General features: G+C 30.0%; 53 protein-coding genes and 1 other annotated feature (2 of these 54 cut by a window edge). Of the genes, 41 read left to right on the top strand and 12 right to left on the bottom strand.

The genetic code is table 11. The features are described from left to right. The 5 genes in view from sufU to sufC are tightly spaced (at most 11 nt apart) and all read right to left on the bottom strand, a layout consistent with a single transcriptional unit that may run on beyond the window. Positions 1-147 carry the start of a Fe-S cluster assembly sulfur transfer protein SufU gene (sufU, locus tag L1S47_RS16730; protein ID WP_202766514.1) on the bottom strand. The gene continues 279 nt to the left of window position 1, outside the view, so only the first 147 of its 426 coding nucleotides appear in the window; the start codon lies at positions 145-147; the stop codon falls past the left edge of the window. Next, the gene (locus L1S47_RS16725) at positions 134-1,354 is read right to left on the bottom strand and encodes a SufS family cysteine desulfurase (protein WP_238885000.1); all 1,221 of its coding nucleotides are present in this window, start codon (positions 1,352-1,354) and stop codon (positions 134-136) included. Before L1S47_RS16725 ends, sufU begins: the two co-directional genes overlap by 14 nt. Next, positions 1,347-2,438, bottom strand: coding sequence for a SufD family Fe-S cluster assembly protein (locus L1S47_RS16720; RefSeq protein WP_238884998.1), 1,092 nt, complete (start codon positions 2,436-2,438; stop codon positions 1,347-1,349). Before L1S47_RS16720 ends, L1S47_RS16725 begins: the two co-directional genes overlap by 8 nt. Positions 2,439-2,449: 11 nt before the next feature. Continuing rightward, positions 2,450-3,856, bottom strand: coding sequence for a Fe-S cluster assembly protein SufB (gene sufB, locus L1S47_RS16715; protein ID WP_238884996.1), 1,407 nt, complete (start codon positions 3,854-3,856; stop codon positions 2,450-2,452). Between the two features lie 10 nt (positions 3,857-3,866). Next, positions 3,867-4,619 carry a Fe-S cluster assembly ATPase SufC gene (sufC, locus tag L1S47_RS16710; RefSeq protein WP_238884994.1) on the bottom strand — a complete coding sequence of 251 codons (753 nt, stop codon included), beginning with the start codon at positions 4,617-4,619 and terminating at the stop codon, positions 3,867-3,869. Between the two features lie 307 nt (positions 4,620-4,926). Here sufC and L1S47_RS16705 point away from each other — a divergent pair, with 307 nt between their 5' ends. From L1S47_RS16705 to L1S47_RS16605, 21 genes are all read left to right on the top strand, one after another. After that, positions 4,927-5,769, top strand: coding sequence for a patatin family protein (locus tag L1S47_RS16705; RefSeq protein ID WP_238884992.1), 843 nt, complete (start codon positions 4,927-4,929; stop codon positions 5,767-5,769). A gap of 41 nt (positions 5,770-5,810) precedes the next feature. Beyond that, on the top strand, positions 5,811-6,407 hold the full coding sequence (locus L1S47_RS16700) for a hypothetical protein (protein WP_238884990.1): 597 nt from the start codon (positions 5,811-5,813) through the stop codon (positions 6,405-6,407). Positions 6,408-6,529: 122 nt separating this feature from the next. Continuing rightward, positions 6,530-7,123 carry a Holliday junction branch migration protein RuvA gene (gene ruvA / locus L1S47_RS16695; RefSeq protein ID WP_202766507.1) on the top strand — a complete coding sequence of 198 codons (594 nt, stop codon included), beginning with the start codon at positions 6,530-6,532 and terminating at the stop codon, positions 7,121-7,123. 10 nt (positions 7,124-7,133) lie between these two features. After that, positions 7,134-8,165 carry a Holliday junction branch migration DNA helicase RuvB gene (ruvB, locus tag L1S47_RS16690; RefSeq protein ID WP_238884988.1) on the top strand — a complete coding sequence of 344 codons (1,032 nt, stop codon included), beginning with the start codon at positions 7,134-7,136 and terminating at the stop codon, positions 8,163-8,165. 17 nt (positions 8,166-8,182) lie between these two features. Then, a complete protein-coding gene (queA, locus tag L1S47_RS16685) occupies positions 8,183-9,208 on the top strand; it encodes a tRNA preQ1(34) S-adenosylmethionine ribosyltransferase-isomerase QueA (protein WP_238884986.1) in 1,026 nt (341 codons plus the stop codon). A 20-nt stretch (positions 9,209-9,228) separates the two neighbouring features. Continuing rightward, positions 9,229-10,368 carry a tRNA guanosine(34) transglycosylase Tgt gene (gene tgt, locus L1S47_RS16680; protein WP_238884984.1) on the top strand — a complete coding sequence of 380 codons (1,140 nt, stop codon included), beginning with the start codon at positions 9,229-9,231 and terminating at the stop codon, positions 10,366-10,368. Positions 10,369-10,383: 15 nt separating this feature from the next. Beyond that, positions 10,384-10,662, top strand: a complete 279-nt coding sequence (yajC, locus tag L1S47_RS16675; RefSeq protein ID WP_238884975.1) for a preprotein translocase subunit YajC — start codon at positions 10,384-10,386, stop codon at positions 10,660-10,662. Positions 10,663-10,808: 146 nt separating this feature from the next. Further along, on the top strand, positions 10,809-11,174 hold the full coding sequence (locus L1S47_RS16670; protein ID WP_238884973.1) for a TIGR04086 family membrane protein: 366 nt from the start codon (positions 10,809-10,811) through the stop codon (positions 11,172-11,174). A 70-nt stretch (positions 11,175-11,244) separates the two neighbouring features. Then, a complete protein-coding gene (gene scfA, locus L1S47_RS16665) occupies positions 11,245-11,382 on the top strand; it encodes a six-cysteine ranthipeptide SCIFF (RefSeq protein ID WP_202766501.1) in 138 nt (45 codons plus the stop codon). Positions 11,383-11,442: 60 nt separating this feature from the next. After that, positions 11,443-12,807 (top strand): thioether cross-link-forming SCIFF peptide maturase, encoded by a 1,365-nt coding sequence (scfB, locus tag L1S47_RS16660; protein WP_238884971.1) that lies wholly within the window; start codon positions 11,443-11,445, stop codon positions 12,805-12,807. 91 nt (positions 12,808-12,898) lie between these two features. Further along, entirely contained in the window at positions 12,899-14,155 is a 1,257-nt protein-coding gene (gene secD, locus L1S47_RS16655; RefSeq protein WP_238884969.1) for a protein translocase subunit SecD, read from the top strand. A gap of 4 nt (positions 14,156-14,159) precedes the next feature. Next, a complete protein-coding gene (gene secF, locus L1S47_RS16650; RefSeq protein ID WP_238884967.1) occupies positions 14,160-15,038 on the top strand; it encodes a protein translocase subunit SecF in 879 nt (292 codons plus the stop codon). Between the two features lie 348 nt (positions 15,039-15,386). Next, entirely contained in the window at positions 15,387-16,253 is an 867-nt protein-coding gene (locus L1S47_RS16645) for a DHH family phosphoesterase (protein ID WP_238884965.1), read from the top strand. A gap of 26 nt (positions 16,254-16,279) precedes the next feature. After that, positions 16,280-16,798, top strand: coding sequence for an adenine phosphoribosyltransferase (locus L1S47_RS16640; protein WP_202766496.1), 519 nt, complete (start codon positions 16,280-16,282; stop codon positions 16,796-16,798). A gap of 106 nt (positions 16,799-16,904) precedes the next feature. Continuing rightward, positions 16,905-19,079, top strand: coding sequence for a bifunctional (p)ppGpp synthetase/guanosine-3',5'-bis(diphosphate) 3'-pyrophosphohydrolase (locus tag L1S47_RS16635; protein ID WP_238884963.1), 2,175 nt, complete (start codon positions 16,905-16,907; stop codon positions 19,077-19,079). A gap of 14 nt (positions 19,080-19,093) precedes the next feature. Next, positions 19,094-19,543, top strand: a complete 450-nt coding sequence (dtd, locus tag L1S47_RS16630) for a D-aminoacyl-tRNA deacylase (RefSeq protein ID WP_238884961.1) — start codon at positions 19,094-19,096, stop codon at positions 19,541-19,543. Positions 19,544-19,553: 10 nt separating this feature from the next. Next, a complete protein-coding gene (locus L1S47_RS16625; RefSeq protein WP_238884954.1) occupies positions 19,554-20,156 on the top strand; it encodes an MBL fold metallo-hydrolase in 603 nt (200 codons plus the stop codon). Positions 20,157-20,167: 11 nt separating this feature from the next. After that, on the top strand, positions 20,168-21,595 hold the full coding sequence (locus tag L1S47_RS16620; protein WP_238884952.1) for a coproporphyrinogen III oxidase: 1,428 nt from the start codon (positions 20,168-20,170) through the stop codon (positions 21,593-21,595). Positions 21,596-21,608: 13 nt separating this feature from the next. Continuing rightward, the gene (gene hisS / locus L1S47_RS16615) at positions 21,609-22,859 is read left to right on the top strand and encodes a histidine--tRNA ligase (RefSeq protein ID WP_238884949.1); all 1,251 of its coding nucleotides are present in this window, start codon (positions 21,609-21,611) and stop codon (positions 22,857-22,859) included. Between the two features lie 15 nt (positions 22,860-22,874). Then, entirely contained in the window at positions 22,875-24,659 is a 1,785-nt protein-coding gene (gene aspS, locus L1S47_RS16610; protein ID WP_238884947.1) for an aspartate--tRNA ligase, read from the top strand. A gap of 200 nt (positions 24,660-24,859) precedes the next feature. Continuing rightward, on the top strand, positions 24,860-25,129 hold the full coding sequence (locus tag L1S47_RS16605; RefSeq protein WP_202766490.1) for a metal-sensitive transcriptional regulator: 270 nt from the start codon (positions 24,860-24,862) through the stop codon (positions 25,127-25,129). A gap of 53 nt (positions 25,130-25,182) precedes the next feature. Here the strand turns inward: L1S47_RS16605 and L1S47_RS16600 are convergent, their stop codons facing one another. Both L1S47_RS16600 and L1S47_RS16595 read right to left on the bottom strand, forming a co-directional pair. Further along, on the bottom strand, positions 25,183-25,617 hold the full coding sequence (locus tag L1S47_RS16600; RefSeq protein WP_238884945.1) for a threonine/serine exporter family protein: 435 nt from the start codon (positions 25,615-25,617) through the stop codon (positions 25,183-25,185). A gap of 2 nt (positions 25,618-25,619) precedes the next feature. Beyond that, positions 25,620-26,387, bottom strand: coding sequence for a threonine/serine exporter family protein (locus tag L1S47_RS16595; RefSeq protein WP_238884943.1), 768 nt, complete (start codon positions 26,385-26,387; stop codon positions 25,620-25,622). A gap of 142 nt (positions 26,388-26,529) precedes the next feature. Here L1S47_RS16595 and glyA point away from each other — a divergent pair, with 142 nt between their 5' ends. The 4 genes from glyA to ymfI all read left to right on the top strand — a co-directional run bounded on the left by glyA (position 26,530) and on the right by ymfI (position 30,469). Next, positions 26,530-27,765, top strand: a complete 1,236-nt coding sequence (gene glyA, locus L1S47_RS16590) for a serine hydroxymethyltransferase (RefSeq protein WP_238884941.1) — start codon at positions 26,530-26,532, stop codon at positions 27,763-27,765. 146 nt (positions 27,766-27,911) lie between these two features. Then, positions 27,912-28,763: a metallophosphoesterase gene (locus L1S47_RS16585; RefSeq protein ID WP_202766486.1), complete on the top strand. Its 852-nt coding sequence runs from the start codon at positions 27,912-27,914 to the stop codon at positions 28,761-28,763. Between the two features lie 18 nt (positions 28,764-28,781). Next, complete coding sequence (locus L1S47_RS16580; RefSeq protein ID WP_238884939.1) at positions 28,782-29,705, top strand: dipeptidase; 924 nt, start codon at positions 28,782-28,784, stop codon at positions 29,703-29,705. A 20-nt stretch (positions 29,706-29,725) separates the two neighbouring features. Continuing rightward, positions 29,726-30,469, top strand: a complete 744-nt coding sequence (gene ymfI, locus L1S47_RS16575; protein ID WP_238884937.1) for an elongation factor P 5-aminopentanone reductase — start codon at positions 29,726-29,728, stop codon at positions 30,467-30,469. 72 nt (positions 30,470-30,541) lie between these two features. On the opposite strand, the gene L1S47_RS16570 is transcribed toward ymfI, so the two are convergent. Next, a complete protein-coding gene (locus L1S47_RS16570; protein WP_238884935.1) occupies positions 30,542-32,041 on the bottom strand; it encodes a HAMP domain-containing sensor histidine kinase in 1,500 nt (499 codons plus the stop codon). Continuing rightward, positions 32,038-32,712: a response regulator transcription factor gene (locus L1S47_RS16565; protein ID WP_373689107.1), complete on the bottom strand. Its 675-nt coding sequence runs from the start codon at positions 32,710-32,712 to the stop codon at positions 32,038-32,040. Before L1S47_RS16565 ends, L1S47_RS16570 begins: the two co-directional genes overlap by 4 nt. Before the next feature lie 80 nt (positions 32,713-32,792). Here L1S47_RS16565 and L1S47_RS16560 point away from each other — a divergent pair, with 80 nt between their 5' ends. From L1S47_RS16560 to L1S47_RS16550, 3 genes are read left to right on the top strand one after another with little or no spacing between them, the layout of a single operon-like run. Continuing rightward, positions 32,793-34,046: a pitrilysin family protein gene (locus L1S47_RS16560; protein ID WP_238884931.1), complete on the top strand. Its 1,254-nt coding sequence runs from the start codon at positions 32,793-32,795 to the stop codon at positions 34,044-34,046. A 2-nt stretch (positions 34,047-34,048) separates the two neighbouring features. After that, positions 34,049-34,687: a recombination regulator RecX gene (gene recX, locus L1S47_RS16555; protein WP_238884929.1), complete on the top strand. Its 639-nt coding sequence runs from the start codon at positions 34,049-34,051 to the stop codon at positions 34,685-34,687. Between the two features lie 48 nt (positions 34,688-34,735). Further along, the gene (locus tag L1S47_RS16550) at positions 34,736-35,890 is read left to right on the top strand and encodes a transglutaminase family protein (protein WP_238884927.1); all 1,155 of its coding nucleotides are present in this window, start codon (positions 34,736-34,738) and stop codon (positions 35,888-35,890) included. Between the two features lie 114 nt (positions 35,891-36,004). On the opposite strand, the gene L1S47_RS16545 is transcribed toward L1S47_RS16550, so the two are convergent. Continuing rightward, positions 36,005-36,349 carry a tetratricopeptide repeat protein gene (locus tag L1S47_RS16545; RefSeq protein WP_238884925.1) on the bottom strand — a complete coding sequence of 115 codons (345 nt, stop codon included), beginning with the start codon at positions 36,347-36,349 and terminating at the stop codon, positions 36,005-36,007. A 510-nt stretch (positions 36,350-36,859) separates the two neighbouring features. On the opposite strand from L1S47_RS16545, the gene L1S47_RS16540 reads away from it, so the two are divergent. From L1S47_RS16540 to L1S47_RS16510, 7 genes are all read left to right on the top strand, one after another. Beyond that, entirely contained in the window at positions 36,860-41,125 is a 4,266-nt protein-coding gene (locus L1S47_RS16540; RefSeq protein ID WP_373689105.1) for an acyl-CoA dehydratase activase-related protein, read from the top strand. A 140-nt stretch (positions 41,126-41,265) separates the two neighbouring features. Further along, positions 41,266-41,506, top strand: a binding site (T-box leader). A 49-nt stretch (positions 41,507-41,555) separates the two neighbouring features. Then, positions 41,556-44,198 (top strand): valine--tRNA ligase, encoded by a 2,643-nt coding sequence (locus tag L1S47_RS16535; RefSeq protein WP_238884921.1) that lies wholly within the window; start codon positions 41,556-41,558, stop codon positions 44,196-44,198. A 211-nt stretch (positions 44,199-44,409) separates the two neighbouring features. Beyond that, on the top strand, positions 44,410-45,207 hold the full coding sequence (locus L1S47_RS16530; RefSeq protein WP_238884919.1) for an HAD family hydrolase: 798 nt from the start codon (positions 44,410-44,412) through the stop codon (positions 45,205-45,207). A 14-nt stretch (positions 45,208-45,221) separates the two neighbouring features. After that, positions 45,222-46,526: a folylpolyglutamate synthase/dihydrofolate synthase family protein gene (locus L1S47_RS16525; RefSeq protein WP_238884917.1), complete on the top strand. Its 1,305-nt coding sequence runs from the start codon at positions 45,222-45,224 to the stop codon at positions 46,524-46,526. A gap of 123 nt (positions 46,527-46,649) precedes the next feature. Further along, positions 46,650-48,497: an LTA synthase family protein gene (locus L1S47_RS16520; protein WP_238884916.1), complete on the top strand. Its 1,848-nt coding sequence runs from the start codon at positions 46,650-46,652 to the stop codon at positions 48,495-48,497. Positions 48,498-48,510: 13 nt separating this feature from the next. Continuing rightward, entirely contained in the window at positions 48,511-48,756 is a 246-nt protein-coding gene (locus L1S47_RS16515) for a hypothetical protein (RefSeq protein ID WP_238884914.1), read from the top strand. 185 nt (positions 48,757-48,941) lie between these two features. Continuing rightward, complete coding sequence (locus tag L1S47_RS16510) at positions 48,942-49,826, top strand: YncE family protein (RefSeq protein ID WP_238884912.1); 885 nt, start codon at positions 48,942-48,944, stop codon at positions 49,824-49,826. Here L1S47_RS16510 and L1S47_RS16505 read toward each other — a convergent pair. Further along, the gene (locus L1S47_RS16505; protein WP_238884910.1) at positions 49,815-50,339 is read right to left on the bottom strand and encodes a DUF4364 family protein; all 525 of its coding nucleotides are present in this window, start codon (positions 50,337-50,339) and stop codon (positions 49,815-49,817) included. The genes L1S47_RS16510 and L1S47_RS16505 overlap by 12 nt on opposite strands. A 458-nt stretch (positions 50,340-50,797) precedes the next feature. Here L1S47_RS16505 and L1S47_RS16500 point away from each other — a divergent pair, with 458 nt between their 5' ends. Then, on the top strand, positions 50,798-51,484 hold the full coding sequence (locus tag L1S47_RS16500) for a single-stranded DNA-binding protein (protein ID WP_202766470.1): 687 nt from the start codon (positions 50,798-50,800) through the stop codon (positions 51,482-51,484). Positions 51,485-51,771: 287 nt separating this feature from the next. On the opposite strand, the gene dapD is transcribed toward L1S47_RS16500, so the two are convergent. Further along, a complete protein-coding gene (gene dapD / locus L1S47_RS16495; protein WP_238884908.1) occupies positions 51,772-52,482 on the bottom strand; it encodes a 2,3,4,5-tetrahydropyridine-2,6-dicarboxylate N-acetyltransferase in 711 nt (236 codons plus the stop codon). A 137-nt stretch (positions 52,483-52,619) separates the two neighbouring features. Here dapD and L1S47_RS16490 point away from each other — a divergent pair, with 137 nt between their 5' ends. From L1S47_RS16490 to L1S47_RS16470, 5 genes are all read left to right on the top strand, one after another. Next, complete coding sequence (locus L1S47_RS16490) at positions 52,620-53,156, top strand: cob(I)yrinic acid a,c-diamide adenosyltransferase (protein WP_238884906.1); 537 nt, start codon at positions 52,620-52,622, stop codon at positions 53,154-53,156. After that, positions 53,156-54,289, top strand: a complete 1,134-nt coding sequence (locus tag L1S47_RS16485) for a pyridoxal phosphate-dependent aminotransferase (protein WP_238884903.1) — start codon at positions 53,156-53,158, stop codon at positions 54,287-54,289. Before L1S47_RS16490 ends, L1S47_RS16485 begins: the two co-directional genes overlap by 1 nt. 546 nt (positions 54,290-54,835) lie before the next feature. After that, positions 54,836-55,765 carry an ABC transporter permease gene (locus L1S47_RS16480; protein ID WP_202766466.1) on the top strand — a complete coding sequence of 310 codons (930 nt, stop codon included), beginning with the start codon at positions 54,836-54,838 and terminating at the stop codon, positions 55,763-55,765. A gap of 16 nt (positions 55,766-55,781) precedes the next feature. Beyond that, positions 55,782-56,717: an ABC transporter permease gene (locus tag L1S47_RS16475; protein WP_238884890.1), complete on the top strand. Its 936-nt coding sequence runs from the start codon at positions 55,782-55,784 to the stop codon at positions 56,715-56,717. Positions 56,718-56,728: 11 nt separating this feature from the next. After that, positions 56,729-57,671, top strand: the 5' portion of a protein-coding gene (locus L1S47_RS16470) for an ABC transporter ATP-binding protein (RefSeq protein ID WP_238884886.1). It continues 65 nt past the right edge of the window; only the first 943 of its 1,008 coding nucleotides appear in the window; the start codon lies at positions 56,729-56,731; its stop codon lies off the right edge, out of view.

Raw genomic sequence — 57,671 nt, 5'->3', positions numbered from 1 at the left:
ATTGTATTTTACAGCTAAAGTAATTTCATCACCACAAGAAGGATTATGACCTTTTTCAGTGACATCTGGATTTAATAATTCTCTTTTATTTCTTTTAGAATTATTATGCTCCATAATTAGTTCAGTATAAAGTTTATTCATGTCCATACCCAAATAACCTCCTAGCATATTCTAATGCATCTATCAGTTTATCAATGTCAGCTTTTTCATTATATATTGATAAACTTATTCTAATGGTAGAATTAATGCCTAAAAATCTTAGCAAAGGCTGTGCACAATGATTACCAGCTCTTACAGCTATACCTTTAGAATCTAATATTGTAGCAATATCATGTGGATGTATACCATCAACTAGAAAAGAAATTACAGCTATTTTCTTAGATGCTTCTTTTGGTCCAATTATTTTAATATAAGGTAAGGAATTTAATCTTTCTTGAGCATATTCTGTAAGTTCTTTATCAGTTTCTTCTATATAATCATAGCCTAAATCTTCAACAAATTCTAAAGCTCTTGTTAAACCTAGAACTCCTTCTACATGCTGAGTTCCTGCTTCAAATTTATGAGGAACCTCGTCAAAGGTAGTTTCTTGTTCGTATACATATTCAACCATATCACCACCAAACATGAATGGTGGCATTTCCTCAAGTAATTTTTTATCTGCACATAAAACTCCTATACCCATCGGTGCAAATATTTTATGAGGTGAAAAAGAATAAAAATCAGGAGTTAACTTTGATAAATCAGTTTTCAAATGAGGAAGTCCTTGAGCACCATCTATCATTACTTTAGCATTTAATTCATGTGCTCTTTTAATCACCTTATCAACTGGATTTACTGTACCTAAAACATTTGAAACTTGACCGATTGCTACGATTTTTGTTTTTTCAGTTAATTTATTTTTAATTTCCTCATCTGTAATTTCATAATCTTCATTCAAATAAAGATAATTTAGCTTAGCATTTTTAACTTTTGCGACTTGTTGCCACGGTATTAGATTTGAGTGATGCTCAGTAATTGCAATAAGAACTTCATCACCTTCATTTACAAAGTTTAACCCATATGAGTAAGCAACAAGATTAATAGCTTCTGTATTGTTTTTAGTAAAAATTACTTCATGAGAGGGAGGAAGGTTTAAAAATCTTTTGATTTTTTCTCTTCCTTCTTCATAAATCCTTGTAGATTCAATAGATATAGAGTAGGCTCCTCGATGAGGATTTGCATTTGCATTATTATAATATTCAGTTAGTGCATTAATAACACTATAGGGCTTCTGAGATGTTGCAGCGGAGTCAAGATATACTAAATTTTTATTGTTATTAAGTAGTGGAAATTGAGTTTTAATGTTGTTATGCATTTTTTAACTTCCTTTCAATAGTAGTAATAATATCATCTCTAAAGTCCGCTGGTAACTTATTAATAAGTGGAGTAAAGTGAGCTAAAATAAGTAGTTTTCTACTTTCTTCAATAGATAAACCTCTGCTCATTAAATAGAATAAAGTGCTCTCATCAATTTTTCCTGCTGAAGCAGCATGTTCTCCTTGAATATCATCTTCTCTAGATAGAAGTAGAGGAATTGAACTGTTCTTCACGTTAGGAGAAAGTAGCATTACATACTCTTCTTCCTTTCCAACAGATTTTGATGAGCCTTTTCTAAAATCTAAAGTTCCTCTGAATATTTTTTTGCTTTTACCAAGCAATGCACCTTTTGCATTGATTTCACTTTTAGTTTCCTTTCCCTTATGTACTATTGAGTAGTTGATATCAATAATTTTTTCATCTTCTCCAAGGTAAAGGGAATCTAAATTTGATATGCCTTTATTTTCATTTAAGAAGGAATTATAACTTGAAATTGAGTATTTACTTCCTAAATCTATTGAGCTAAAGTTAACTTCAGCATTTTCTCTAATCAATGAAAGCGCTGAGTTTAAGTTTATGCTGTTATTATTAAGCTTTTGAATAACAAATACATTGATTTTTGAGTTTTTATTTGCAATTATTTTTATAAGTCCATTATGATAACTTGATGATTTATTTAGGGAAGAGTAATTCAAAACTACTGTCGCGTCAGAATTCTCATCAGCAATAATTAAGTTGTTATCTATAATTGATTTATTATTATCATCAAATTCAAAGTTTAATATTATTGGTTCTGTAGTAGATTTTTTAATGTTTAAGAAAAAACCTAAATTATAATTTTCATTTATTTCTTTAATTACTTCATTTGAGATACCAAAAGTTTCATTCTTCAGTTCTAAAAGTTCAGGTGATTTTTTATTAGAGTAGATTAAATCATAGTTATCATTTTTTATATCACTATAGTTTCTACTAAGTTTAAGAACTTCTGGAATTGCAATATCTTTTAGTGACAAGTTATTTATTCCAAGCCAACGAAAAGTCTTTACCGGTATTTCATTTAAATTTTTTAATATTTCTGACATAAATACCCCTCCTAACCTATGGCTCCTTCTAGTTCTAAATTAATTAAGTTATTCATTTCAACTGCGTACTCAAGAGGAAGTTCCTTTGATATAGGTTCTACAAATCCTCTTACAATCATTTTTTTAGCTTCATCCTCACTTAGTCCTCTAGACATTAAATAGAAGATAGCATCATCAGATATTCTTCCGATTTTAGCTTCATGTCCGATATCTACCTCATCATTTTCTATTTGAATAACTGGAATAGTATCAGAGATAGACTCATTATCTAACATCAATGATTCACAGGAAACAGTTGATTTAGAATTTACTGCAGCAGGGGTAATTTTAACTACACCTCTATATGTTGCAATACCACCATTCTTTGAAATTGATTTAGAATTAATAGTAGAAGTAGTATTTGGTGCGGCATGAACAACTTTAGTGCCTGTGTCTAAGTTTTGTCCTGAAGATGCAAAGGTAATTCCGGTAAACTCTGAAGATGCACCTTCGCCTTTTAAAATACTCATAGGATATAGCATTGAAACTTTAGAACCAAATGAACCAGAAACCCATTCAATTTTACCATTTTTCTCTACAGAAGCTCTCTTAGTATTAAGATTCATCATATTTCGTGACCAATTTTCAATAGTGGAATATCTTAAGGTAGCTCCTTCTTTAACAAATAGTTCTACACAACCTGCATGTAAATTTGTAACATTGTATTTTGGAGCAGAGCAGCCTTCAATAAAATGAAGTTTTGCACCTTTTTCTACTATAATTAATGTATGCTCAAATTGACCTGCACCAGGAGAATTTAATCTAAAGTAAGATTGAAGAGGAATTTCAACGTTTATTCCTTCAGGAACATAAACAAAGGAACCACCGGACCATACAGCCCCATGTAATGCTGCAAATTTATGATCTTGGGGAGGAACTAGTTTCATAAAGTATTTCTTAACTATATCTCCATGTTCTTTTAGTGCAGTTTCTATATCAGTATATATAACTCCTTGTTTAACTAGATCTTCTCTTATACTATGGTAAACAACTTCAGAATCATATTGAGCACCAACACCAGCTAAGGAAGTTCTTTCAGCTTCAGGAATTCCAAGTAATTCAAAAGTATTCTTGATTTCGTCTGGAACCTCATCCCAAGTTCCTTTCATAGAAGTATCAGGTTTTACATATGCTACAATATTATTCATATCTAAATCGCTAATATCAGGACCCCAAGTTGGAACTTCAATTGAGTTATAAATGTCTAGAGCTTTTAATCTAAAATCTCTCATCCAATCAGGATCATCTTTTTCTTTAGAAATTGCTAAGATAACCTCTTTTGTTAATCCTTTTTCAGTTTTATAGCTGAATTTATCTTCATTCTTCACATCATAGATGCCTCTATCAACATCTTCTATGAATGTCTTTTTATTTTCCATATTTCTCACCTTACTTTTCTATAAGAGTTTTAAAACTACTGAAGCCATTTTCATTAATTTCATTAATTATTTCTTCTCCACCAGTTTTAACAATATTTCCATCTATTAAAACATGAACAAAATCAGGCTTTAAGTGTTCTAGAATCTTAGTATTATGTGTAATTATTAAAATTGAGTTATTTTCATTCTTAAACATTGAAACGCCTTCAGAAACAATTTTAACTGCATCAACATCTAGACCAGAATCAGTTTCATCAAGTATTGCAAGCTTTGGCTCAAGTAAGAGCATTTGAAGTATTTCGTTTTTCTTCTTCTCTCCACCAGAGAATCCAACGTTTAAATATCTTTCACTATATGATTCAGGAATTTTTAAAGAGTTCATCTTATTTCTTAACTTAAAGTTAAATGAGAAAGGGCTTATATTCTTATCTTCAATTGAACTTTTTGCAGTTCTTATAAAGTTTTCAACAGTTATACCAGGAACCGCCTCTGGACTTTGAAAAGATAAAAATATACCTCTTTTTGCTCTTTCATTAACCTTTAATTCAGTTATATCTTCACCTTCAAAAACTATGGATCCTTCGGATACTTCATATTTGGGATGTCCCATAATGGTATAGGCTAAGGTTGACTTTCCAGCACCATTAGGTCCCATTATTACATGAACTTCTCCTTTATTTATTGAAAGATTGAGAGACTTTAATATATCTCTATCTTGAACTTTTGTACTTAATGAATTTATTGTTATTAAGTTTTCTTTCATAAAAACACCTCTTAATTCCGATTAATTTACTCTGATTTATTTTTATATTATCACCCATAACTTTCTAAGTCAAGATATTAATAGTTGAAGTGGAGCTATAGGGTTTTTTATAGGAAACTTAACTTATACTTGTTTGAAACGAAAATGTCGGTATCTGGACATTTTCAGGCATGAATAAGTTAATAGTTGAACTTAAAACCCTATATCAGTTTCATTGCAAAATCTAAGTTTACATAATTTTAAGAGATTAATACGTAAAAATTTGGTATATTATATATAGACGCAGTATTTAGTAGGAGGAATAGTAATGAAAGATCATGCATTAATTTTAGAAGGCGGAGGAATGAGAGGAGTATATACTGCTGGTGTTCTAGAATATTTTTTAGAAAATGAGGTTAGATTTCCATATGTTATTGGAGTATCTGCTGGTGCCAGTTATGCTTTTTCTTATATTTCTGGACAGAAGGGTAGAAACAAAAGGATTTTTGCAGATTACATCAGGGATAAAAGATATTTAAGTTTAAGAAATTACTTAAAAGAAGGTTCACTTTTTGGAATGAATTTTATATATGATGTACTTCCAAATGAATTAGAAATTTTTGATTATAAAGCTTTTAAAGAAAGCGAATCTACATTTTATATTGGAGTTACTGATGTTGAGACAGGAGAAGCTAGCTATTATGAAAAAAATGAAGCAAGTGACCCTAATATGATTGTAAGAGCTTCTTCATCACTTCCAATAATTTCACCAATTGTTCATTATGAGGATAAACTATATTTAGATGGTGCATTAGCAGACCCACTTCCAATAGAGAAGGCAATTAAAGATGGTTATGATAAATTTGTTGTTGTATTAACAAGAAATGCTGGATATAGAAAGCCAAATTCAAAGGTATCTTTTTTTGTTAAGCAAAAATATAAAAAATACCCTAATCTATTAAAAGCTCTTGAAAGCAGAAGTGAAGTATATAATAGGCAATTAGAGTTAATAGAGAAACTTGAAAAAGAAGGTAAAGCCATAGTTATAAGGCCAAGCGAAAAACTTCAAGTAGAGAGAATGACTAAGAATAGAGAAAAGCTAATTAGTTTATATAAATTAGGTTACGAGGATTGTAAAAAAAATCCTATAATTGTCAAGATGCCTGAATAAGTTAGAAAAATATGGACATAATCGCTAATAGAGGTGAGATTATGTTTAATAAGAAAAAAATGATTCCATTAGTGGTAACAGCAATTATATTTTTAATAGGGGTTTTTGTTATTAGTTATACTATTGCTTCAAAATATATAGAAATTACAAATGCAGCAGAAAAAGAAAAGATTGATAATAAAAAACTTGCAGATGCTAGAAATAATATTTTAGGCGATGATGTTGAAATAATATTAAAGAATAAAGATAAAGTTGAAGAATCACTTACATTAAAAGAATACAAGAGTAAAAATAATATAGAAGGTGACTTGAATAGAGAAGCATTGCTTCAAGATCTTAAGAAAGATAACTATACTCTAGAAACCGAGAAAGATGAACAAATGGTTTTTAATAAGATAAGTGAATCAAAGCTTACGCCTAACAAGTATTATTTAGGAGAAAAGGATGGATATTTTGCAATTTACAAGGCAGATGCAAATGGAAATCCTACCATTGAAGATGAGAAACAAGATGTGTTTAGAGATTACAAAAAAGTCTCACAATTAAATGAACTAGATAGGAATAAGATTACAAGCTTTGTATTTTCTTTTAGTACAAAAGATGAAGCTGAAGAAAAATTAAGCGAATTTATTTCATAATATATAAAAAGGGAAAACCATTAATAAGGTTTTCCTATTTTTATTAATAAAGGAATTTCATAATTGAAAAACCTCATAATAAATGCTAAAGTATAATTTAGGTTTATATTGAGGTGATTATAATGTATGAATACATAAAAGGAATTTATAAAGGTTTTAATAAAGAATACATAATTATTGATAATGGCGGTATAGGATATAAGGTATATACATCAGGAACAACTATTGCAAAGCTTCCTAAAATTGAGGATGAAGTATTAATATATATCCAACAAATTGTAAGGGAAGATTTTATTGGATTATATGGTTTTATAACTAGGGAAGAATTAGAAATGTTTAATATCTTACTAACTATAAATGGAGTAGGAGCTAAGGCTGCATTATCACTACTTTCAATCAGCTCAGTTAATAATTTGAAATATGCTATTATGACAGAGGATGAAAAGCATATTGTTAGAGCGCCTGGAATTGGGAAAAAAACGGCTCAAAGAATTATCTTGGAACTTAAGGATAAGTTGAAACCAGACGAGTTAATTGAAAGAGAGGCTGAAATCTCAATAAATGATGATTATGCTAATAATATTAATGAAGCGCTTACAGCATTAGTTGCTTTAGGGTATAGTGAAAAAGAAGCAAAAGGAGCAATATCTTTAGTAAATAAGGAACAAACAATTGAAAATATTATTAAAGATTGTTTAAGAAATCTAATGAGATAGGGGGATTACTATGGAGGATAGGATTATTACTACATCTAAAATAGAAGAAGATGTTCAATCAGAGTATAGTTTGAGACCCCAAAGGATTAGCGAATATATAGGACAAGAAAAAGTTAAGGAAAAAATGAATATTTTCATAAAGGCTGCTAAGAAAAGAAGGGAGTCTTTAGACCACGTTCTTTTGTATGGCCCCCCAGGGCTAGGTAAAACAACACTTGCTAATATAATTGCTAAGGAAATGGGTGGAGAATTAAAGATAACTTCAGGCCCTGCCATTGAAAGAGCAGGAGATTTAGCTGCAATACTAACATCATTAAATGAATATGATGTTTTATTTATTGATGAAATACATAGATTAAATAGAAGTGTTGAAGAAATACTTTATCCTGCTATGGAAGATTATGCACTGGATATTGTAATAGGTAAAGGAGCAGCAGCTAAATCCATAAGACTTGATTTGCCTAAGTTTACATTATTAGGTGCCACAACAAGGATTGGTATGCTTTCAGCTCCATTAAGAGATAGATTTGGAGTATTAGCAGCAATGGAGTATTATACCAATGAGGAACTAAAGGAGATTGTAATTAGAAGTGCTGATATTCTAGGATGTAATATAGATTATGATGCTGCTTTTGAAATAGCTCGACGTTCAAGAGGAACACCTAGAATTGCAAATAGATTACTGAAAAGAGTAAGAGATTTTTCAGAAGTTAAGGAACATAACATAATTAATCTTCAAGATGCAAAGGAAGCTCTAGAACTTTTAGAAGTTGACGGAGAAGGTTTTGATAGAGTGGATAATAAGATTTTAGAAGCCATAATAGACAACTTTAATGGAGGTCCAGTTGGAATTGAAACCCTATCGTATTTTGTTGGAGAGGAATTAGGTACTATTGAGGATGTTTATGAACCATATTTGTTACAAAGAGGATTTATAATTAGAACCCCAAGAGGTAGAATGGCAACAGATAAAAGTTATAAACATTTAGGAAGAAAAAAGATTAATAATGCAATGGACAATCAAACAAAATTTTTTGACTAGAGAAGGTGTAGTTATAGATGAAAGTAGAAGATTTTAAATTTGATCTACCTGAGGAGTTGATTGCTCAACATCCTCTTGAAGATAGAACAAGTTCAAGACTTATGGTTTTAGGTAAAAATAGTGATGATTTAAAGCATAAACATTTTTATGATGTTATTGAATATTTTGAGCCTGGTGATACATTGGTTTTAAACAATACAAGAGTTATTCCAGCTAGGTTAATAGGTGAAAAAGAAGAAACTGGTGGTAAAATAGAGCTTCTATTACTTAAAAGAGTTGGAGATGATCTATGGGAATGTTTATCAAAGCCAGGTAAAAAAGCAAAACCAAAAGCTAGATTTTCCTTTGGTGAAGGTAAATTAATAGGTGAGATACAAGAGGTTTTAGATAATGGCAATAGAATAGTAAGGTTCTTTTATGAGGGTTTATTCGAAAATGTTTTGGATGAACTAGGTCAGATGCCACTACCACCATATATACATGAAACACTCCAAGATAAAGAAAGATATCAGACTGTTTATTCAAAAGAAAAAGGTTCTGCTGCAGCTCCAACCGCAGGACTACATTTTACACAAGAGCTTTTAGAGCAAATTAAAAGTAAAGGTGTAAATATAGTTTATTTAACTCTTCATGTTGGGCTCGGAACTTTTAGACCGGTAAAGGTTGAAAATATTGAAGAACATGATATGCATTCAGAATTTTATATGATTTCAAAAGAAACTGCAGATATAATAAATGAAACAAAAAAAAGAGGCAAAAAGGTTATTGCAGTTGGAACAACATCTACAAGAACGCTAGAGACTATCGGGGACGAAAATGGTATGGTAAAGGAAGCTTCAGGCTGGACTAATATATTTATATATCCAGGATATAAATATAGAGTTATTGATGCATTAATTACAAATTTCCACTTGCCAGAATCAACGTTAATTATGCTAGTTTCAGCTCTTGCAGGGCAGGAAAAAGTTCTAAATGCATATAAGGAAGCTGTAAAAGAAAAATATAGATTCTTCTCCTTTGGAGACGCAATGCTTATTATATAATTTTGAAGGGAGAAAAGTTTGTGGTTAAAAGATATACTTTATTAAAAAAAGATGGAAAAGCAAGAAGAGGTAGATTTGAAACCCCTCATGGAGTAATTGAAACTCCAGTATTTATGAATGTAGGTACATTAGCTGCAATTAAAGGTGCGGTTTCTTCAATGGACTTAAAGGAAATAGGGTGCCAAGTGGAGTTATCTAATACATACCATTTACATTTAAGACCAGGGGATAAAGTGGTTAAACAATTGGGTGGTTTACATAAGTTCATGAACTGGGATAGACCAATATTAACAGACTCAGGCGGATTTCAAGTTTTTTCACTAGCATCTATGAGAAAAATAAAAGAAGAAGGTGTTTATTTTAACTCTCACTTAGATGGAAGAAAAATATTTATGGGCCCTGAAGAAAGCATGCAAATTCAAAGCAATTTAGCATCTACAATAGCTATGGCTTTTGATGAGTGTGTTGAAAATCCAGCACCTAGAGAATATGTTGAAAAATCAGTTGAGCGTACTACTAGGTGGCTTGAAAGATGTAAAGTTGAAATGGATAGACTTAACTCACTTGATGATACTATAAATAAAGAACAAATGCTTTTCGGTATAAATCAAGGTGGAGTTTATGATGATATCAGAATAGAGCATGCAAAAACTATCAGTAAAATGGATTTAGATGGATATGCAATCGGTGGTCTTGCAGTAGGAGAAACTCATGAAGAAATGTATAGAATCATAGATGCAGTTGTGCCACATCTTCCTGAAGATAAACCAATATATTTAATGGGAGTTGGTCTTCCAAGTAACATCTTAGAAGCTGTTGAAAGAGGTGTAGACTTTTTTGATTGTGTATTACCAGCAAGAAATGGAAGACATGGCCATGTATTTACTGAAAACGGCAAGATTAACTTAATGAATGCTAAATTTGAATTAGATGAAAAACCAATAGATGAAGGTTGTGAGTGCCCAACTTGTAAGAATTATACAAGAGCATATATTAGACATTTATTTAAGGCTAAAGAAATGTTAGCCATGAGATTATGTGTTCTACATAATTTATATTTTTACAATAAATTAATGGAAGATATAAGGGCAGCAATTGATGGAGATTACTTTGCAGAGTTTAAAAAAGAAAAATTAGAAAAATGGGGCGGAAGAGCTTAGGAGAGGAGAGTTAATATGCCAGGTGGTTTAATGCAAATATTGACTTTAGTTATAATTTGCGTTGCATTTTATGGATTCTTACTATTACCAGAAAGAAAAAGAAGAAAAAGTTATAATGAAATGTTAGATTCGCTTAATGTAGGTGATAAAGTTATGACTAGAGGTGGAATAATAGGAAACATAACTCAATTAGATGAAGAAACATTGATTTTGGAGATAGAGCCAGATGGAATTAAGATAACAATTGCAAAACAAGGAATATCAACAAGAATAAATCAGGAAACTGAAATGTAATAACTATGCCCCCTATGTTCATATATTTATAGTGAATAAGGGTTTATATGTGAGACAAAAATAAATTTCTTGAAATCATGAGAAGTTGTTTTTAAGAATTAAAATATTGTTGTTGAACTAAACCCTAAATAGAAGGGGGTGTGGTAATGAATTTAGAGGTTGTAAAAAATTCAGGAAGGGGACTTATTAGGGCATTGTTATTAACCATATTTCTACTTATGGTACTTGCTTTGACTATGAACTTCTTGGATTTATCTCAAAAAAATTTATATGTTACTTACATAATAATTACATGTGTAAGTATAGTCTTTGGCGGAGTATACGGAGCTAGAAAAAATCAGTCGAAAGGATGGCTAGTGGGACTTTTTGTTGCAATACTATATTATGTTTTTATAGGAATAGTATCTGCGATAGCTAAAGGAAAAGTAGAATTTGTATCTTTTGACGTATATAGACTATTTTTTGCCATGGCAATAGGTATATTATCTGGCATGCTTGGAATAAATATATAAAAATTCTTTATAATGCAATTAAAATGTGTTATAATCAACTAGTAATTGTATCGGAATGGAGGCGTACGACGTGAAACATATTAAAACAATTAATAGTTCAAACTTAAAGAATAGCTTATGCAAACCAGGCTGTAAGGAATGTGCAAATTCATGCCAATCAGCATGTAAGACTTCTTGTACAGTTGCTAACTTAGCTTGTGAAAACTAATAAAACAAAGTAGGTGGCAGTAACTTAGTTACTGCCATATTTCAGTAAGGAGGAAAAAAATTGAGTTTGATTCATAAATTTACTCAAGATGGCGAATATTATTTAATAGATGTTAATTCAGGTAGTCTTCATATTATAGACAAGCTGATTTACGATTTATTAATTGATGTAGATAAATTAGCCCCAGTAGATGAGGTTATAGCGAAATTCCAGGGGGTATATTCAGAAGAAGATATAAGAGAGGCATATGAAGACTTGGAAGAATTAGTTAAAGAAGAGCTTCTTTATACTAAGGATTACTATGAAGACATTGCTTTAAAAGATGACCAAGATGACTATATAAAAGCTCTATGTTTAAATGTAGTTCATGATTGTAACTTAAAATGTAAATATTGCTTTGCAGAAGAAGGTGAATATAAAGGACATAGAAAACCTATGAGTCCTGAAATTGGTAAGAAGGCAATTGATTTTGTTATTAAGAAATCTGGACCAAGAAAAAATATAGAAGTAGACTTATTTGGCGGAGAGCCACTTATGGTATTTGATGCAATAAAAGAAATTGTGGATTATGCCAGAGAACAAGAGAAAATATTTAATAAAAATATCAGATTTACTATGACTACAAACGCTACTTTATTAAATGATGAAATTATGGAATATTTGGATAAAAATATGGGGAACATAATATTATCAATTGATGGTAGAGAAGAAGTTAATGATGCAGTAAGAATAAGAAAAGATGGATCAGGAAGTTATTCAAGAATATTGCCAAAGATAAAAGAAATGGTAGATAGAAGAGATAAGTCAAAACAATATTATGTAAGGGGAACTTTTACTAGAAATAATACTGACTTCTTTAATGATGTTATGTCACTTGTAAATGAAGGGTTTAGAGAAATTTCTGTTGAGCCAGTAGTTTTACCTGATGATAATTTACTTTCATTAAGAAGAGAAGACTTACCTAAGATATTTGAGCAATATGATCTTTTATATAAAGAGATGCTTAGAAGACACAATGAAGGAGATTCATTTAAATTCTATCACTTTAATATAGATTTAAATGGAGGACCATGCGTATACAAAAGGATCTCTGGATGTGGTGCAGGATTTGAATATGTAGCCGTTACTCCGGATGGAGAAGTTTATCCATGTCATCAATTTGTAGGAAACAAAGATTTCTTACTTGGAAATATAGATGATGGGGATTTAGATACTAAGCTGGCATCAGAATTTAAAAAAGCAAACATATATAGAAAACCTGTATGTAAAAATTGTTGGGCTAGATTCTATTGCAGCGGAGGTTGTCAAGCGAATAACTTTAATTTCAATGGAGATATACATGTTCCTTATGAAATTGGTTGTGAGATGCAAAAGAAGAGAATTGAATGTGCTATAGCATTAAAAGCAATGACTTCAAAAGTTTAAATGGGATTTATTGACATAGAGCTCTCTATAGAAATATAATTATATTATGTATAATACGACGGTATTATGAAAAAAACTGAGGGGGAGAAAAATGAAAACAAAAGGTAGAAGTACAATATTATTTATATTGCTTGTTGGTTTTATATTTTTATTTACCTATATAGGATTTTTTGGTGCGAAAATTTTTGGTTGGGAATATAAAAGTTATGATAAAGCTATAACTAAAGGCTTGGATTTACAGGGTGGAGTTTCCGTATTAATGGAAATGCAAGAAGATAAGGTTTCTACTGATGATAGAGATAAGACAAAAGAAATGTTATCCTTAAGAGTTAATAAGGTTGGAGTATCTGAAACAGTTGTTACGACTGAAGGGGAAAAGAGAATCAGAATAGATATTCCAGGACAATATGATTCTAAGACAATAGTTGATAGTTTGAATAAGACAGGAGAGTTAAAATTTATAGCTCCAAACCAATCAAAAGACGTAATCCTTACAGGTAAAGACGTAAAAAAAGCTACAGTATATACAGATCAACAAAATGCAAATCAACCTGTAATTGGGCTAGAACTTAATGAAGATGGAAAACAAAAGTTTGCGGAAGCAACACAAAAATACTTAGGTCAACAAATATCTATTTATATGGATGACCAATTATTAACAAGTCCAACAGTTCAAAGTGTTATTTCTAATGGTGAAGCTCAAATTACTGGTAATAAAAGCTTCGAGGAAGCTAAAAAAACAGCAGGTATTATAAATGCTGGAGCACTTCCAGTTCCAGTTAAAGTAGCATCAGTAAAGACTGTTGGGGCACAATTAGGAGCTACAGCACTACCTAACGCAATAAAAGCAGCCTTTATTGGATTTGCATTAGTATTTCTACTAATGGTTTTATATTATAGAGTTCCAGGGTTCTTAGCATGTATAGCATTGATATTATATGCATCATTGGTTTTAACGTGTTTCGCAGGGCTTAATGCGACCTTAACCTTGCCGGGAATAGCAGGTTTCTTGTTAACGGTAGGTATGGCAGTTGATGCTAATGTACTTATATTTGAAAGAATAAGAGAAGAGCTTAAAAAAGGTAAATCTATAAAGAGTTCAATTAATGAAGGTTTTAAACATGCTATGTCATCAATAATTGACTCAAACATAACTACGTCAATAGCAGCACTAGTACTGTACTTCTTAGGATCTGGAGCTGTAAAAGGCTTTGCTACTACACTATTAATCGGTATTATAGTATCTATGTTTACAGCTATATTTGTAACAAGAGCATTAGTTAACCTTGCAGCAAATATGGGTCTTTTAAGTAAACTATGGTGCTTCAGAGTTAAGAGGGGGGAGTAGTAGTATGCTTAAGATAATAGAAAAAACTAAAATTTGGTTTACAATTTCATTAATAATAATGTTAATTGGTGCAGGCTTTATGATATATAGAGGTGGACTTAACCTAGGGTTAGACTTTAAAGGTGGTACACAAGTAGATATTAAAATGCCTAAGGATTTCAATAAAGGTGATGTAGATACAATAGTTAAAAAATATGCCGAGGATGCTGTTACAAATACAGTTTCTGAAACTGTAGATGGTTCAGCTAACGAGGTTCAAATAGAGATAAAATCTAAAAGTTTAGACTCAACTAAGGTTTCTGACATGTTTAAAGAGTTATCAGAAAAGTATTCTTTAAAACAAGATGCTCTTGTTTCACATGATGAAATAGGACCTTCAATTGGAAACGAACTTACAAGTAGTGCTATAAAAGCGTTAGCAGTTGCAGTTGTTGCGATGTTAATTTATATAGCAATTAGATTTGAATTTAAATTTGGAATAGCAGCAATAATAGCTTTGTTCCATGACATTTTAATAACTTTATCAATATATGCAATTTTTAATATTCCTGTTAATTCACCATTTATTGCAGCTATTCTAACAATTATAGGATACTCTATAAATGATACTATAGTAATATTTGATAGAATTAGAGAAAATCAAAAGAGTATGAGAAGAAATACTCCAATTGAAATTGCAGATCATAGTTTAACTCAAACATTTACTAGATCGCTTAATACTACATTAACTACATTATTAACTACTACTGCAGTTAATGTGTTTGTACCATCTGTTAGAGAATTTGCATTTCCTCTAGTAGTAGGTATGGCATGTGGAGCATATTCTTCAATATTTATAGCTAGCCCAGTTTGGGTAATGTTAAAAAACAGAACTTCAAAATAAAATTTTAGAGTGTAAAATTCCATGAGTATTTTATAATTAAAGTTTATTTATAGTTAAATGTAATTATATTATAAGAATTAGAAAGATGGATTACTCTTATAATATTTAGCTAGGGTGGTGAAATGTATTTTGATGCTATCTACTAAAATATGCATTCAAAGTACTTTTTATCCATCCTTATTTATTTTTTGACAAATATTACGAATAATATATATATAGAAGTTACAATTAACACTTTATTTACCCATATTATTTAGGGGTATCTTTAAATTTTATAAAAATATTTGTAAAAACTCGTAATATAATTTATAATATAGTTGTTTTCTATGAATACGGAGGAATTTTAAAATGATCAAGCAGTGGGAGAAGATATACCGCCCAAACTATATATCTGGTTATAATCCTTTTATAATTAAAAATATGAATAGAGCCATTGAAAGAGTGGTTGATGCAATAAATTCACGTAAAAAGATACTTGTATATGGTTTATGCGACGTTGACGGTATATGTGCATTATCTTCACTAATTCTTTTATTGAAATATTTAAATGCAGACGTAGAGTATATCATAGAAGATTATTCACATAAGAATCACTTGATTCAAGAAGCGGATATCAAAAATAGAATTCACTTTTTGGGAGCGGATCTTCTTATTACTGTAGGTTGTAGATTTAAAGGCAATAGGGAAGTTGAACTTAGTAAAGCATTAGGAATTGAAACAATAATAATGGAAAATTCTAAGACTGATGGTATACATAATACAATTTATATAAATCCAAATCAAACAGGATGTTCATACAGATACAAAAATTTATCAAATTCAGCATTAACATTTAAATTGATGCAAGCTATTGGAATATATTATAATATGAATAGTATTAATAGATATTTGGATTTGATTTTTCTAGGTAGTGTATTTAAGAAATGTGAAAAGCAAGGTGAGAATAAAGTATTCTTGAGTGAAGGGTTTAATTATTTAAGAGAAACAAATAATTATGGACTTAGAGCCATATTAGAGTATCTTAAAATTGAGTCCATTAAGGATGAAGATATAGATGGCATAATAAATTTACTTACACCTGTTAATAATTCAGTTAGTGTAATGGATACAGCAAAAATAATTGTTGAATTACTTACAACATCTGATATGGATAGGGCAGAACAAATTGTTAAATACTTAAATTTTGAAAGAAAAAAAACAAATATTTTTATATAAGAATATCTCATAGGGGGAATTTAATAATGGATTTAAAAGAAAAGGTAAGGATAATTGATAATTTTCCTAAGGAAGGAATTAGTTTTAAGGATATAACTACACTAATTGAAGATGGAGAAAGTTTTAAGTATGCTATCAATGAAATTGTAGATTATATAAAAGACAAAAATATAGATTTAATTGTTGGACCAGAGGCAAGAGGTTTTATTTTTGGAGTACCAGTTGCATATGCATTAGGAATTGGATTTATACCTGTTAGAAAGCCTGGAAAGCTTCCATGGGATACAGTAAAGGTAGAATATGATTTAGAGTATGGAAAAGATGCATTAGAGATTCATAAAGACTCAATTAAGCCAGGTCAAAGAGTAGCTATTGTTGATGATTTACTAGCTACTGGCGGTACAATTGCAGCAGTTGCTAAGTTAGTAGAACAAGCAGGTGGAGAAGTCGTTACTTTAAACTTTTTAATAGAATTAGAAGAATTAAGAGGTAGAGATAAACTAAAAGGATATGATATTCAAAGCCTTTTAAAATATGATGTGTAATTTTCTTGAAAAACAAAATTCAATATTATATAATTATAGATAAATATGGCTGGTATATATACCAGCCTTTAAATTTAATTCTATTTTTTAGAGGAGAGTAATCCATATGCTAACGGATTTATTGGAGAAAATAAGTTTAAATTGCAATAATATAGATCTAGAACTAGTTAAAAAAGCGTATAATCTTGCATCAGAAGCCCATTCTAAGCAAAAGAGAGAATCTGGTGAACCATATATTATTCATCCATTAGATGTGGCTTCTATTCTTGCTGAGTTAGGTATGGATACTAATACAATAGTAGCTGGATTACTTCATGATGTCATTGAAGATACTGAATATAATTATTCAGACTTAGAGAGACTGTTTAATAAGGAAGTCGCGGATCTAGTTGAGGGCGTTACTAAGCTCGGTAAAATTAAATATAAGTCGAAAGAAGAACAACAAGCTGACAATGTAAGAAAAATGTTACTAGCGATGGCGAATGATATTAGAGTTATAATAATTAAGCTTGCAGATAGACTTCATAATATGAGAACGCTTAAATTTATGCCAGAGGAGAAACAAAAAGAAAAAGCTAAGGAAACATTAGATATTTATGCACCACTTGCTCATAGATTAGGTATTTCTAAAATAAAATGGGAACTTGAAGATCTTTCTTTTAGATATTTACATCAACAAGAGTACTATGACTTGGTTAATCAAATCGCAGAAAAAAGAAAAGAAAGGGAAGCATATATTTCTCAAATAATGGATGAGATTGAGCAGAAACTTTCTAGTTCAGGAATTGATTCTGATATTGATGGAAGACCTAAACATTTTTATAGCATCTATAGAAAGATGGTTAATAAGAATAAGAATATAGAACAAATATTTGACTTAACGGCTATAAGAATCTTAGTTAATTCAGTTAAAGACTGTTATGCAGCATTAGGAATAGTACATACGATTTATAAACCAATACCAGGCAGATTTAAAGACTACATAGCTATGCCCAAACCTAATATGTATCAATCATTGCATACAACAGTAATAGGGCACTTAGGAAAGACTTTCGAGATACAAATTAGAACATTTGAGATGCATAAAACAGCTGAATATGGTATAGCTGCCCATTGGAAGTATAAAGAAGGAGAAGCATCAAAAGGGGATAGTTTTGAACAAAAATTATCTTGGCTTAGAGATATGCTTGAGTGGGGAAAAGAGACCTCAGATGCTCAAGAATTTATGGAAGGCTTTAAAATTGATTTGTTTTCAGATGAAATCTTTGTTTTTACCCCTAAAGGAGTAGTTATTAATTTACCTGCAAATGCAACTCCAATTGATTTTGCTTATAAAATACATACAGATGTTGGGAACAGATGCATTGGGGCAAAAGTAAATGGGAAAATGGTACCACTTGACTACAATTTGAAAACGGGACAAATAGTTGAAATCATGACCAGTTCTGCTCCAAAAGGACCTAATATAGATTGGCTTGGTATGGTAAAAAGTAATCAAGCTAAGAGCAAAATAAAACAATGGTTTAAAAGAGCACAAAGAGACGATAATGTTCTAAAAGGAAAAGAATTAATTGAAAGAGAAGCAAAAAAGCAATCTTTAGTATTTTCTGAACTTGCAAAAGGTGAGTTATTTGAAAGATTACTTAAGAGATATAATTTGCACTCACAAGAAGATATATATGCAGCAGTTGGTAATGGCATTATGTCAGCTTCTGTTGTATTTGCAAGATTAAAGGAAGAAGAACATGATGAAAAAAATATTTTAGAAAATATAAATAAAAATATTGAGGATAATTCAAATAGAACTGAGAAAGTTCATGCAAATGACAAGGCTTATGGCGTAACTGTTAAGGGACTAAGTAATCTTATGATTAGGTTTGCAAGATGCTGTAATCCTGTTCCTGGTGATGATATCATTGGATATATAACAAAGGGTAGGGGAGTTTCAGTTCATAGAAAAGACTGTTCTAATGTTCTTGAATTAAAGGACAGTGAAGAAACTAGAATAGTGGAAGTGAGTTGGGGAACATCAAAAGGTAAATCATATACTGCTGAAATTCAAGTTGAAGCTGAAGATAGAATGGGAATTTTAGCAGAAGTAATGATAATTCTAAGTGAATCTAAAATAAAAGTAAATGCAGTAAACGCTAAGTCATTAAAAGGAAATCTATCCTTAGTTAATATTAAGGTAAGTATAGACAGTATTGATCAGCTAAAAGATTTAATGAGGAAAATTAGAAAACTAAAAGGTGTTCTAGACGTATATAGAATGAATAATTAAAGGGTGTTAAGTAAATGAGAGCTGTAGTACAAAGAGTTAAAAGAAGTAGTGTTAAGGTTGATGGAAAAATAATTGGAGAAATAGGTGTAGGTCTAAACGTATTAATTGGTATTACAAAAGGTGATACTGACGAAGATATTAAATACATTAGAGATAAGGTTGTCAACTTAAGAATATTTTCAGATAGTGATGATAAAATGAATCTTTCTTTAAAGGATGTTGAAGGAGAAATACTAATAATATCACAATTTACCCTATATGGAGATTGTAGAAAAGGTAGAAGACCAAGCTTTATAAATGCACTTGGAGGAAAAGAAGCTATTGGCATTTATGAAAAAGTTATTGAGGCCTTTAAAGAAGAAGGTATAATAGTTGAAACTGGAGAATTCGGAGCAGATATGGAAGTTGAGATAATTAATGATGGTCCAGTAACTCTTCTATTAGAAAGTAAAAAGGATTTTTAGGAGGAAGTTTATGATAATTAAAACTATCCCGGTAGGAGATATACAAGAAAATTGTTATTTGGTTATGGATGAAGAAACAAAGGAAGCATTTGTTGTGGATCCAGGGGATCAGGGTGATTATTTAGTAAATATAATTAGTAAACTTGGAGCCAAATTAAAGTTTATATTATTAACCCATGGCCACTTTGACCACGTAGGCGCTGTTTCTGAACTGAAAAATACTTTTAAAGTTCCTCATTATATTAATGAAGAAGAGAAGAAGTATATGCAAGGCTCATCCTATGTATTCGGAAAAATTCCAGAAGCGGATAGATACTTAAATGATGGTGAAGAAATAGATTTTTCAGGACATAAAATTAAGTGTTTACATACACCAGGCCATAGTGCAGGAGGAATGTGTTTCCTTTTAGATGGTGAACATCTTTTTGCAGGAGATACTTTATTTTACCTAAGCGTAGGAAGATCAGATTTTGAAGGTGGAGATATGGATACGTTAGTAGACAGCATTAGGACAAAATTGTTTGTACTAAATGATAATACAATAGTTTATCCAGGGCACGGACCTAAGACTTCTATTATGACTGAAAAAAGAGGAAACCCTTTTGCTAGATAAAGGAGAGGAAAATGATACTAAATATAACACTATCAGATGAAAATTTAAGATATGACGTATATCAAATGTTCAATATATTTTTCCCTTTAGAGGATATTAAAATAAATAGAGCAGATGATTTTGATTATAAGATTACAATTAAAGATTCATTACTTATTATAGAGAATAAAGAAGTGCTTAGAGAGGTTTCTTTGGAAGAAGATAGGAAGGAATCTGTTAAAAGAGAGCTATTTAAATTATTAAGTGAATTAACTAAGGATTATTATCCTTGGGGTACTTTAATAGGAATAAGACCAAGTAAAATAGCGCTTTCTTTATTGAATGAAGGAAAATCAAAAGAAGAAATACGTGAATATTTTAAAAATAAATATCTAACATCTAAGGAAAAAAGTGATCTGTGCATTGAAATTGCAGAGAGAGAAAAAGGATTTGTGGATGTTAAAAAAGAAAAAATAAGTATTTATATTGGGATGGCTTTTTGTCCAACTAGGTGTTTATATTGTTCATTTGCGTCTAACCCAATAGCTGGAGCTAAGAAACAAGTTGAACCATATATTTCAGCACTAAAAAAAGAAATGGATGCTATGAGTAAATATATTTCTAGTAAGCAGTTAGAAGTTAATACGGTATATTTTGGTGGTGGAACGCCTACGTCAGTTGACAATGAAGAATTTGAAGGATTAATGGCCGAAATTTATAATAATTTAATTGAGCCTTTTAACCCGATTGAATTTACTGTGGAATGCGGAAGACCTGATTCAATAACAGAAGAAAAGCTAGATACTATGAAAAAATATAGAGTTGATAGAATTAGTATTAATCCGCAATCAATGAATGATGTTACACTTAAGAATATAGGTAGAGGACATACAAAGGAACAGGTTATTAATAAGTTTAACTTGGCGAGAAGTTTGGGCTTTGATAATATTAATATGGATATAATAGTAGGTCTGCCAGGTGAAGGCATTGATGAAATAAATAATACCTTTATAGATATACTTAAGTTGAAACCAGAATCCCTAACTGTTCATGGAATGTCAATTAAAAGAGCTTCTAGGTTACATGAAGAACTTATATTAGGGAAAAAGCTATATAGACCTGCTCAAGATGAGTTAAATAGAATGTATGAAAAAACTAGAGAATTAGCTATGGATTTAAAAATGGAACCTTATTATATGTATAGACAAAAGAATATGGTTGGAAATATGGAGAATGTAGGATATTCTTTGAGTAATAAGGAATGCATATATAATATGCTAATGATTGAAGATACAGAAACCATAATAGCAATTGGTGCAGATGCCGTATCAAAAGTAGTTTTTCATGATGAAAATAGGATTGAAAGATTCGGTAACGTCAAAGATGTTAAAGAATATGTAAATAGAATTGATGAAATGATACAAGGGAAAATAGATTTATTAGATACTTTGTATGAATAAGGGAGGAAGGTTAATGGATAAAATTCAAGCTCCAAAAGGGACAAAAGATATGCTTCCTAAGGATGCATATAAGTGGCAATATGTAGAAAATAAATTTAGAGAGCTTTCAAAAGAATATGGAATAAGAGAAATTAGGACGCCTATATTTGAGCACACTGAACTTTTTAAAAGAGGCGTTGGAGAAACTACAGATGTTGTTCAAAAGGAAATGTATACATTTTTAGATAAAGGTGAAAGAAGTATAACTTTAAAACCAGAGGGTACTGCCCCTTCTGTTAGAGCATTTATTGAAAATTCATTATTTAATGATGCACAACCTACAAAGTTATATTATTTTACTCCTTGTTTTAGATATGAAAAAATGCAAAAGGGAAGACTTAGACAATTTAACCAATTTGGTATTGAAATATTTGGCTCAAAGGAAGCTTCTATTGATGCAGAAGTCATTTCCTTAGCAATGAGAGCATTAGATGAATTTGGAATAGAGGGATTAACTCTAAATATAAATAGTTTAGGTTGCCCAGAATGTAGAGCAAAATATAACAAGGCATTAATGGATTTCTTAAAAGAAAATTATGATAATCTTTGTGATACTTGTAAAAGTAGATTTGAAAAAAATCCAATGAGAATACTGGATTGTAAAGAAAGAAGCTGTAAAGAAATAACTAAAAATGCACCAGTTATTTTAGATTATATTTGTGAAGATTGTAGCAATCACTTTGATGAAGTAAAAAACTATTTAAATGCTATGGATATTAATTTTGAAATAGACCCTAAAATAGTTAGAGGACTAGATTATTACACAAGAACAGTTTTTGAAATTATAAATAAAGATATAACTGTATGTGGTGGTGGAAGATATGATGGTCTTATATCGGAAATAGGTGGTCCAGAGACACCAGCAGTTGGATTTGGATTAGGACTAGAAAGATTATTACTTACTCTTGAGGAAGAAGGAATAGAGATTCCAGAACCAAATACAATTGACCTATTTATTGGTTCAATGGGAGATTTAGCTAGAGTTAAAGCCTTTGCGCTTACTTATAAGTTAAGAAAACTTGGAATTAAGAGTGACTGCGATCACATGAAGAAAAGTGTAAAGGCTCAAATGAAGTATGCAAATAAAATAGGAGCAGCTTTTACATTAATATTAGGTGAAGATGAAATTGCAAATGGTACAGGGAAAATCAAAAGGATGTCTGATGGAGAAACATTTGATATAAAATTAGATTCATTAGAAGATATAGTAAGTTTAGTTAAGTAATTAGGAGGAAGAAAAATGGGTGAAGCCTTAAATTCATGGAAAAGAACCATAATGTGCGGAGAGTTAAGAGAAGAGCACATAGGACAAAAAGTAACTGTAATGGGATGGGTTCAAAGAAATAGAAACTTAGGGGGACTTGAGTTTGTAGATCTTAGAGATAGAACTGGAATTTTACAGGTGGTATTTGGAGAAGTAATAAATAAAGAAGCATTTGAAAAAGCTAATAAAGTTAGACCAGAATATTGCATAGCAATAAAAGGTGAAATTATAAGAAGAGAAGCTCCAAATAATGCAATGGCAACTGGGATGGTTGAATTAAAGGGAGAAGAAATAAAAATTCTTTCAGAATCAGAAACGCCTCCTATATATATTAAAGATAATTTAGATGCAGCTGAAAATATTAGACTTAAGTATAGATATTTGGACTTAAGAAGAAGCGATATGCAAAAAATACTTATGATTAGAAGTAAAACAGCGAAAGCAGTTAGAGATTATCTTGTAAACAGTGAGTTTTTAGAAATAGAAACTCCAATGCTTACAAAAAGCACACCAGAAGGAGCAAGAGACTATTTAGTTCCTTCAAGAAATTATCCAGGAATGTTTTATGCATTACCTCAATCACCACAATTATTTAAGCAACTTTTAATGGTTTCTGGATTTGATAAGTACTTCCAAATAGTTAAGTGTTTTAGAGATGAAGACTTAAGAGCAAACAGACAACCAGAATTTACTCAAATAGACTTAGAAATGAGTTTCGTTGAGCAAGATGATGTTATGGAACTTAATGAAGGTTTAATAAAGCATGTATTTAAAGAAGTTGGAAATGTTGATGTTAAGCTTCCTATAAGAAGAATGCCATATAAAGAAGCTATGGAGAAATATGGTTCAGACAAACCAGACTTAAGATTTGATATGGAAATAAGAGATTTATCTGAAACTGTAAAGAATGCAGAGTTTAAAGTCTTCCAAGATGCTTTAGCAAATGGCGGATCAGTTAGAGCGATATGCCTTAAAGATGGAGCTAACATGGGAAGAAAGGATATAGATAGATTAGGCGAATTTGTTAAGACATTTAAAGCTAAAGGTCTTGCATGGATTCAATTAAAGGAAGAAGAAATAAAATCTCCAATATCTAAATTCTTAAAAGAAGATGAATTGAAAAATATTATAAATGTGATGTCTGCTGAAACTGGTGATATGATACTTATAGTTGCGGATAAAAATTCTGTTGTATTCCAATCATTAGGTCAATTAAGATTAGAGTTAGCTAAAAAATATGATCTAATAAAGGATAAAAATGAATTTAATTTCTGTTGGATTACAGAATTCCCACTTTTAGAATATGATGAGGAAGAAGGAAGATATTTTGCAGCTCATCACCCATTTACATGCCCAATGGATGAAGATTTAGAATACCTAGAGTCTGATCCGGGAAGAGTTAGAGCTAAGGCATATGACTTAGTACTTAACGGTGAGGAGTTAGGTGGAGGTTCTATAAGAATACATGATACTAAGCTTCAAGAAAGAATGTTTGGAGTTTTAGGATTTACTCAAGAAAGTGCATGGGAAAGATTCGGATTCTTATTAGAAGCTTTTAAGTTTGGACCACCTCCACATGGTGGATTGGCATTTGGTTTTGATAGAATGATTATGTTCTTAGCAGGAACAGATAATATAAAAGATGTTATTGCATTCCCTAAGAATCAAAATGCATTCTGCCCAATGACTGAAGCTCCTAATGTAGCAGATGAAAAACAACTTGTGGAATTAGGAATTTCATTAAATAAAGAAGATAAGTAGTTAAGTATAATATGGCCTAATCCATGTTTTAGTATAAATATGGATTGGGTTATTTTACTCTTTAGGAATTTATAATATTTTAAGGTTAAGGATAACATTAGAGGTTTCCTATCGCCTTGAGGATTTTTTGCTTGAATAATAAATTAAGCATAGGTTATAATTATAGAAAATACCCCTTATAGGTATAAGGAGATGGAAGAATGGAAAAAGAAGAAAAGTTAAAAAAAGATATTCTAACAAGGCTCAAACGAATAGAAGGTCAAGTTAAGGGTATACAAGGAATGATAGATAAAAATGTATGTTGTTCAGATGTGTTAGTTCAGATTTCAGCAATTAGAGCAGCAATAAATAAAGTTGGTGGATTAATATTAGAGGATTATGCTAGAAATTGTATAGGAATAGAACCAGGAAGTGAAGGAGAAGAAGGATTAGAAAATCTGATTAAAACACTTAATTCTTTTATGAAATAATAAAAGTGGATGTCTCATAATAAATTTTGAGACACCCACTTTTTTATCTTAATTTATGTTTTTCTCGTTTTTGGAGTTATTATAATCCTAGTTATTGAAGAAACGAAAATAATACCTAAAGCTAAGGCTCCTGCAGAAGCTAATGTATTAAGTCCTAGTTGCAGGGACTTATCAATATTTCCTTGAACTATTTCATACATAGTATAGTACATTCCTCCACCAGGAACTAGAGGAATTAATGCACAAATTATGAAGGTAGTTACTGGACTTTTTAATATTCTTGCTAATATTTCTGAATATGCAGAGAAAATAATAGAAGATATAAATAAAGCTAAGGTAATAGAATTTGAATGATTTAAAGATAATTTATAAACTAACCAACCTAATCCACCGCCTAAAGAAGCGAAAACAAGATTTTTTCCTTTTATATTAAAGATAATTCCAAAGCCTAAAGTTGCAATAATAGATACTACAATTTCTTTAATCATAATTATATACCTCCATAAAACTTAAACCAAAAGCTTAATACAATTCCTGAACCTACAGCAATTGCAATAGCAACAAGAAAGGCTTCAGCAGCTCTTGTTAATCCAGAAACAAAATCTCCAGCTATAGTATCACGAATTGCATTAGTAATAGCAAGACCAGGCACAAGAAGCATAATGGCTCCAATTATGGTCATATCTAAATTAGATGCAATATTTAATTTAATGAAAATTAAAGCCATAATGGCTGTTATAGCGCCAGATATGCTGTTTGTGAAAAAATCATTTATAGAAAGAGAGCTACTAACAATTGAAAAATATTTTATTACAAGACCAATAATAAAAGCAGCTACAAAATCTTTTAAATTCCCTCCAAAAAGCATCGAAAATGCTCCGGCACCTAAAGCAGAAAAGAATATGGTTGTTTTATCACCATATCTTTTAGATTTATCTATTTTTTTTAGTTCGTCTAAAACCTCAAGTACGGTCATGTTTTTTAAAAGTATATTTCTTGATAAGTCGTTTACCTCATGAACTTTTTGAAGATTAACTGTTCTAGATCTAACTCGTCTCACAAGTGAAAATGTACCTCTTTCTGTGTGAAAAGCAGACGCCATTATTCCTGTAGGCGTTACAAAGCTATCAGCATCCTCCATACCAAAAGCATGACATATTCTATTTATGGTTTCTTCGACTCTATAGGTTTCGCCGCCATTTTCTAAAATTATTCTGCCAGCATATGTAGCCACATGTAATATTTTATTGCTATCCATAAATTTATATCTCCGTTAAACATTTCTTTTCATATGAAATTATAGCATATAAGCCTTTAACTTCAACTATTAATTTATTTTTATGTTTTCGTATGATAAAATAAAATATGTAACGTAAATTTTAAGAAATTGGGGTGTTAATATGAACTTTACAAATTTGAAAGAAATGGATAGTGATATCCTAAACCTTATTAATAAGGAGTTAGACAGGCAACAATATGGAATTGAACTTATTGCTTCTGAGAATTTTACTTCTAAAGCTGTAATGGAAGCAATGGGATCATATTTGACAAATAAATATGCAGAAGGATATCCAGCAAAAAGATATTATGGTGGATGTCATGTTGTTGATGAAGTTGAATCTTTAGCAATAGAAAGAGCGAAGGAACTTTTTGGAGCAGAACATGCAAATGTTCAACCTCATTCAGGTTCACAAGCAAACATGGCAGTATATTTTACAATTTTAAATCCAGGTGATACAGTATTAGGAATGAACTTAAGTCATGGAGGACATTTAACTCATGGTTCACCAGTAAACTTTTCAGGAAAGTTATTTAACTTTGTGTCATATGGAGTTGATAAAGAAACTGAAACTATTAATTATGATGAAGTAAGAAGATTGGCGTTAGAGCATAAACCTAAACTTATAGTTGCAGGAGCATCAGCTTATTCAAGAGTAATAGATTTTAAGAAATTTAAGGAGATTGCTGACGAGGTAGGAGCGTTATTTATGGTTGATATGGCTCATATTGCTGGATTAGTTGCAGCTGGAGTTCATCCTAGTCCTGTGCCATATGCAGACTTCGTTACAACTACAACACATAAAACCTTAAGAGGACCTAGAGGAGGACTTATTCTTTGCAAAGAAAAATATGCTAAGGATCTTGATAAAAGTATTTTTCCAGGTATGCAAGGTGGCCCTTTAATGCATATTATTGCAGCAAAGGCAGTATGTTTAAAGGAAGCATTAGATCCATCTTTTAAGGAATATGGAAAAAATGTTGTAGAAAATTGTGCGGTTTTATCTGAAGAACTTGTTAAGAATGGATTTAAGATAGTATCAAATGGAACAGATAATCATTTAATACTACTAGATTTAAATAACAAAGACATTACTGGTAAGGAAGCAGAAAAATTGCTTGATACAGTAGGCATTACAGTTAATAAAAATACCGTACCAAATGAAACAAGAAGTCCTTTCGTAACTTCTGGAATAAGAATTGGTACTGCAGCAGTAACAACAAGAGGTTTTGGTAAGGAAGATATGAAAGAAATAGCTTCTATAATTAGCTATGTTATTGAAAATAAGGATGAGGATTTAAAGGAAGCTAAAGCTAGAGTTAGAGCTTTATGCGAAAAACATCCACTATATAATTAATTATGAATTCAAAATCACCATATAAATATATGGTGATTTTTATTTTACTCAAATTATCATAACTAATGAGAATAATTATCTTCAGTGTGCCTAGATATATGTCTTTTTCATATAGTATAATGATATTAATAATTAAAGAGGAAAATATGTACAATAAAAGATTAGATAATCTATGTTGTAATTCTAAAATAGTGGAGTTAAAACCTAGAGATAAGTTTGTGTTTATAAGTGACTGCCATAGAGGTGATGGAAGCTATAGGGATAGTTTAATACAAAATTATAATATATATAAAGGGGCTTTAAACTACTATTTAAAAAATAAATTTAAGCTAATAGAAATTGGAGATGGAGACGAGCTTTGGGAAAATAAAGATTTTAGGGATATAGGGTTTGTATATAAAGATATTTTTGAAATTCTTCTTAAGTTTAAAAAAAGAAATGATCTTTATTTAATATGGGGAAATCATGATATGATTAAGAAGAATAAGAAAAGACTAACAAAAATAATAAACTTTAGTAAGAATGAAGCTTTTTATAAAGTGCTTATGGATTTATATGGTGAAGGTGATATATGTGAAGGTATTAAGTTAACCAATGGAGAAAATGAATACTTAGTGATACATGGGCATCAAGTGGATTTTTTTAATAGTGATCTATGGTTACTTTCAAGATTTTTATTAAGAAGTGTATGGAGTAAATTGCAAAACTTTGGAATTAAGACGCCTATATCTCCAGCAAGAAATATTTCTAAAAGAAATAAAATAGATAGTAGGATTATAGAATGGTGTACAAAAAATAATAAGAGGATTATAGCAGGTCATACACATAGCAGCAGAATAAGTGATTTAAAGACAGGAGAGTATTATAATGACGGGTGTTGTGTGTTTCCAAACCATATTACTACCTTAGAGTATGAAAATCAAAGATTTAAATTAATTAAGTGGACTTTAGATATAGAATTAGATAATAGAATAGTTTTAAGCAGAAAAGAATTATAAATATTATTGGAGGAAGAAATGAAATTTATAGATATGCATTGTGATACACCATCATTTTTATATAAAAATAGGGGTGAGAATCTTAAAAAGAGTAGTGGATCTGTAGACATAGATAAATTAATTAAAGGGGAAGCGTTTTGTCAGTTTTTTGCTTTCTTCATAAATTTAGAAAAGGTAGAAGATCCTTTTGAAGAGTTTAAAAGTATGTTTAGCAACTTCCAAAAAGAATTAAATAATAATAAAGATGTAATTAATGGAGTAACTAGTTACAAGCATTTAAATAGTGATAAAATTGGAGCACTTTTTACTATTGAAGAAGGAGAAGTAATAAAAGGAGCTATAGATAATTTAATAGAAGTATATAATTTAGGTATTAGAGGAATTACATTAACCTGGAATTATGAAAACTCAATAGGATATCCAAATTATAAAAAGGAATTTATGAATAAAGGTCTTAAGGAATTTGGTATTGAAGTAGTAAGTAAAATGAATGAATTAGGAATGCTCATTGATACATCCCATCTTTCTGACGGGGGTTTTTACGATGTTTATAAATATTCAAAAAAACCATTTATTGCTACCCATTCTAACGCCCGAGAAATATGTAATCATCCTAGAAATTTAACCGATGACATGATAAAGATACTTGGGAATACTGGTGGGGTAATGGGTATTAATTTCTGCTCTTGGTTTTTAGGAAAAAGCGAAGTATCTAGAATAGACGATATTATTGCTCACATTAAACATATCAGAAATGTAGGGGGAATTGAAGTTATAGCCCTAGGTAGTGATTTTGATGGAATTGAGAATAAGGTGGAGATAGAAGATGTTTCAAAAATGCCTTTGCTTAAGGAAGCACTTATTAAGAATGGATTTAAAGAAAATGAGATAGAAAAAATATTTTATAAAAATGCTGAAAGGGTTATAAAAGAAATTTTATAATTATACAACTAGGAGGAAAAATGAGTAATTTAAAAGGAAAAGTAGCAATTGTAACTGGATCATCAAAAGGAATAGGAAAATCTATTGCAATTAGTTTGGCTGAAAAAGGTGCAAATATAATAATAAATTATAACAGTGATGAAAAAGGTGCAATTGATACACAAGAGAAAATTAAGGCTCTTGGAGGGAATAGCCATATAGTAAAAGGGAGTGTTGCAAATTATGATGATTGCAAATATATTGCTCAAGAGACTCTTAAAGTGTTTAAAAGAATAGATATATTAGTAAATAATGCAGGCATTTCAAAGATAGGACTATTTATGGATATCAAAGTAGAAGAAATGGACTCATTGATAGATGTAAACATTAAGGGAGTGCTTAATATGTCGCATGTTGTTATTCCACATATGTTATCTCAAAGAGCAGGAAGTATTATAAATATTTCTTCAATGTGGGGAATAGCAGGAGCTTCTTGTGAGGTAATTTACTCTTCAACCAAAGGGGCAGTAAATTTATTTACAAAATCTTTAGCAAAAGAAATGGGTTCTGCTAATATAAGAGTAAATGCAGTTGCGCCAGGAGTTATAGAAACAGAAATGAATAAATGGATGGATGAAGAAGAAAGAAAAGAATTAGAAGAAGAAATCCCATTAGGTAGATTTGGCGAAGGAAAGGAAGTTGGTGACTTAGTTAGTTACTTATCCAGTGATGAAAGCAAATATATAACTGGACAAATAATCTCAATAGATGGGGGATTTTTATAGATTAAATAAAAGCTAAAAAAGGTTACTTATGGAATGATAATAGAAAGAAGAAGCTGAGGCTTCTTCTTTCTATTATTCATATTCAGTTTCTTTTGAAGCTTCTAATGTGAAAAAAGCTAAAACACCTTTTTCAGTATTTTTAATTCCGTAAGAACTCTTATGTAGGTCTAATATTCCTCTTGTAATAGATAGCCCTAATCCAGAGGAATTACCATCACGCTTACCTGACTTATCCACCTTATAGAACTTATTCCATATATTATCAAGCTCTTCTGGGGCTATAGATGCACCTAGGTTTTCTATGGATACAAGGACTAATTCATTTAACTTTTCTAAAGAGATAATTATCTCCTCATTGTTAGGAGTGTACTTTATTGCATTAGTTATAAAGTTACTTAATACTTGCTCAATCTGAAAAGTATCACCAGTTACATAAAGATATTCAAAGGAAGGGTTAAAGTTTATAGATATATTTTTTTCATTTATCAAGCCTTCATATTTCCTAAGAGATAAATTTATCATTCTTATTAAGTTGAAACTTTCAAACTTTGGTTTTAGCACTCCAGATTGAAGTTTAGATAACTCTAACATATCCATAACGAGTTTATTCATCTTATGAGCTTCATCAATTATGATATTGAAGTAATTTCCGTCAGGATCCTTTAATACACCATCCCTCAACCCCTCAGCATATCCCTCTATTATTCCAATAGGAGTTTTTAATTCATGGGAAACATTTGCGATAAAGTTTTTTCTCATTTCCTCAATCTCTCGTTCCCTTTCAACTTCATTTTGGAGTGACAAATTCTTGCTTTTAAGCTCTTCTAGTGCGTTGCTTAAGTTAGAAGATAAGAAGTTTAAAGTTTCTCCGAGATTGTTTATTTCGTCATTGTCTTTAGGTGTATATCTTTCTGAAAAATCCATGTTACTCATTTTAGTTGCAATTTTATTAAGCTTTATAAGTGGATTAGCGATATATCTAGATAAAATAACTGAATATAATACGGCTACTAATAAAGAAACAGCTATAAAGTATGGTATAAATGAGGATAATACACTTGAAGCTTCTCTAATTGGATGAACAGTAGAAACAGCAATAAGAATAGAATCATATTTATAATTTAGTGACATTGGGCAGGCTGATACTATTATATTTGTATCTAATTCTTCACTATAGTATGTTTCTGTTTTTACTTTGCCTGATGATATCAATGAATTAACTGTAGTTTTATCAGAGGCTAACCCATTAAATATTGATCTAAATAGATTTTTAAACTCACTCCTTGTATTAGGAGGGAAAAATACTTTAGATGTATCTAGATATAATATTCCTAGTTGGCCATTGTTATCTTCTTGAAATTTATACATTGATTCTAGTAAAGTAGTACTATCATCGCCCTTAAAAGAATTATTTTTACTAAATGTATCTAGGTTATTACTAAGGTTTTTAGTCTTTTCTTGTACATAGAATTTTTCAAAGAAACTTTTTTGAAAAATTAGAATAAGTGAAACTAGAATTGTTAGTGTTAATAGGGTGATAATAAATATTCTTTTACCTATTTTACTATTCATTCTTTCACCTCAAATTTATATCCACTTCCTCTAACTGTTACAATGTAATCAGATGCATCAGCTAGCTTTTCTCTCAAACGTTTCACAGTAGTATCTACAACTCTGTTATCTCCAAAATAATCATATCCCCAAACTCCGTCCAAGATTGTGTCTCTAGAAAGAACAATTTTTTCATTTTCAATGAGATATAACAATAAATCATATTCTTTTGGTGTAAGTGTAATTGAAGTTCCATTAACCAATACTTCCATGGATTGTTTATTTACACTTAGCTTAGAAAAGCTTATAATAGTACCCTTAGTACTAGAACTAGTTCTTTTTAATAATGCTTTAATTTTGGCCACAAGAACTTTGGGTGAAAAAGGTTTAGTAATATAGTCATCTGCACCTAGCTCATAGCCTAATAGTTTATCTTCTTCCTGGCTCTTAGCAGTTAGTAAAATTATAGGAACTGAAGAAGTTTTTCTTATTTCCTCCATTACAGCTAAACCATTGAGACCAGGCATCATTATATCTAATATAACTAACTTTATGTCATGTTGCTTAAAAAGGTGTAATCCTTCATTACCATTGGAGGCTTCAATTATGTTAAATTGCTCAATAACAAGATAATCTTTTAATAGCGCTCTTATTCTATGTTCATCTTCAACAATTAATATATTTTCCATAATACTCTTACTCCTTTCATTAATATATTATATAATAATTTACAGGTATAATTAAAGTAATTAATAATAAAAGGAGCAAATGAATGGTGAAACTTAATTTTGATGCAAAGTCCCATGTTTTAAAAAATGGGTTTAAGGTTATAACAATAAATAAAGATACACAATTAGCATCTATAAATTTAGGGATAAAGGTAGGTGCTTTATATGAAAATGATAATGAGAAGGGAATATCTCATTTTATTGAACATATGGTGTTTAAGGGAACACAAAAAAGAAATAACGAAGAATTAAATGATGAATTAGAAAATTTAGGTGGGGAATATAATGCATATACTGATTATACTTCAACAGTCTATTCAGTTACCTGTCTTCAAGAGGAGATTGAAAATGCTATAGAGTTAGTAAGTGATATGATTATAAACCCAGTTTTTGATGAGGAAGAATTGAAAAAGGAAAGAGGAGTAATTCTATCTGAAATCAGAACAAGTAAGGATGATATTGAGGATTTGAGTTTTAGAAGAACTAGTGATTTTGCTTTCCAAAAAAGCGGGCTTAAGTATGATATAATGGGAACAGAAGAAAGTGTTGCTGCATTTAAAAGAAAAGACTTAGCAGAGTTCTATAAAAGATACTATAATTCAACCAATGCGATTCTTACATTTGTATCAAATTATTCTCATGATGAAGCAATAGATTTAGTTCAAAAACATTTTAGTTCTTGGGAAAAATCAATTCCTGTCAAACCTGAGTTTATATTTGAAAAAAATAAACCTGGAATATTTGAAACTTATAAGAATGATATTGAACAAACCACAATTACTTATTTATTTGCTTTCAAGGAATTACCTAAGAGCATGGAACTTCCTTTGAAAATACTAAATCATAAGTTAGGGGAAAGTTCAAATTCATTACTTTTTAGAGAATTAAGAGAAAATAGGGGCTTAGCATATGATGTATATACTCATTTGGATATAAGCAAAGATGTTAAAACCCTTCATATATTTACATCAGTAGATGAAGAGAGTGCATCTGAGACTATGAAGGTAATTAATAACTGTATAGAAGATATAAAGAATAGAAAAATAATTTTTGATGATTCAACATTTTCTTTAATGAAAAAAGTTCACAAAACTGCGGTAATATCCACTTTGGAAGATCCAACAGATTTAGGAAACTATTGTTTGCATCAGTTATTAGAAGATGAAGATATATATGAATTTATTGAAGATATGGATGAGCTAAACAAATTAAAGCCAGAAGATATTTATGAAGTTTCAGAACTTCTACTTAAGGCTCCAACAATTCATATTTTAAAACCCAATGAAAGAGATGAATAAGATTGAGTAAGATAACAAAAATAGAAGTAGCTAAAAGAAATAAAGAAAGAGTAAATGTATATATAGATGAATCATATGCATTCTCTTGTTTTGGAGAGTTAATATATAAATTTAATTTATCTAAAGATATGGTGATAGATTTAGATAAACTAAGTGAGTTAGTTGCTCAAGAAGAATTTTTAAAATGCAAAAATTCAGCATTAAGAATACTTGAAAAAAATCATAAAACCAGAAAAGAAATTGAAGATAAGCTAATAGAAAAAGAATATTCAGAGAAGACAATTGAAAGAACTTTCAAATTTTTAGAGGAATATAATTTTATAAATGATGATAAATATAGCGAACTGTATATAAAAGATAAGATTAAAAATCAAGGAAGAAATAAGATTAAGTATACATTGATGAGAAAAGGTATTGATAAAGAAACAATTAATGAGAAGTTAATGAACATAGATGAAAATATTGAAAAAGATACCTGCATTAAACTAGCAGAAAAAAAGCTACAGAGTTTAGCAAGAAAAGAAGATAACAAATATGTTATATCAACTAAGCTTATTAAATTTTTAATATCTAAAGGATATGACTATGAAATGGCATCTGGTGTAGCAAAAGAAACATTGAATATTAGTATTTACGATTAGGATTTTAAAGATATAATATGATTACCAATCCATTAAGGAGGTGTTCTTTTGAAAAGTTATTATATAGATATACTATTTCTTTCTTGTTTACTGATTCCTATAGTAATAGGAATATTTAATGGATTTAAAGCAAATAATTTTATGAATGAGATAAAAAGCATTGAGGAAAGTATATGTCTTATTATTTCATTTTTCTTTACAATTAACTTTTTAAATAAAAGCTCATTGTTTAACAAGAATTTTTTTGATACAATATCACCTTCATTTAGCGAGTTTGTGCAGAATAATCCTAAACTATCGTATTATATAATTCTTATAATATGTACTTCAATCGCATATGGAATAAGTTTAATACCTTTTGCTATAATTAATAGTGTGATTATTAAGCCAGTAGTTAAAAGAGTTGAGAGTTATTCAGATGGTGGAGGTAGCATTAGAAGAGCAATAATTTCAGGATTTTTTAAGATACCTTATGGAATAATTTTAGCTTGTCTATTTGGTATGATATTGCAAGGGGTAATATTCTTAAAGCCTTCAGATAAAATTATTAAAGTTGCAAGTGAATCAAAATCCTATCAATATTTTTATAAAAATATATTTAATCCTATTTCAACGTCTAATTTTGCGAAGACTTTACCAGATTTAATCGGTGACTCATTAAAAATAGATGTAGTTAATAGCGAAACAAATGTAGGAAATAGTACAAACATCCCTAAAGGTGGAATTGTACTTTATAATGGAATAACCTTGGATGAAGGTGTTAAATCCAATAACGAAATTGACTCTTTGGCAAGAAGTATAACCAAAAATAAGACATCTACCAAGGAAAAAGCAAAGGTAATCTATTCTTGGGTAGGAAGCAATATAAAATATGATTATTCAAAAGCTGAAGCTATTATGAGTGATAATTATAGGAATAAGTCTGGTGCAATAGAAGCATATAACACAAGAAAAGGCATATGTTTTGACTATGCATGTTTATATGTAGCCATGGCTAGAGCCAATAATTTAAAGGTTAGGATAGTAGTTGGACAAGGATTTGATGGAACAAAGTGGGTAAGTCATGCATGGAATGAAGTATATTTAACAGAAGAAAAAAGATGGATAAATGTTGATCCGACATTCTATGTTGGAGGAAATTATTTTGATAATAAAAATTTTGATAGCGATCATAAGAAAGATAAAGTAATTGGGGAGTGGTAATGTTTTCTATATATGAATTTGAAACATTAACTTGTTCATAATTTGTTTAAATACTATTGATTAATTTAAAAACTCATTTATAATAATAGGGATACCAAATGTATGGAATCCCTATTAAAGTTTTTTTAAAAGTAAATCAATTGCTTTTTCACAATCAGTATCATTATTATCTAAAGCCCATGCTCTATTAAAATATAAAAGTGCTTTTTTAGAATTAGAAATCATTGCATATGAATAAGCAAGATTAAAAAAATACTTACTTTCAGCTGAATAGCTTAAAGCCTTTTCTATGTATTTGATTGCTATATTATAATTTTTCATTTTTATAGCACATACTCCTGCATTATAATATGAGCAAGATAAATTTTCGTTGATTTTTATAGCTTTTTCATAATAATCCAATGCCTTAAGGTAGTTTTTACTATTGTAAAGATTGTTTGCTTCTTGAAAATAACTCATAGTACCTCCATAATTATTTTGGTTTATTATAGTTTAATTTTTGACATAAAAAAATTTAATATTCAACAAACATAAAAATAGTTAATATTCTTATGAAATCTATATTCTAGGGTTTTTATAGGAAACTTAACTTATTCTTTTTTGAAAGTTTTAAGTTCAGGATATTTTCAAGAATGAATAAGTTAATAGTTGAACTTAAAGCCCAATTAGCTATTAAACTATATTTTAAGTAAATATATTTTTAACTTTTAAAACCGCATTTTTAATAATATAATTAAGTGGGGTCTTTCTAGTTTTTTTACTCTTCTAGGAATTTCTAATATTTTAAGATTGTTGATAACAATATAATTCAACTATAATCTAAGGATTTACTAGAATCCCAAAGAGTAAAAAGTAGAATTAGTCGCCTGCCAAATTTTCCACACATGCATTTGGAAAGGCAGATGCGAGAAAAAAATCGACGGCTCATAATCGCCTTGACGATTTTTTATGAAGAAAGGAAGGGGTTTAATGTATAATTTAGGGTTAGACGTTGGGTCTACCACCGTTAAATTAGTAGTATTAAATGCGTCTAATAAAATAGTATTTAGTAGATATAAAAGACATTTTTCAGATATTAAAAGCACTATTATAGGATTGATTAGGGAATCTTATAAGCAATTAGGTAATACTGAAATATCAATAAGTATTACAGGTTCGGGCGGACTTTCAGTTGCAAAGTGGCTTGGAGTTAATTTTATACAAGAAGTTGTGGCTTGTACTAAAACGGTAGAAGAGATTATTCCAGAAACAGATGTTGCAATCGAATTAGGCGGAGAAGATGCTAAAATCACATACTTCAAAGGTGGAATAGAGCAAAGAATGAATGGTAGCTGTGCTGGGGGGACAGGTGCATTCATTGATCAAATGGCATCCTTATTAAAAACTGATGCTTCTGGTCTTAATGATCTTGCTAAGAATTATGAAGTTATATACCCAATTGCTGCAAGATGTGGAGTTTTTGCTAAAACAGATGTACAACCTTTAATAAATGAAGGTGCAAAGAAGGAAGATATAGCAGCTTCTGTTTTACAAGCAGTAGTTAATCAAACAATAAGTGGACTTGCATGTGGAAAGCCTATAAGAGGAAAAGTAGCCTTTTTAGGAGGTCCATTATTCTTCCAATCAGAGTTAAGAAAAAGATTTATTGAAACATTAAATTTAAAAGATGATGATGTGATTTTCCCAGAGAATTCGCAACTTTTTGTTGCTTTAGGTGCAGCAATATCATCAAAAGAACATGAAACTGTTATATTTAAAGATATTGTAGACAAGCTAAAAGATTTATCTAATATTGAAGAACATGAAATAGATAGTTTGAGAGCCTTATTTAAAGATGAACAAGAACTTCAAGAATTTAAAGATAGACATGATAAAAATAAAGCAAAAAGAGATGAGATTGAAAATTATTCTGGAAATTGCTATTTGGGTATAGATGCTGGATCAACAACTACTAAAGTTGCTTTGATTGGCGAAGAAGGAGAAATATTATACTCATACTATGGATCAAATGAAGGAAGTCCATTAGTAAGAGTTGTGGGTATATTAAAGGATATCTATGGAAAATTACCTAAAACAGCTAAGATTGTAAATTCAACTGTAACTGGGTATGGAGAAGGTTTAATAAAATCAGCACTACATATTGATATTGGAGAAATAGAAACCATAGCTCACTACAAGGCTGCAGAGCATTTCCTTCCAGGTGTGGATTTTATTTTAGACATTGGTGGACAAGATATGAAGTGTCTTAGAATAAAAAATGGTGTAATTGACAGTATATTACTAAATGAAGCTTGTTCGTCAGGATGCGGTTCATTTATTGAAACCTTTGCTAAGTCTCTTAATATGGAAGTTAAAGATTTTGCTAAAGAGGCATTATATGCTTCTAATCCAGTAGACTTAGGGTCAAGATGTACTGTATTTATGAACTCAAGAGTAAAGCAAGCTCAAAAGGAAGGAGCAACAGTAGGAGATATTTCTGCTGGACTTTCTTACTCAGTTATAAAAAATGCTTTATTTAAAGTAATTAAAATTAGAAGAAAAGAAGAAATGGGTAAGAAGATCATCGTTCAAGGGGGTACCTTCTATAATGATGCTGTTCTTAGAAGTTTTGAGTTAGTTTCAGAAAGAGAAGTTATAAGACCAGATATTGCAGGACTAATGGGTGCCTTTGGTGCAGCATTAATATCTAGGGAAAGATATGTTCAAGATTCTGAGAGCAATATTCTTAAGGTTAATGAATTAGAAAACTTTAGTTTTGATACAACCTTAGAGAGATGTGGTTTATGTGGTAACAATTGTTTGTTAACAAAAAATAAATTCTCTAATGGAGAAACATTTATATCAGGAAATAGATGCGAAAGACCAATAATAGGTAAAGTATCAAATGATGATGTACCAAATCTTTATGATTATAAATATAAAAGAACATTTAATTATATTCCTTTAAAGAAAGAAGAAGCCAAAAGAGGAACCATAGGAATTCCTAGAGTTTTAAATATATATGAAAATTATCCATTCTGGTTCACCTTTTTAAATGACTTAGGTTTTAGAGTGGAATTATCACCAAGAAGTACTAAACAGATTTATGAAATGGGAATAGAAACTATACCTTCAGAATCTGCATGTTATCCAGCTAAAATTGTTCATGGACATATAATGGCATTAGTTAATAGAGGTATTGAAAATATATTCTATCCTTCTATTGCATATGAGAAAAAAGAAGATGAAAGAGCAAATAATCATTACAATTGTCCAATAGTTACTTCCTATCCAGAAGTAATAAAAAACAATATGGATGTAATACAAGAAAAAAATATTAACTACTTGAATCCATTTTTCTCATTAAATGATAAGGAAAGACTACTTCCAAGACTAGTTGAAGAATTTAAGGGCTTTAATGTAACAGTTGAAGAGTGTAAGAGAGCTTTAGATTTAGCTTGGAATGAAAGAGAAAATTATAAGCAGGATATAAGAGATAAGGGTGAAGAGGTAATTGCATATCTAAAAGAAACTGGAAAGAAGGGTATTGTTTTAGGAGGAAGACCATATCATGTGGATCCTGAAATAAACCATGGTATACCTAATATAATTACTTCTTATGGAATGGCGGTCTTAACAGAAGATTCCGTTGCTCACTTAGGAAACTTAGAAAGACCACTTAGAGTTGTTGACCAATGGACATATCATTCAAGATTATATAGTGCAGCTGCACACGTATGTGAAAATGATAATTTAGAATTAGTTCAATTAAATTCCTTTGGTTGTGGACTTGATGCAGTTACTACAGATCAAGTACAAGAAATTTTAAATGCTAGTGGAAAGATATACACAGTATTAAAAATAGATGAAGGAAATAACCTAGGTGCTGTTAGAATAAGAATTAGAAGCTTAAAAGCAGCTATAGAAGAAAGAATTAGAAATCATTATGTTCCAGTAAAGGAAGAGTTTAAATATAAATCTCCTACTTTCACAAAGGAAATGAGAAAAACTCACACGATATTAGCTCCTCAAATGTCACCTATTCATTTTGATTTAGTGGAGGCTGCATTTAACTCTTCTGGATATAAAGTTGTAGTACCAGAAGAAGATAAGATGGCTATAGAAGAGGGCTTAAAATATGTAAATAATGATGCTTGTTATCCTTCTATAATTACAATTGGACAAATAATTCATGCATTAAAATCAGGAAAATATGATTTAAATAATACATCTGTAATCATCTCACAAACTGGTGGTGGTTGTAGAGCAACTAACTATATAGCATTCCTTAAAAAAGCATTAGTAGAAGCAGGTTTTGAAAATATTCCAGTTTTATCACTTAATGCAGTTGGTATGGAAAAACATCCTGGCTTTAAGCTTACACTTAAGTTACTAAATAAAGCTTTAATGTCACTTGTATATGGAGATTTATTCATGAGAGTTTTATATAGAGTAAGACCTTATGAAAAAGTTAAAGGTAGTGCAAATGCGCTATATGAAAAGTGGAGAGCAATAGCTATTGAGAGTGTTAAAAGAGGTTCATTGTCGACCTTTAAGAAAACTGTTAGAGGGATAATTAAAGAATTTGATGAATTAGAACTTTTAGATATTAAGAAGCCAAGGATTGGTGTAGTAGGTGAAATCCTAGTTAAATTCCATCCATTAGCTAATAATGATGTAGTTAGTATAATAGAAAATGAAGGTGGAGAAGCAGTAGTTCCAGATCTTTTAGATTTCTTCTTCTATTCAGCTTACGATTCAGACTTTAAATATAGATATCTTTCATTTAGTAAGAAGAGTAAGAACAATGGACACCTAGCTATTTGGGCTATGGAGTTATATAGAAAAGAAATGAAAAAAGCATTAGAGGAAAGTGAAAGATTCCATCCACCAGTAAGTATTCAAGAATTAGGAAATATGGCATCGCAAATATTATCTTTAGGACACCAAACTGGTGAAGGTTGGTTCTTAACAGCTGAGATGATGGAGCTTATAGAAAGTGGTGTTAATAATATTATTTGTATGCAGCCATTTGCATGTCTTCCTAACCATGTTACTGGAAAGGGAATGATTAAAGCACTTAAGCATAGATATCCATTATCTAATGTAGTAGCTATTGACTACGACCCAGGTGCTTCTGAAGTAAACCAATTAAATAGAATTAAGCTTATGTTTGCAACAGCATTTAAGAATTTAGATGCAAATCAAAAACCTAAGAAAGTTTTATGGCTTAATGAAGAAGTTAGAAATGTTTAAATAATAAAAAACCAGAAGTCTTAGGGCTTCTGGTTTTTGTTTTTAGAAATATTAGTGGTTTATTATATAATGAAATTATTACTATTTATCCTTGACAGATTAAGATTCAATAATATAATATAATTAATATACAAATTTATATCTATGCTATGATAAAGAGGAGTAGAGATATTAATGATATTAAGAGAGGAAAACTCAAGGCTGTAAGGTTTTCTATATCTGTTATCTTGAAGGTAGCTTTTGAGCATCTTTGCTGAAAGTAAGTATACGTATTGTTTATTTATATTAAGTAAAGACGGTAGTTCTATACCGATAAAGTATTAAGAGTCTATAACAATTGTTGTAGAAAAAAAGGTGGTACCGCGAGTCTTCGTCCTTTTATAGGATTAAGGCTTTTTTTTATTTCACGTAGTATTTTAAGGAGGATAACATGAGCGAAAATAATATTTCAACAACCTATGATCCAAAAGAATTTGAGGAAAGAATTTATAAAATATGGGAGGAAAAAAAGTATTTTACTCCTGAAGTAGATAGATCAAAAAAACCATATACAATAGTTATGCCACCTCCAAATATAACTGGAAAGTTACATTTAGGGCATGCACTTGATAATACACTTCAAGATATACTAATAAGATTTAAGAGAATGCAAGGATACTGTACTCTTTGGCTTCCAGGAGAAGACCACGCTAGTATAGCAACAGAAGTTAAAGTAGAAAATGAATTGTTAAAACAAGGACTTGTAAAAAAAGAATTAGGAAGAGACGCATTCTTAGAAAAAGTATGGGAATGGTCAGATGAATATAGAGAAAGAATAAGAACTCAGCTTAAAAAAATGGGAGTTTCTGCTGATTTTACAAGAGAAGCTTTTACTATGGATGAGAATTTAAACAAAGCTGTTAGACATGTTTTTGTTAAATTATATAATGAAGGTCTTATATATCAAGGAAACAGAATTACAAATTGGTGTCCAAAATGTGAAACTGCTTTATCTGATGCGGAGATAGAATATAAAGAGCAAGAAGGAAACTTCTGGCACATAAAGTATCCAGTAAAAGATTCTGATGAGTTTATAGAAATTGCAACAACAAGACCTGAAACTCTACTAGGGGATACGGCTGTTGCTGTTAATCCTAATGATGAAAGATTTTCACATTTAGTAGGAAAAACTCTTATATTACCTTTAGTAGGAAGAGAGATTCCTATAATTGCAGATGAATATGTTGATATTGAATTTGGAACTGGTGCTGTTAAAATTACACCAGCTCATGATCCTAATGATTATGAAGTAGGAAAGAGACATGGACTTAATGAAATTAGAATAATGGATGATAAGGGAGTAATTAATTCTTTAGGTGGAAAATACGCAGGCTTAGATAGATATGAAGCTAGAAAAGCTATGGTTTCTGATCTTGAAAAAGAAGGATTACTTGTAAAAATAAAACCTCATACTCATAATGTAGGAACACACGATAGATGTAGTACAGTAATAGAACCAATCATATCAAAACAATGGTATGTAAAAATGGAATCTCTTGCTACACCTGCATTAGAAGTAGTTAGAGAAAAGAAAACAAAGTTCATACCTGAGAGATTTGAAAAAGTATATTATAACTGGATGGAAAACATTCAAGACTGGTGTATTTCTAGACAACTATGGTGGGGACATAGAATTCCTGTATTCTACTGTGATGAATGTGGAGAACTAATGGTAAGCGAAGAAAAACCAGGTTCATGCACAAAATGTGGATCTAATAAGATAACTCAAGATAGTGATGTTTTAGATACATGGTTTTCATCAGCCTTATGGCCATTTTCAACATTAGGTTGGCCAGATAAAACAGAAGATTTAGATTTCTTCTATCCTAATTCAGTACTTGTTACAGGCTATGATATCATATTCTTCTGGGTTGCTAGAATGATATTCTCTGGAATTCACAATATGGGAGAAACACCATTTGAAAATGTTCTTATTCATGGTATCATAAGAGACTCTGAAGGAAGAAAAATGAGTAAATCTCTTGGTAATGGAGTAGATCCATTAGAGGTAATAGACACTTATGGTGCTGATGCACTTAGATTTATGCTTGTTACAGGAAATGCTCCAGGAAACGATATAAGATATTATCCAGAAAGAGTAGAGTCTGCAAGAAACTTTGCTAATAAGATATGGAATGCGTCAAGATTCTTAATGATGAATTTAGATAAAGATTTAATGAATAAGTATAAAGACGAAAAAGATTATTCATTAGCTGATAGATGGATTTTATCTAGATGTAATACATTAATTAAGGAAGTTACAGATAACTTAGAGAAGTTTGAATTAGGAATTGCATTGCAAAAAGTTTATGATTTTATGTGGAATGAGTTATGTGACTGGTATATTGAATTAGTTAAACCTGTATTCTATGGAGAAGATGAAAAAGCTAAAGGAATAGCATACAATGTAATATATGATGTACTTCAAACAGGATTAAAACTTCTTCACCCAGTTATGCCTTTTATAACAGAAGAAATATATACTCATTTATGTGATGAAAGCGAGTCAATTACTATTTCAAGTTGGCCAGAATACAACGAAGGCTTAGTTGATGCAAAAGCAGAAAAAGAAATGGGATATATAATTGATGCTATTAAATCATTAAGAAATGTAAGAGTTGAAATGAATGTACCACCATCAAGAAAAGCAAAGGTTGTTGCATATATAAATAAAGAAGCAGAAGAAGCATTTAAAAATGGAATAAGCTACTTTGAAAAATTGGCTTCAGCTTCTGAGATGGAATTTATAGAAAATAAAAATAGTGCTCCAGAAAATTCTGTTTCAGTTGTAGTTGAAGTTGGTGAATTATTTATGCCACTATTAGATTTAGTTGATAGAGAAAAGGAATTAGATAGATTAAACAAAGAAAAGACTAAACTTGAAGGGGAAATTAAAAGAGTAGAAGGAAAACTTTCAAATGAGAGATTTACTGCAAAAGCTCCTCAAGATGTAGTTGAAGCTGAAAAAGCTAAAGGTGAAAAATATAAAGAAATGCTTGAAGCTGTACTTCTAAGAATTAAAGCGTTAGGTTAATATTAAATAAACAAATATAGTAAAAGTTACCCTAAGACAATTTCAAAGTCTTAGGGTTTTCTTTTTGAATGAAAACCTTTAATGGGATTTACTAGCTTAGTTAATAATAATTATCATTTGTAATATTAAGATTATATGTGTTAAAATCAAATTGTAACAGTGACGTAATACTAAAATTAATATATATAAAGAAACATTAGGAGGAAAAGATATGATTAAGCTAATTGCAAGTGATATGGATGGAACATTATTAAATTCAAAAGGGCAATTGCCTAAGGATTTCTTTAAGATAGCTAAAAAAGTTTTAAATAAAGGTGTAGTTTTTGTTGCTGCAAGCGGAAGACCATATCATACTTTGAAAAATAATTTTCATGAAATAAAGGATGATATTCTTTTCTTAGCTGAAAATGGTGCATATGTAATGTATAAGGGTAAGGAACTATACTCCTCAACTATGTCAAAAGAAAAGGTTGATAAAATTATTGAAGAGGCCAGAAAAGTTCCAGAAACCAATATAGTTTTATGTGGTAAAAAAAGAGCTTATATTGAAAATAGTGATGATGAAGTATTTATGGAAGAGTTTAATAAATATTATCATGAATATGAAAAAGTTGATGATTTACTTTTAGTTGAGGATGATATTATTAAAATATCAATTCATGATAAATTAGGTTCTGCAGAAAATTCTAATAATATAATAACTCCTGTTTGGGGAGAGGAATTTCAAATCACAGTTTCAGGACAAGTTTGGTTAGATATAGGAAAGAAAGGTATAAATAAAGGGAAATCACTAAGAACTATTCAAAGATTGCTAGGAGTTCAAAAAGAAGAAACAATGGTTTTTGGAGATTATTATAATGATGTTGAAATGTTAGGGGAAGCCTATTATAGTTATGCGATGAAAAATGCTCCAGAGGATGTAAAATCATATAGTAGATTTATAGCAAAAACTAATGATGAAGAAGGAGTAATTCAAGTAATAAAGGAAAAGGTGTTAAAAGAAGCATAAAAGTTGGAGGAAGTATGGAATATAAAAATTGTATTGAATATATTCATAGTTTAAATAAGTTCGGTATGAATTTTGGATTAAGTAGAACGGAACGGTTACTTGAGCTATTAGGTAATCCACATAAAAAAATAAAATTTATTCACTTAGCAGGTACTAATGGCAAGGGCTCAACCACAGCTATGATAAGTAATATATTAAAAGAAGCAGGATATAAGGTTGGTATGTTTACTTCTCCATATTTAGAAGAATTTGAGGAACGCATACAAATAGATGGAGTTAATATTCCAAAAGAACATTTGACTAAGTGTGTCAATGAAATTAGGGAAATTGTTGATGTAGTTGCTGATGAAGGCTTAGGTCAACCTACAGAATTTGAAGTAATTACATGTATAATGTTTAAATATTTTTATGATATGAAAATAGACTTTGGAGTAATAGAGGTTGGACTTGGTGGTAAGCTAGATTCAACTAACGTATTAACACCTATTTTAACTGTTATAACTTCAATTAGTTTCGATCATATGAATATTTTAGGTAATACCTTAAAGGAAATAGCTAGTGAGAAAGCTGGTATTATTAAAGAGAATGTTCCAGTTATATTATATCCACAAGAGCGAGAAGCATTAGAAGTCATTAAAGCTAAAGCAAAGGAATTAGGATCAAAAATATATAATGTTAATCCTATTTCTTCAGAATTCTTAGGAGTGCTACAAAAGGATTCTAAAGTATTTCAAAGAATCAAATACAATATAGAAAATAAAAGTTTAGAAATAAACTTACCTTTACTTGGTAAACATCAAGTTGTGAATTGCTTAACTGCAATAACAGCAATAAAGGTTTTATCAGAACTTGGTGAGATATCTATAAGCGATAACGATATTTATAAAGGTTTAGAAGAAGTAGAGTGGAAGGGTAGAATGGAACTACTAAGTGGTAAACCTTATATACTAATTGACGGGGCTCATAATATAGATGGAATAAGAAAACTTAAAGAAAACCTAAAAACTTACTTTAATTATAAGAATTTAGTATTGATTTTGGGAATATTAGCTGATAAGCAAGTAGATGAAATGATTAGGGAAATATGCCCTTTAGCTAAAGAAGTTGTTGCAGTTACTCCACATTCAGACAGAGCAGAACTTTCTGAGGTTTTAAGGGATAAAATCCTAGAACAAGAAATAAAAGCTATTTCCATGGATAATTATGAAGAGGCATATAGATATGCTGTAAGTAAAATAGCTGAAGATGATATGCTTTTAATTTGTGGCTCACTTTATATGATTGGAGATATGAGAAAGATAATTAGAAAAAATATTTGATTAAGTTATATATGTAAATAAAGCTCGGAAAATACCGAGCTTTATAAATTTAAGAAAATATTTAAAATTTAAAAAAGAAATTGATGATATAATTAATATACTTATTAATAACTGGAGGTAATTATGCTAGCATATAATACTAACAAGGAAAAAAGATTCTTGGGAACATTTAGAGATACAATAAAAGATATAGTTCATAATAAGTATTTTATAATTACATTTATACTTATTTTCTTTAAATCTATTTTATTTATGGCGTTAATTTCAGATGATAAAGCAAATGGAATTAACCCTATGAGGGTGTTTTATTCATATCCACCTTTTTTAGTTTATTTTAGTTTTATATTAATATTTTTATCCTTTGGATTTTTATTTTCCAAAAAAGGACAAGCAGTTAGTTTTTTAATACTTAATGTGATATTTACAATATTTGTGATAGGTGATTTGTGGTACTTTAGAAGTAATTCTTCATTTATATCATTATATATGCTAAAAATGACAAGCAATCTAGATAATTTAGGTTCATCAATTATTTCTATGGTCAGGTTAATAGACTTAGCTTTTATTATTGATATTGTTATCTTATTAATTATGATAATAAGAGATAAGCAAATTAAAGTAAAAAGAAATTTGGTAGCATTTCTAATAGCCTTTATATTACCTATCCTTTATCTAACATATGCTCATATTAAAATAGATACATATAATAAAGGGTTTGAAAATCAGATGATATTTAGAAAGAGTTGGAGTCCGAATCAGACTATATCAAATTTAACTCCAATTGGATATCATATTTTCGATTCATATAATTATTATAAGGAATCTAAGCCATATGAACTTTCAAGTGAAGAAAAGAAACAGACTGAAGATTGGTTCTCAAAAAAGAAAGAAAATCTTCCTGATAATAAGTATTTTAATAGTATGCAAGGGAAAAATGTTCTTATAATTCAATGGGAATCATTAGAGAATTTTGTAATTGGCCAAAAAGTTAATGGACAAGAAATTACTCCAAATCTTAACAGGATTCTAAAGAATTCTTATTATTTTGATAATTTTCATGAACAAACATGGAATGGTACAAGTTCTGATGGGGAGATAGTTACGAATACATCAACACTACCAGTTAGAGAAGGCGCCACTGCATTTAGATATCCAGGAAATCAGTATCAATATTCTTTCCCAAATATTTTTAAGAATATGGGATATTCAACTTTTGCTTCTCACCCTGATAAAGGGTCATATTGGAACTGGATGCCAGTACTTAAATCAGTAGGATATCAAAAAACAGCAGATTCAACAAATTATAATATTGATGAAGTAATTAACTTAGGAATTAGTGATAGAAGTTATTTAAGTCAATATGCCGATAAGCTAAAAGAATTAAAAGCCCCGTTCTTATCTTATACGGTAACATTAACTAGTCACTCGCCATTTGAATTACCAGAAGCTGATAAAACATTAAAGCTACCAAGCAATTTGGAGAACACAAAACTTGGAGGATATTTTCAGTGTATTAATTACACGGATAAATATATAGGTGACTTCTTTGATAAATTAGATAAAGAAGGAATTCTAAAAAATACTGTTGTAGTAATTTACGGAGATCATGAAGGTGTTCATAAGTTTTATGGAGATGAAGTTCAAAAAACAAGTGGACTTGAGCCATGGATGAAAGAAAATAATAGAGAAGTTCCACTAATTATATATAATGACAGTATATCTGGAGAAGTTAAACATGTTCAAGGTGGGCAAGTTGATACTTTACCAACTGTTGCATATCTATTTGGGGTGAACTTAGATAAAGAAAGCAATAAAACAGTAGGACGAAACTTACTAAATACAAAGAAAGATTTCACGGTGCTTGAAACAAGAGAATTTATAGGAACAGAATCCTATAAAGGGGAAAAAGAAGATATGCTTAAGGCTATCGATTTAAGTGATAAGCTTATTAGGGCTAATTACTATAAGTAGTAGGAGGAATAACGTGAAGAAAATATATTATTTTGCAGCATTGATACCATTAATATTTCCTATAATATCAAAGGAAGATTTAATTCCATGGGTTATTGCAATATATTTTATATATAGAAGCTTTAAGAACATTGAAAGTTTAGAGAATACTATTAAACGTAAGATATTTACTAATGTAATGTTATCGGGAGCTTTCATTCTAGTATTTAATGTAGTTTCCAGACTGATAGAAAGCTATTTAGCAAAAATGCTACTTTAAAAATAGTTATGAATTTATAAAAGGCTAATAACAAAATTACTTTTGTTATTAGCCTTTCTGTTTTTATAATACTGGAGCATAGGTGTTTAATGGTATTTTATTAAAATAATATTAGAAAAAATTAATATCATTTATATAATAAGACACATATATTGTAATACAAAAGATAAGGAGGGTGAAGTTAGGTGGAAGGACTTTGCATTTGTAATACTGCTTCTAATTCGTTAAGTTTTATAGATCTAAATAATTATAAGCACATAGTATGTCCTATAGTCTTAGGAGAATGTCCCTCAGGCCCACATGGATTATGTTTATGGGGAGAAAATATTATTACAGCAAATAGTTATGGTGATTCCTTATCAGTAGTTTCCATAAGATTAAAAAAAGAAATGGAAAACTTATATATTGGATCACATCCAAATGATATCAAGGTTTATAGGAATAAGGGTTATGTTTTATGTGGTGAGAGTAATAGTTTAATCATAATTGACTTAATTAGCAAAAAAATTATGAAGGAAATATCCTTAGGGGTATATCCTCACTTTATGTATATAAATAAATCAGGTAAGGCAGCAATAGTAAATATGGACTCGAATGAAATAACAATTTTTGATTGTAATCAAGATGAGAAGATAATAAATATACAAGTTGAAGAAACACCTACAAAATGTTATATATCTAAAAACGATGAAGAAATATATGTATGTGAAAGTAATTTGGGATTAAATAGAAGAGGTAGTATATCTATATATGATTTCAGAAGTGGTAAAAAAGTTAATGAATATAAAGTTGGGTTTGGGCCTGTAGATTTTTATTATAGTGAAAATTATATATATGTTTCAAATTTTGAAGAAGGAACTGTTGGATTTATAGACGTAGATAATGAGGGATATACAGATATTAAAATCGGTGGTATGCCAAGAGGGATTATTGAAGTTAAAGATAGAGTATATGTTGCAGATAATTTTAAGAATAAACTATATATAATTAATAAAGCTAGAGAAATAGAAAAAACCATAACTTTAGGAAAAGAACCTAATGATATGGTTTATTATAACTTACTGGATTAAGGCATTTATAATTTTAGTGTAAATTTCAGAAGAGTCTTCCTTCCACTTATGACAAAGATCAACTGCTTGCTTTTTTGAAGCAACACTTAATTTAATATCAATTAACAAGGAGTCATTTTCTAATGCTTTTAGATTAACTAAAAAGGAGTTATTATTATCTAGAGTGTAGTCACTATGAATAGTAAGCTCCTTTTTAATTTTTTCACTTTTTTCTTTAATATAATCATCCAAAATTGATAATTTTGATGAAGATATTCTATCTCCGAAGAAATCTAATACGCTATTTCCTTTAGAGGTTAAATGTATAAAACTTTTTTCATTAACCTCTTCATATTTAATGAAATCAGTTGTAACTAAATCATTTATATATTGCTGGAGAGTGAAGTAGTTTATAAAACTAGTTTCTAAAACCAAATCAGTTAATTGAGTTTTGGTTAATGGATATTTTATATTTTTAACTATATATAAAAGTATTAACTTATTTTCAGCTAATTCTAGAGTGTTTTCCTTCATATTGCCCTCCATTGAATTTGTATAATAAATTGAAATCAGAAAAGTCTATAATGTGTATTTTGATTTTACTTTCTTAATTATAGCACAAAATATTGGGTTTGTAAGTAATGAATATTAAATAAACATAATATATATAGATTAAAGGGCTAATATTTTATCATTAATTATAATAATAATAAGTAAGAGTCAAAATTCACAAGTAAGGTAAAAAATAATTAGGATATTACGATAATATACTTAAAAGCTGGAAATATACTGTATAAATTGAATTTATTATATAATATTAATTGTGCTAAGTATTATATAAACAACTTTTTTTAGAAAAATTAATTGTGAATTTTAATCAATTTTATTGAAAAAATAAAAAGAATTGTATTATAATTGATGTATATCTAAAAATTTCCTATAATTGGCTTTTGATAAAGTTTTTATAAAAACTAATGGAGAGAGGGGTAAAGATGGACAATTTAATGTTAAACAATAAGATTTATTTAGAGGGGAAAGTATTATCAAAGTTAGAATTTTCACATGAGATGTATGGTGAGGGATTTTACAGCTTTAATATGGAGGTTCAAAGACTATCGGATTCTGTTGACGTTTTAAGTATAACAGTTTCTGAAAGACTTTTAACTGAAATAGAATTAGAGATAGGTATGGATATAATAGTTGAGGGACAGTTAAGAAGCTATAATAAATTTGTTGATGGTTCAAACAGATTAATATTAACTGTATTTGCAAGAAATATTATACCTTGTCTAGAAAGAAGTAAAAATCCTAATGAGATTTTCCTAGATGGATACGTTTGTAAAGAGCCAGTTTACAGAACAACTCCTTTTGGAAGAGAAATAGCAGATTTGTTACTAGCAGTTAATAGAGCTTATAATAAATCAGATTACATTCCTACAATTGCTTGGGGAAGAAATTCAAGATTTTGTCAAACACTAGAAGTAGGAGACAATATTAGAATTTGGGGAAGACTTCAAAGTAGAGAATATCAAAAGAAGATTGGGGAAAATCAAGTCATAAAAAAAGTTGCTTACGAAGTTTCTATTTCTAAAATGGAAAAAGTTCAAAAGGAAGACGAAAGCTGTCTTGAAAATGAAGAAAGTCAAAGTTTGCAAGAAAATACTTCATTTGGAGCGTAGCAAATAGTTTTTATATAAAGAAATAGGGATTATAGGTATAAAAAAACCTGGATATGAGAATATCCAGGTTTAATTTTTTACTCTTTACGAGGAATTTATAATATTTTAGGCTCAAGATAACATCATAAGTTTGAATTATTATCTAAGAATTTGCTAGACGCCCCTAAAGAGTAAAAAAAGAATTAGTCGCCTGCCAATTTTTCCTCACATGCGTTTGGAAAGGCAGATCCGAGGAAAGGCAGATGCGAGAAAAAAATCGACAGCTCACAATCGCCTTGACGATTTTTTTATTTTCTTAAATCATCTAATATCTTTGTTTTATCCTTTGTCTTATCATCAACTTCTTTAATGATCTTTGCAGGTGTTCCAGCCACCACTACACCTTCTGGAACATCTTCTACAACAACAGAACCAGCTGCAACAACAGAACCGTTACCTATTTTAACTCCTTCAAGGATAACTGCATTTGCTCCTATAAGAACGTCATCACCTATAATGCATGGCTCTTTTGAAGGTGGTTCTAAAACTCCGGCAACAACAGCTCCAGCCCCTAGATGAACTCTTTTGCCAAGTTTTCCTCTAGCTCCTACAACGGCGTTCATATCAACCATTGTACCTTCACCAATTTCTGCACCTATATTTATTACTGCCCCCATCATTATTACTGCATTTTTTTCAATTTTTACTTTGTCTCTTATTATAGCACCTGGTTCAATTCTTGCATCGACCTCTAGTAAGTTCAACATAGGTACTGCAGAATTTCTTCTATCTATTTCATCCCTGAAATGTCTGATTTTTTCTTTGTTATCAAGAATTAATTTTGTGATTTCATCGCTTTCTCCATATAGAACATAAAAATTTGCTGATCCATACCACTCAATATTTCCAAAATCACAACCACTTAAATCACCATTTATGTACACTTTAACAGGTGTTGACTTTTTAGCTTCTTTTATGAATCTTGCAATTTCATATGGATCTGTAAAATTATAACTCATGTGATCACCCCTTCAATGAATTTTGTATGTAAATTATGCTATAATAAGTATAATTATAAACAATTATCAGTACTCTTAAAAGGGGGAAAATGCAAATTATTCATTTTTACATAAAATATTACTAAGGAGTGAATCAAATGAAACTAGAAAAAGGAATGATTCAAATATATACGGGAAATGGAAAAGGTAAGTCAACTTCAGCAATTGGTCAAGGGATTAGGGCAGCTGGAAATGGACTTAATGTTATAATGATTCAATTTTTAAAAAGCAATGAAACAGGTGAATTAAAAATATTAGGAAATCTTGTAGAAAACTTTAAGGTTATAAGAATGGAGAGTAAAAAAGATTTCGTATGGAATTTAAACAAAGAACAAATTGAAGAACTTAAAATTGAAATAAAAAATGAGTACAATTATGCGTTAGAGCTGTTGAAGAATGAAGAATGCGATGTGTTAATACTAGATGAAGCATTTGGAGTGCTTAATAATGGTTTTCTGAATGAAAATGATATAATTAATTTGTTTGAGAATAAAAGAAATGAAACAGAAATTATATTAACAGGAAGAAATGCGCCTCAATCAATTATTGAAAGAGCAGACTTGGTAACAGAAATGGTTGAAGTAAAACATTATTTCTCAAAGGGAGTAAGAGCTAGAAGGGGGATTGAATTTTAATGAATAAAAATGTCGAAAAAGTTGAAATATCAGGAATTCGAAAATTTTTTAATTTAGTTAATGAAGTAGATGGGGCTATATCTTTGACGCTTGGACAGCCGGATTTCAATGTGCCTGAGAGCATTAAGGCTGGAATAGTAAAAGCGTTAGAAGAAAACAAGACAGAATATACATCAAATGCTGGAATACTGCCCTTAAGAGAACGAATATCTTCATATCTAGAAAGCTTAGGAATTTCATTTTTGGCTGATGAAATATGTATAACAATTGGAGGGAGTGAAGGATTATATTCAGTATTATCTGCGCTTATTGAACCAGGTGAGAAAGTACTAATACCTGCTATAGGATATCCTGCATATGAGAATATATTAAAAATAATAGATAGTGAGCCAGTAACATATAGTTTGAATGAGGATTTCACACTAAATATAGAAGATATAGAAGATAAGATTAAGAAATATGGCATTAGGAAAATTATATTATCCTACCCATCAAATCCTACTGGAGCGATTTTATCTTTAGAAGATAGAAAAAAAATTGCTGAATTAATTAAAAAATATGATATAATTGCTTTGACAGATGAAATTTACAGTTCTTTATGCTATGATGAGTATTATTCAATAGCTCAAGTTAAAGAATTAAAAGATAATATTATATACATAGGTGGATTCTCCAAGATGTTTTCTATGACTGGACTTAGAATTGGTTTTATTGGAGCTTCATCTAAATATATGAAGGAAATTATGAAGGTACATCAGTATAATGTCTCATGTGCTCCATCAATTATTCAATGGGGAATTTATTATGGATTTGATTTGGCATTAGAAGATTTAGATAGAATGAAAAAATCCTTTGTAGAAAGAAGAGATTTGGTTTATAATAGATTAAAAAGTATGGGAATAGAAGTAGTAAAACCTAAAGGGGCATTTTATATATTTCCATCAATTAAGAAATATAATATTTCATCTAAGGATTTTTGTGAAAAACTTCTATTTGAAAAGAAACTTGCCTGTGTTCCAGGGGATGCTTTCGGGGTAGCAGGTGATGGATTTTTTAGAATAAGCTATTGTTATTCTAAAGAGAGTTTGATTGAAGCTTTGTATATAATTGAACAATTTATTTCTGAAATATAATGTTATAAAGAAAGATGCCAATGAAGGTGTTTCATAAGTAGTATTAATTACTCGATTTTGAAACATCTTCTTTTTATATAAAAGCATTTATTAATTAAGATAAATATATTCTAAATAGACAAATTATAGTAGTATAATGTTAATAGAAATATATTTTTATTGAAATTATTTCAAGGAATGGTTAAAATTATTATTAGGTTTATATATGATAAAACACAATTTTAATATTTTTATAAAAATATTAAAATGATATCTATAAGTATATATTTTTATTAATTTTAATGTTTACAACCATACTAAATTAAGGAGATGATTTGGACTGATAAAGGACCTAAAAACTTGAAATGGCTGATATAAAAGGATACAAACGTTTTCTATTTTTGTACTGTATATGAGAATTAGTTAAAAAAATAATTAGTAAATTAACAAAGTACTAATGAAAGTTAATAAATATTACTATATTATATTGACTTTTAACGATAATATAATATAATTGTAATTGAATTATTTGTATGTATTTGGCGAAAGGTAAAGAGGAGGAATAACATGTTAAAGTATGTGCTTAAGAGATTGGTTGCAAGCATAATAACCATTTGGGTTGTTGTTTCAGCTACATTCTTCTTGATGAGATTCATGCCTGGTGGTCCATTTGATGGTGAAAAGATGACCGCTCAGACAAAAAAGAATTTGGAAGTTAAATATGGTTTGGACAAGCCACTTGGAGAACAATATATTAATTATTTAGGGAATTTAGTTAAATGGGATTTAGGTGACTCAATTGTTACTTATCCGGGTAGAACAGTAAATTGGATAGTAAATTATTCATTCCCAGCTTCTGCAAAAGTTGGTGCATTATCAATAGTAGCATCTTTAATTATAGGTATTTTACTTGGAATAGTATCTGCCTTAAAACAAGGAAAGTGGCAGGATCAATTTTGTATGTTCTTAGCTACCCTAGGAGTTACCATACCGAGTTTCGTTATTTCGGCGGTATTAATTTATTACTTTGCAGTTCAATGGAAACTGCTTCCGGCAACAGGCTTTTCAGGTCCTAAAAATTATATAATGCCTGTGATAGCGCTTGCAGGTTCATCAACAGCATTTATTACAAGATTAACAAGAAATAGACTTATAGATGTATTAAAAGCAGATTATATAAGAACTGCTAAGGCAAAAGGGTTAAGTGAAACTACTGTCATATTTAAGCATGCGCTTAAAAATTCAATGATTCCTGTAGTAACATATATGGGACCGCTTATAGCTGCAGTACTTACTGGATCATTTGTTGTAGAAAAAATATTTTCTATTCCTGGTCTTGGAAGAGAATTTGTTCAATCTGTTACAAATAGAGACTATACAACTTTACTGGGAGTAACAGTATTCTTTTGTATATTCCTAATAGTTGCAAATTTTGTTGTAGATATTTTATACGTCCTTATAGATCCAAGGATAAAACTAGAAAACTCAGAATCATAGAATTGGAGGGAATAAAGTGGAATTTTCAAAAGAATTATTTGAGCCATTAAGTAGTGAAGAAAAGAAAATTGAACAAATCGCTAGACCTTCAGTAACTTATTGGCAAGATGCATGGAGAAGATTAAAAGGAAATAAGGTAGCACTTATATCTTTAGTTGTAATAGTAATAATTACATTGCTAGCAATTTTTGTACCTAGTTTTTCTAAGTTTGATTATGCTAACAATGATTTAAATTCAGCAAATTTAAAACCATCTGGAACACATTGGTTTGGAACAGACCAATTAGGTAGAGATGTATTCGTTAGATGTATGTATGGTGCAAGATATTCAATGATAATAGCTTTCGTATCAGTTGTTATAAACATAGTTATAGGAATTATATACGGAGGAATATCTGGATATTTTGGTGGTAGAATTGATAATATAATGATGAGAATAGTAGATATATTATACGCTATACCTACTACAATTATAGTTGTATTATTAATGACTGTATTAAGTAAACCTGGTGAGGCTGGTGGTAGCGATTTAACAAGTATAATAATTGCACTTGCGGTTACATACTGGTTAAACATGGCTAGAATTGTAAGAGGAGAAATTCTTCAACTTAAAAATCAAGAATTCGTACTTGCTGCTAAAACTTTAGGAGCATCTGGAAGTAGAATAATATTTAGACATTTAATACCTAATGCTATGGGTTCAATTATAGTTACAATGACATTATTAATACCTTCTGCTATATTTACTGAAGCATTTTTAAGCTTTATCGGACTTGGTATCTCTGCGCCAAAAGCTTCATTAGGAACGTTAGCTAGTGATGCTATGGGAGCTATTTACCTTTTCCCATATCAATTATTCTTCCCATCTTTAATGATTTGTTTAATCATTTTAGCCTTTAATTTATTTGGAGATGGATTGAGTGATGCTTTAGACCCTAAAATGAGAAAGTAGGAGGAACGATTATGAGTAAATTACTAGAAGTTAAAGATTTGAAAACCTCCTTTTTCACTCATGTTGGAGAAGTTAAGTCTGTAAGAGGAATTTCTTTTTCACTTGAAAAAGGGGAAGCTTTAGGAATAGTTGGAGAATCAGGTTGTGGTAAAAGTGTTACCATGATGAGTATTATGAAACTATTGCAAGAGAACGGGAAAATAACCGATGGAGAAGTAGACTTCAACGGAAAAGATATAACTAAGTTTAGTGAGAAGGAAATGGAAAAAATCAGAGGAAATGAAATGGGAATGATTTTCCAAGATCCTATGACAAGCTTAAACCCAGTTTTCACAGTTGGACAACAACTTACAGAACATTATATTAAACATAAAAAAGTGTCTAAGGCTGAAGCTGATAAGAAAGCAATAGAAATGTTGAACTTAGTAGGTATACCTTCACCAGAGAAAAGAATGAAACAATATCCGCATGAATTTTCTGGTGGTATGAGACAAAGAGTTATGATTGCAATGGCACTAATTTGTGAGCCAAAGCTACTTATTGCAGATGAACCTACAACTGCATTAGATGTAACTATACAGGCTCAAATACTTGAACTTATGAAAAAGCTTAAGGATGAATTAGGAACTTCAATAATTCTAATTACTCACGATTTAGGAGTAGTTGCGGATGTATGTTCAAAAATAAATGTAATGTATGGTGGACTAATAGTTGAAACAGGGGATGTTAGAGAAATATTCTACAATCCAAGACACCCATATACATGGGGGCTTTTAGGTAGTGTGCCTAATCCTAAAAAACTATTAAAAGAAAAATTAACACCTATTGAGGGTCAACCACCAGATTTATTAAACCCACCTGCAGGATGTCCATTTGCGGCTAGATGTAAATATGCTATGAAGGTATGTTTAGAAAATCAACCACCATTAATGGAAATTGGTGAAAATCATAGAG

The organism is Clostridium sp. YIM B02551 (assembly GCF_022324735.1).
Taxonomy (GTDB): Bacteria; Bacillota; Clostridia; order Clostridiales; family Clostridiaceae; genus Clostridium_T; species Clostridium_T paridis.
Note: the sequence above shows the minus strand (reverse complement) of the source record. Positions and strands in the feature narration are given on the sequence as shown.

Excerpts from the sequence above, each read along its gene's own strand:
- L1S47_RS16725 (WP_238885000.1), bottom strand. The coding sequence starts at position 1,354 with ATGCATAACAACATTAAAACTCAATTTCCACTACTTAATAACAATAAA.
- L1S47_RS16720 (WP_238884998.1), bottom strand. The coding sequence starts at position 2,438 with ATGTCAGAAATATTAAAAAATTTAAATGAAATACCGGTAAAGACTTTT.
- sufB (WP_238884996.1), bottom strand. The coding sequence starts at position 3,856 with ATGGAAAATAAAAAGACATTCATAGAAGATGTTGATAGAGGCATCTAT.
- sufC (WP_238884994.1), bottom strand. The coding sequence starts at position 4,619 with ATGAAAGAAAACTTAATAACAATAAATTCATTAAGTACAAAAGTTCAA.
- L1S47_RS16705 (WP_238884992.1), top strand. The coding sequence starts at position 4,927 with ATGAAAGATCATGCATTAATTTTAGAAGGCGGAGGAATGAGAGGAGTA.
- L1S47_RS16700 (WP_238884990.1), top strand. The coding sequence starts at position 5,811 with ATGTTTAATAAGAAAAAAATGATTCCATTAGTGGTAACAGCAATTATA.
- ruvA (WP_202766507.1), top strand. The coding sequence starts at position 6,530 with ATGTATGAATACATAAAAGGAATTTATAAAGGTTTTAATAAAGAATAC.
- ruvB (WP_238884988.1), top strand. The coding sequence starts at position 7,134 with ATGGAGGATAGGATTATTACTACATCTAAAATAGAAGAAGATGTTCAA.
- queA (WP_238884986.1), top strand. The coding sequence starts at position 8,183 with ATGAAAGTAGAAGATTTTAAATTTGATCTACCTGAGGAGTTGATTGCT.
- yajC (WP_238884975.1), top strand. The coding sequence starts at position 10,384 with ATGCCAGGTGGTTTAATGCAAATATTGACTTTAGTTATAATTTGCGTT.
- L1S47_RS16670 (WP_238884973.1), top strand. The coding sequence starts at position 10,809 with ATGAATTTAGAGGTTGTAAAAAATTCAGGAAGGGGACTTATTAGGGCA.
- secD (WP_238884969.1), top strand. The coding sequence starts at position 12,899 with ATGAAAACAAAAGGTAGAAGTACAATATTATTTATATTGCTTGTTGGT.
- secF (WP_238884967.1), top strand. The coding sequence starts at position 14,160 with ATGCTTAAGATAATAGAAAAAACTAAAATTTGGTTTACAATTTCATTA.
- L1S47_RS16645 (WP_238884965.1), top strand. The coding sequence starts at position 15,387 with ATGATCAAGCAGTGGGAGAAGATATACCGCCCAAACTATATATCTGGT.
- L1S47_RS16640 (WP_202766496.1), top strand. The coding sequence starts at position 16,280 with ATGGATTTAAAAGAAAAGGTAAGGATAATTGATAATTTTCCTAAGGAA.
- L1S47_RS16635 (WP_238884963.1), top strand. The coding sequence starts at position 16,905 with ATGCTAACGGATTTATTGGAGAAAATAAGTTTAAATTGCAATAATATA.
- dtd (WP_238884961.1), top strand. The coding sequence starts at position 19,094 with ATGAGAGCTGTAGTACAAAGAGTTAAAAGAAGTAGTGTTAAGGTTGAT.
- L1S47_RS16625 (WP_238884954.1), top strand. The coding sequence starts at position 19,554 with ATGATAATTAAAACTATCCCGGTAGGAGATATACAAGAAAATTGTTAT.
- L1S47_RS16620 (WP_238884952.1), top strand. The coding sequence starts at position 20,168 with ATGATACTAAATATAACACTATCAGATGAAAATTTAAGATATGACGTA.
- hisS (WP_238884949.1), top strand. The coding sequence starts at position 21,609 with ATGGATAAAATTCAAGCTCCAAAAGGGACAAAAGATATGCTTCCTAAG.
- aspS (WP_238884947.1), top strand. The coding sequence starts at position 22,875 with ATGGGTGAAGCCTTAAATTCATGGAAAAGAACCATAATGTGCGGAGAG.
- L1S47_RS16605 (WP_202766490.1), top strand. The coding sequence starts at position 24,860 with ATGGAAAAAGAAGAAAAGTTAAAAAAAGATATTCTAACAAGGCTCAAA.
- L1S47_RS16600 (WP_238884945.1), bottom strand. The coding sequence starts at position 25,617 with ATGATTAAAGAAATTGTAGTATCTATTATTGCAACTTTAGGCTTTGGA.
- L1S47_RS16595 (WP_238884943.1), bottom strand. The coding sequence starts at position 26,387 with ATGGATAGCAATAAAATATTACATGTGGCTACATATGCTGGCAGAATA.
- glyA (WP_238884941.1), top strand. The coding sequence starts at position 26,530 with ATGAACTTTACAAATTTGAAAGAAATGGATAGTGATATCCTAAACCTT.
- L1S47_RS16585 (WP_202766486.1), top strand. The coding sequence starts at position 27,912 with ATGTACAATAAAAGATTAGATAATCTATGTTGTAATTCTAAAATAGTG.
- L1S47_RS16580 (WP_238884939.1), top strand. The coding sequence starts at position 28,782 with ATGAAATTTATAGATATGCATTGTGATACACCATCATTTTTATATAAA.
- ymfI (WP_238884937.1), top strand. The coding sequence starts at position 29,726 with ATGAGTAATTTAAAAGGAAAAGTAGCAATTGTAACTGGATCATCAAAA.
- L1S47_RS16570 (WP_238884935.1), bottom strand. The coding sequence starts at position 32,041 with ATGAATAGTAAAATAGGTAAAAGAATATTTATTATCACCCTATTAACA.
- L1S47_RS16560 (WP_238884931.1), top strand. The coding sequence starts at position 32,793 with ATGGTGAAACTTAATTTTGATGCAAAGTCCCATGTTTTAAAAAATGGG.
- L1S47_RS16545 (WP_238884925.1), bottom strand. The coding sequence starts at position 36,349 with ATGAGTTATTTTCAAGAAGCAAACAATCTTTACAATAGTAAAAACTAC.
- L1S47_RS16540 (WP_373689105.1), top strand. The coding sequence starts at position 36,860 with ATGTATAATTTAGGGTTAGACGTTGGGTCTACCACCGTTAAATTAGTA.
- L1S47_RS16535 (WP_238884921.1), top strand. The coding sequence starts at position 41,556 with ATGAGCGAAAATAATATTTCAACAACCTATGATCCAAAAGAATTTGAG.
- L1S47_RS16530 (WP_238884919.1), top strand. The coding sequence starts at position 44,410 with ATGATTAAGCTAATTGCAAGTGATATGGATGGAACATTATTAAATTCA.
- L1S47_RS16525 (WP_238884917.1), top strand. The coding sequence starts at position 45,222 with ATGGAATATAAAAATTGTATTGAATATATTCATAGTTTAAATAAGTTC.
- L1S47_RS16520 (WP_238884916.1), top strand. The coding sequence starts at position 46,650 with ATGCTAGCATATAATACTAACAAGGAAAAAAGATTCTTGGGAACATTT.
- L1S47_RS16505 (WP_238884910.1), bottom strand. The coding sequence starts at position 50,339 with ATGAAGGAAAACACTCTAGAATTAGCTGAAAATAAGTTAATACTTTTA.
- L1S47_RS16500 (WP_202766470.1), top strand. The coding sequence starts at position 50,798 with ATGGACAATTTAATGTTAAACAATAAGATTTATTTAGAGGGGAAAGTA.
- dapD (WP_238884908.1), bottom strand. The coding sequence starts at position 52,482 with ATGAGTTATAATTTTACAGATCCATATGAAATTGCAAGATTCATAAAA.
- L1S47_RS16490 (WP_238884906.1), top strand. The coding sequence starts at position 52,620 with ATGAAACTAGAAAAAGGAATGATTCAAATATATACGGGAAATGGAAAA.
- L1S47_RS16485 (WP_238884903.1), top strand. The coding sequence starts at position 53,156 with ATGAATAAAAATGTCGAAAAAGTTGAAATATCAGGAATTCGAAAATTT.
- L1S47_RS16480 (WP_202766466.1), top strand. The coding sequence starts at position 54,836 with ATGTTAAAGTATGTGCTTAAGAGATTGGTTGCAAGCATAATAACCATT.